The sequence below is a fragment of the Arsenicicoccus cauae genome (genome assembly GCF_009707125.1).
GTDB classification, from domain to species: Bacteria; Actinomycetota; Actinomycetes; order Actinomycetales; family Dermatophilaceae; genus Arsenicicoccus; species Arsenicicoccus cauae.
In genome coordinates, this window is the sequence record NZ_WLVL01000046.1 from 1 (window position 1) to 54,832 (window position 54,832).

Consider the following 54,832-nt stretch of genomic DNA (forward strand, 5'->3'; position numbering starts at 1 on the left):
CGCTTGTGGACCAAACCCTCACGATCTGTGGGGTGGGGCGCTGGGCGCCTCAGTGGTGGTGCGCGCTGTTGGTGAAGCGGTCCTTGGGGCCGCCGGCGCCGTAACCGGCCTTGGCCATGCCGATGCCGACGATCGGGCCGGCCGCGAGGATGAGCGCGCCCACGGCGATCCAGAACCAGTTGGCGAAGACCACCGCGAGGGACATCACGACCGCGCCGAGGAGCAGGACGCCCACGGCGGCCCAGGCGGCCATCGACTGGCCGTGCGTGTCGTGCGTCACCCGCTCGTTGGCGGAGGGGGCGGAGTCGGGGCGGTCTTGGATCATCGGTCTGGCTCCTCGTCGGGGCGTGAGGGTCTGGTCTCTGCGGCGGGACGGTCTGGCGTCATTGTGTCAGGTCGGCGGGGCTCGTGCGGTGCGGCGCCACCGGTGTCGCCGGCCCCGCCGGTGTCGTCCGTGTCACCGCGGCTCACCTCGTCCCAGAGGGACTCCTCACGAGCCGGCGCCTGCTCGGGCGGGCCCGCCGCCGGGGAGTCGTAGCGGCCCGACAGCCCTCGGGTGCGACCAGCGAGCCGCAGCGCGGCCACGCCCGCGGCTGTCGGCAGCAGCGTCGCGGCGAGCGCGGCCCACGCCGCCCAGGTCGCCGACGCGCTCACCCGTGGAGGCGAGGTGCGGCCGGTGCGGGTCGCGAGGTCGGCGGCCAGCGGGGAGGCGGGGTCGGTGAGGAACCACCCGATCGCGGCCGCGCAGCCGAGCGCGGACGCCAGCAGCAGGGCCGCGGCGACCCGGCGCACCACCCGCCCACCGGTGACGGCCACGACCGAGGCCGCACCGGCCGCGAGCGCCAGTGCCCCGGCGAGCGGCACCAGGGAGGAGCCGCTGGCGGTGACGGCGCGCCCCCCGACGAGGGCGTCGGCGGAGCTGCCGGTGGCCCAGGGCTGGGTCGCCAGCCCCAGCACGACCCCCGCCCCCAGCACGGCCGGGAGCACGACCGACCGAGCGGGCGTCACGGCGCCCGCAGCCCGGACGCCGCCGCGACCGCCCTCAGGGCCGCCGCGGCCTTGTTGCAGGACTCCTGGAACTCCAGCTCGGGGACCGAGTCCGCCACGATCCCGCCGCCCGCCTGCACGTGCGCGACGCCGTCGCGGATGAGCGCGGTGCGGATGGCGATCGCCATGTCGAGGTCGCCGTGGAAGTCGAGGTAGCCGACCACTCCCCCGTAGAGCCCGCGGCGGCTGGGCTCGAGCTCGTCGATCAGGCTGAGCGCGCGGGGCTTGGGCGCCCCGGACAGCGTGCCGGCGGGGAAGGTGGCGGCCAGGACGTCATACGCGCTCCGTCCCTGTGCGAGGCGACCGACGACCGTGGACTCGATGTGCATGATGTGGCTGTAGCGCCGGATCGTCATGAACTCCACCGTGTCGACCGTGCCGGCGTCGCAGACCCGCTGCAGGTCGTTGCGGGACAGGTCGACGAGCATGACGTGCTCGGAGCGCTCCTTGGGGTCGGCCAGCAGGTCCTTCTCGAGCTGGACGTCCTCCTCGGGACCGGCGCCGCGAGGGCGGGACCCGGCGATCGGGTGGGTGATGACGCGCCGCCCGGTGACCTTGACCAGCGCCTCCGGCGAGGACCCGACGATGTCGTAGCTGCCGCCGTCGGGGTCGGGGCAGCGCAGGAGATACATGTAGGGGCTGGGGTTGGAGGCGCGCAGGACGCGATAGACGTCCAGGGCGTCGGCCGGGCAGGGCACGCTGAACCGCTGCGCCAGGACGACCTGGAAGACCTCGCCCGCCCGGATCGCCTCCTTGCCCTGCTCCACCATGGCGTGGAACTCCGACGGGGTCATGTTGCTCGTGGCCTCGGGGGCCGCCGGCTCGACGACCGCGACGGTGCTGGGCGCGGGGGCCGCCAGCTCGCGCACCATCCGGTCGAGCCGCTCCACCGCCCCGGCGTGCGCCTCGTCCACGCGCTCGTCCGTGTCGTCCACGTTGATCGCGTTGGCCACCAGCAGGATCGAGCCGTCCGCGTGGTCCATCACCGCGAGGTCCGTCGCCAGCATCATGGCCAGCTCGGGCAGGCCGAGCACGTCCTCGGCGTGGTCGGGCACACGCTCCCACCGGCGCACCGCGTCGTACCCGACGAAGCCCACCATGCCGCCGGTCAGCGGCGGGAGACCGGCCAGGGGCTCGGTGCCGAGCACCTCGACCGTGTCGCGCAGGACCTCCACCGGGCTGCCGTCGGTGGGGATCCCCGCGGGCACGTCCCCGAGCCAGGTGGCCGACCCGCCGCGCTCGGTGAGGGTGGCCAGGCTGGCCGCCCCGACGATCGAGTAGCGCGACCACACGCCGCCGTGCTCCGCCGACTCGAACAGGAAGGTGCCGGGGCGGTCCTGGGCGAGCTTGCGGTAGACCGACAGCGGCGTCTCGGCGTCGGCCAGCAGCCGCCGCACGACGGGGATCACGCGGCGGTCCCGCGCCAGCTCGCGGAAGGTGTCAAGGCCCGGCCAGGTCGTCCCGAAGCCCAGGTCGGGGAGGTGCTCAGAGGCCTGGTCGGTCACGGTCGGTTCCCTTCTGCCGCAGGCAGATCGGTGTGGAAGCAGGTCCGCTGCCCGGTGTGGCAGGCCGCGCCGACCTGGTCCACGCGCACCAGCAGCGCGTCGCCGTCGCAGTCGATCGCGACGCCCTTGACGTGCTGCGCGTGCCCGGAGGCGTCCCCCTTGCGCCAGTACTCACGACGGCTGCGGCTCCAGAAGGTCACTCGCCCCTCGGTCAGCGTCCGCCGTAGCGCCTCGTCGTCCATCCACCCCACCATGAGCACCTCCCCCGTGTCGTGCTGCTGCACGACCGCCGCGACCAGTCCGTGGTCGTCGCGCTTGAGGCGGCTCGCGATGGTCGGGTCCAGGGCGGGTGGCCGTATGGCGGCGTCGGGGGTCACCAGGTCATTGTGCCAAGTCGACCGGGTGCCCGGTCACCCCGTCTCGTGGGCGAGCACGTGCCTCAGGAAGGCCAGCGAGCGCAGCCGCAGCTCGTCGATCCGCTGCTGCGACCAGTAGGCGCGCTCTTCGGTCTCGGTGATGTCCTGGGCCGCTTGGCACGCATCCTCCGAGTCCAGCACGCCGGGAGGCTCCGGGGCCACCGGGTTCGGTGCCAGGATGGGGTCATGACCTCGCTCGCCCACGCCCAGCGCCAGGCCCTGTCCGACCTCTTCGACCGCGTGGGGCCCGACGCCCCCACCCTCGACGAGGGGTGGACGACGCGCGACCTCGCCGCTCACCTCGCGACCCGTGACCGCCGCCCCGACGCCATGCCCGGCATCCTGGTCCCGGCACTCTCGGGCCACACCGACGCGGTGCAGCAGTCGTATGCCGCGCGCCCCTGGCCGGAGCTGGTCGACCTCGTGCGCTTCGGACCCCCGGCCTACGCCCCGACCCGCATCCCCGCCATCGCCGAGCGGGTCAACCTGGCGGAGTTCTACATCCATCACGAGGACGTGCTCCGCGCCCAGGAGCCCCGGGCGCAGGTCCCCATGACGCCCGAGCTCGAGGCGGCCCTGTGGCGGATGGTCTCGACGATGGGCCGGATGACCCTGCTGCGCTGCAAGGTCGGAGTCACCGTGGTGGCGCCGGGGCACGACGAGCAGGTGCTGCGCAAGCCCACCGGGGCGAGTGCGGTCTCGCTCACGGGTCGACCGGGCGATCTCCTGCTCTATCTGTCCGGGCGGACGGCGGCCGCCGACGTGACCGTCGAGGGCTCCCCCGAGGCGGACCGGGCGTTCCGTCAGACGCCGCTCGGCCTCTGACCGCCCCGCTCAGCGGACCTCGTGCCCGGCGGCGCGCAACGCGTCCTTGACCTGACCGATCGTCAGCTCGCCGTAGTGGAAGACGCTGGCGGCGAGCACGGCGTCGGCCCCCGCCTCGACGGCCGGGGCGAAGTGCTCGAGGGCGCCCGCGCCGCCGGACGCGATCAGCGGGACGCGCACCTCCCGCCGCACGAGCCGGATCAGCTCGAGGTCGAAGCCGTCCTTGGTGCCGTCGGCGTCCATGGAGTTCAGCAGGATCTCCCCCGCGCCGAGCCGCTCGGCCCGGGCGCACCACTCCACGGCGTCGATGCCCGTGCCCCGCTTGCCACCATGCGTGGTGACCTCGAACCCCTCGACCACCCGGCCCTGCTCGTCGCGCCGGCGACGCACGTCGGCCGAGAGCACGAGCACCTGGTTGCCGAACCGGTCGGCGATCTCGCTGATCACCTCGGGACGGGCGATCGCGGCGGTGTTGACCCCGACCTTGTCGGCGCCGGCTCGCAGCAGCCGGTCGACGTCCTCGGGGGTGCGCACTCCCCCGCCGACGGTCAACGGGATGAACACCTGCTCCGCGCAGTGCCGCACCATCTCGTATGTCGTCTCCCGGTTGCCCGAGCTCGCGGTCACGTCGAGGAAGGTCAGCTCGTCGGCGCCCTGCGCGTCATAGCTGCGGGCCAGCTCGACGGGGTCGCCGGCGTCGCGGAGGTTCTCGAAGTTGACGCCCTTGACGACGCGTCCGGCGTCGACGTCCAGGCAGGGGATGACACGGATCGCGACAGGCACCAGCAGATCCTATCCGGGCGGCCCACCGGTGTGCCTAGGCTCGGTCCGTGCCTCCCCTCGCCAGCGCCGCCACCCGGCTGGTCACCATCGCCAGGCGGCGACCCGCCCTGCCCTGCGGCACCCGGGTCGTGGCGGTCGACGGGCCGAGCGGCTCCGGCAAGACCACGCTCGCGGCGCACCTGGAGGCGCACCTGCGCCGGACGGGCGGCCACGTCGTCGTCGTGCACATGGACGACCTCTATCCCGGCTGGGACGGTCTGGCCGCCGCGGTGACCCTGCTCTCGTCCCAGGTCGTCGAGCCGCTGGCGCAGGGGCGGGACGGCGCCTACCAGCGCTACGACTGGGCGCGCGGCGCCTACGCCGAGCGGCACGAGATTCTTTGCGCCACAGCCTGGCTCGTCGTCGAGGGCGTGGGGTGCGGGGCGGACGTCATACGGCCTCGGCTGGCGGCCCTGGCCTGGCTGGAGGCGGACCGCGAGACCCGCAGGCGTCGGGGGCTCGAGCGCGACGGCGAGTCCTACGCCCCGCACTGGGAGCGCTGGGCCGGCCAGGAGTCCGCGCACTTCGCCGGGCACGCGACCCGGGAGCACGCCGACCTGGTCGTGGATACGGGACAATGAGCCGGTGGGCAACGAACCGAAGGGCACGAAGGACGCGGTCACCCGCTCCTCGAAGGACCGCACGGGGCGCACGGTCGAGGAGTGGGTGGCGCTGGTTCTGGCCGCCTACGAGCAGAACTGACGTGGGCGCCACCCGTCAGGTCCGCTGGGGCGAGCGCGCGGCCGACCTCGGCCGGTCGTCCGCGCGCGTGTCGCGGCGAGGGGCGCTGCGCAGCGCGCGGCGCCTGCGTCAGCGGCTGTTCTTCATCGCCCAGTGCGCACTCGCCGCCATGACCGCCTACTCCATCGCGCACTACGGCTTCGACGTCGGCGTGCCGCTGTTCGCCCCCGTCGCCGCGATCGTGGCGCTCGGCATGACCTACGGCCAGCGGCTGCGGCGCGCGATCGAGATCACCGTCGGCGTGGCGGTGGGCGCCTTCATCGGCGAGTCCTTCGTGCACCTGTTCGGGATCGGCCCCTGGCAGATCCTCCTGATCGTCAGTGCCGGTATGACGATCGCCACGCTGCTCGGCGCCGGCACCCTCATGGCCAACCAGGCAGGCATCCAGGGCATGATCGTCGCCCTGCTGGCCGCGGCGCCGCAGGGCGCCTTCGGTCGCTGGTTCGAGGCGCTCGTGGGCGCGGTCGTGGCCCTGGTGTTCGCGTCCCTGGTGCCCAGCTCGTCCCTGGTCAAGCCGCGCAGCCAGGCGAGCAAGATCCTCGACGCCATCGGCGACCTGCTGCACACCACCTCCTCCGCCCTGCGCGACGACGACCTCGACGCCTGTGAGGAGGCGCTGGCCGCGGCCCGCGCCACCGAGCGTGACCTGACGGCGCTGCGCGGCTTCTCCGCGGACAGCCTCGAGGTGATGCGGGTGACCCCCTTCCACCGGCGCCACCGGCCGGCGGTGGAGGAGGTCGCCAACCTCATGGAGCCGATGGACCGTGCCATCCGCAACATGCGGGTGCTGATCCGCCGCGCCACCGTCGCGCTGCAGAACGCCGAGCACGTCCCCGACCGCTACACCGACGCCATCGACCGGCTCGCCGAGGCGGTCGACCACATCTCCGACGCCCTCAGCGCCGGCGAGCTGTCGGAGGAGCTGGAGCCGGAGCTGCTCGAGATCGGGCGGCTGACCCGCGACCCCGACCCGGACGCCACGCTGTCCGCCGAGGTGATCCGGGCGCAGCTGCGGTCCATCGTCGTCGACCTGCTGCAGGTGCTCGGCCTGTCCTTCGACGCCGCCCAGCACGAGATCCGGCGCGTGCTGGAGGCCGACCTCGGCAAGGACACGCCCCACCGACAACCGAGTAGCGAGTAGCGAGTAGCCCCTCAGCGCCGGCGTCGCGCCTCGCCGTCGTTCTTGCCGTCCTCGACGTCGTCCTCGACGTCGTCCTCGACGTAGTCCTCGTCGACGTACATCCCGGGGGTGTCCAGGACGAGGCTGCTGCCCCCGGCGGTGTCGCGCAGGTGCCGCGGCGCGACCGCGTGCGCGAGGTGGTAGAGCGCGACGGTGACGACGGTGCCCAGAGCGATGCCGCCGAGGGTGAAGTCGTCGGTGATCCGCAGCGAGGTGTCCCCGATCCCGATGATGATGCCGGCCGCGACGGGGACCAGGTTGACGGGGTTGCCGAAGTCGACGCCGTTCTCCTTCCAGATCTTGGCGCCGAGCAGGCCGATCATGCCGTAGAGCACCACGCAGATGCCGCCGAGGACGCCTCCCGGGGTGGCGGAGATGATCGCGCCGAACTTCGGGGAGAAGCCGAACACGATCGCCACCAGGGCTGCCACGACGTATGCGGCCGTGGAGTAGACGCGGGTGGCGGCCATGACGCCGATGTTCTCGGCATACGTGGTGGTGGGACCGGCCCCCACCCCCGTGGCGAGGACGGACCCCAGCCCGTCGGCCATGATGGCCCTGCCCATCTCCTGGTCGAGGGGCGCCCCCGTCATCTCTGCGACGGCCTTGACGTGGCCGGTGTTCTCGGCGATGAGGGCGATGACGACGGGCAGGGCGAGCAGGGCGTAGGCGAGGGAGAACTGCGGCAGGTGCCAGCCGACCGTGGTGCCGGACGTGGCGGGCGGGAAGCCGAACCACGGGGCTGCGCTCACGGCCGACCAGTCGACGCGGAGGTGCTCGACGACGCCGGTGGGGTTCTGCGCGGAGACTGCGCCGGGCTGGAAGCTCGTGATGGGGCCGGCCACGAGGTCGAGGACCCAGGACACGGCATACCCGATCAGCAGGGCGAGGAAGATCGCGACCCGGGACAGGAACCCCCGCACGCCGACGTTGAGCAGCACGACGACCAGCATCACGACCAGCGCCACCCACTGGTCCTGCGGCCAGTAGGTGCGGGCGACCACGGGCGCAAGGTTGAAGCCGATGAGCATGACGACCGCGCCCGTCACGACGGGCGGCAGCGTGCGGTGGATCACGGTGGCGCCGGCGAGGTGGATGACGACACCCACGACGGCGAGGGCGACCCCGCACCAGAGCATCGCCCCGGAGACGTGCGCCGGGGACCCGCCCGCGGCATAGATGGCGGTCGCCACCCCGACGAACGAGGCCGACGAGCCCAGGTAGCTCGGCACCCGACCGCGCACGATCGCGAGGAACAGCAGCGTCGCGACGCCGCTCATCATCACCGCGAGCTGCGGGTTGAGCCCCATGAGGATCGGGAAGACGAAGGTCGCACCGAACATCGCCACGACGTGCTGGGCGCCCAGCCCGATGGTCTTGCCCCAGCCGAGCCGCTCGTGCGGGGCCACCACGGCTCCCGGTTCCAGGACTCCCCCGTTGTGCAGCGTCCACAGCGCCATCAGGTCATGCTCCTCGCCGGCCGGAGCGTCCGGCCCGCGTCATCCTAGCGACCGGTCGTGCCGATCACGACGTCGCCACGACCCGTCAGCACGAGTCCCGAGTCCGTCGCGGGCGAGTAGCAGCTCTCTCCCCGTCCGAGCACCACCTGGTCTCCCGCGTCGTCGGTCACGGTGACCTCGCCCTCGAGGCACAGCAGCAGGCGCGGAGCGCCGTCACCGGGGAGGTGCCGGCCACCGGCCGTCGCGCCACCCTCGCCCACCGTGCAGCGGAGCAGGTCGAACTCCGGAGCCGGCGTCTCGAAGTGCGTGAGTCCCGGGGCGACCTCGACCGGGCGCAGGGTCGGGACGGTCACCGCGGGGTCGAGCAGGCGCAGCAGCTCGTCGACGTCGACATGTTTGGACGTCAGGCCGGCGCGCACCACGTTGTCCGAGTTGGCGAGCAGCTCGATGCCCGTCCCCTGCAGGTAGCAGTGCAGACCGCCGGCCGGCATGAACAGCCCCTCGCCCGGGCTGAGCGTCACGTGCTGCAGCAGGAGGGAGGCCACCAGCCCGATGTCCCCCGGGTGCTGGCGCGCGATGCGCACGGCGGCGCGGAAGGCGGCTCGGTCCTCGTCCGCCACGCCGGGGTCGTCCGCGAGCTCCCCGCAGCGCCACTCGACGTCGGCGAGGAGCTGGTCCCGCTCGCGCATGGGCCAGTGGAGCAAGGTGGTGAGCGCACGGACCTGTGCCTGGTCCTCCCCCGAGCGCAGGGCGTCGACGACGGTGGCCAGCGCGGGCACCTGGAGGTGCTCGACGATGCGGGCCGCCTCCTCCACGCTGCGAAAGCCCGCCAGCGCCTCGAACTCGGTGAGCGCCAGCACGGCCTCCGGCTTGGGCCAGTCGTCCTTGTAGTTGCGGGCCGGGTCGCGCAGCGGGATCGACGCGGCGTCCTCCCGTGACCACCCCTCCTGCGCCTGGGCCCGGTCGGGGTGGACCTGGATGGACAGCGCCTTCTCCACGGCCAGGACCTTGAGCAGGAAGGGGAGGCGCCCGTCGAACCGGCTCGCGCAGGCGACGCCGAGCTCCTGCTCGGGATCGGCCGCGATGACCCGGTGGAGCGTGGTCAGACCCTGCTCCCGCTCGAGCAGGGCAGGGGCACCGGGGTGGGCCCCGATCCACAGCTCGGCCTCGGGCCCGGGGGACGGCGTCGGCCTGCCCTGGAGGGTGGCGATGACGTAGCGGGAGCCCCAGTCGTAGGGCTGGACGACGGCTTCGAGACGATCCACCCAGCAACTCTAGCGAGGGGGGAGGCCCCGGACGGCCGAATGAGCAAGCTCAGACCTCCCGGAGCCGGTCGTCCTCGCCGCGACGCGGGCGGTGGGACTCCACCAGGGCTGCGAGGCGCCCGGCCTGCGCCTGGGACCCCAGGCCGTCGGCCCGCTGGATGGCCATCACCGCGACCGTCTCGGTGTCGTCGAGCACCACGGACACCCAGGGGTCACCGTGCCCGAACCGCACCGCCTCGATGCTGGTCCACGGCAGGTGCCGCGTCGTCATCAGGTTGCGGACGGTCAGACCAGACTCGTCGGGGATGGCCCGGATCGCGGCATACCGCGCGAGCACGGCGGCGATCGCGACACCGCACCCCACGAGCATGAGCCGATCGACGGCACCGAAGCCCCGGGCCCCGCCGGGGACCAGCGCCGCGAGGACGCAGAACAGCACCAGGCTGACGACCCCGGCGCCCAGGGCCACGGCCCGTCCCCGGCGCGGCTGGAAGGGGTCGTAGGGCGACGGCCCCGGCCGGTCGACGGCGCTCATCCGGCCGCGGTCACAGCCGGCACGCGGCGATGTCGGTGACCAGGATGCCCCGCGCGCCGATGCGGTAGAGCTCGTCCATCACGGCGTTCGTCTGCTTGCGGGGCACCATGGACCGCACGGCCACCCAGGCGCGGTCGTGCAGGGGCGAGACCGTGGGCGACTCCAGGCCCGGCGTGACGGCGACGGCCCGCTCGACCAGCTCGGCCGGGCAGTCGTAGTCCATGAGGACGTACTGCCGGGCGACGAGCACGCCGTGCAGCCGCCGCCGCAGGGTGTCCAGGGCGGGGTCGGGCTCACCCTGCGTCGCGGCACCGGCGTCGGACCGGCTGATGAGCACCGCCTCGCTGCGCAGGATGGGGTCGCCGAACACCTCGAGGCCCGCGTTGCGCAGCGTCGTGCCGGTCTCGACCACGTCGGCGATCAGGTCGGCCACGCCCAGCGTGACCGCGGTCTCCACCGCGCCGTCGAGATGGACGACCTCGGCGGTGATGCCGTGCTCGTCGAGGTGGGAGCGGACCAGGCCTGAGTAGGACGTCGCCACGCGCCGGCCGTCGATGTCGCTCACGGCGTCCATGGACCCCGCGGGCGCGGCGAACCTGAAGGTCGACCGGGCGAAGCCCAGCGCCATGACCTCGCGCGCGGTGCTGCCGGAGTCGAGCAGCAGGTCGCGACCCGTGATGCCGAGGTCGACGGTGCCCGCTCCGACGTACACCGCCACGTCACGGGGGCGCAGGTAGAAGAACTCGACGCCGTTGTCGGCATCGGTGAGCACGAGCTCCTTGGTGTCACGACGCTGGGCGTAGCCCGCTTCCTTCATGATCGTCGTGGCGGGCTCGGACAGCGACCCCTTGTTGGGGACGGCGACTCGCAGCATGGGGTCTCCGGTCAGAGGTGGGCGTAGACGTCGTCCAGGCCGATGCCCCGGGCGAGCATGAGGACCTGGAGGTGGTAGAGCAGCTGGCTGATCTCCTCGGCGGCGCGCTCGTCACCCTCGTGCTCGGCCGCCATCCACACCTCGGCGGCCTCCTCGACGATCTTCTTGCCGATGAAGTGCACGCCCTGGTCGAGCTCGGCCACCGTGCCGGAGCCTTCCGGCCGGGTCGCGGCCTTGTCGGTGAGCTCGGCGAACAGCTGGTCGAAGGTCTTCACGCGCTACAGCCTACGGCTCCCGGTGACGGCCGTATGACGTCGTCCGCGACGCGGGACCGCGTCCATCCGAGCCCCGGCGGGGCCGCCTCCCTCCGCACCGGCCTGGCGCGCCAGGGCTGGCACACGCCGCAGGCACTCGAGCGCTGCGCGACTGGTCGCTGGCACCGGAACCCCTCTCCCTCGAGAAGTCGTACGCACGCATAGTACGACAAATCGCACGGAGAGTAACTAGGTGCGGATACCTAGCGTGACTAGTCATCCGGCGTGCGCCGCCACGAGCCCACGCAGGTGGTCGACCGCCGCCGCCGCGTCCTCGGCGCCGTAGACCGCGGACCCGGCCACGAAGACGTCGGCCCCCGCCTCGGCGCACCGCTCGATGGTCGTGAGGGACACCCCGCCGTCGACCTGCACCCACACCTCGCCGCCGTGGCGCCTCACCGCCTCGCGGACCTCCCTCACCTTGGGCAGCTGGTCGGCCATGAAGGACTGGCCGCCGAACCCGGGCTCGACCGTCATCACGAGGATCATGTCGAGCTCGGGCACGAGGTCGGCGTAGGGCGCGAAGGCGGTGCCCGGCTTCAGCGCCATGCCCGCCCGGCCACCCGCGGCGCGCAGGGCCCGGGCGAGCCCGCGCGGGTCGCGGGTCGCCTCGACGTGGAAGGTCGCCGACCCGGCCCCGGCCTCGACGTACGCGGGCGCCCAACGGTCCGGGTCGTCGATCATCAGGTGGCAGTCGAGCGGGATCGGGCTCACCCGCGCGAGTGCCTCGACGACGGGCAGCCCCAGCGTGAGGTTGGGCACGAAGTGGCCGTCCATCACGTCCACGTGAGCCCAGTCGGCGTTGCCGATGCGGTCGAGCTCGTGCTCCAGGTTGGCGAAGTCGGCGGACAGGATGCTGGGCGAGATCTGCACGGGCCCAGCCTAGGCGAGCCGCCGTCCGCCGGAGGTCTCGCCGTCGGTCAGCGCTTGCGCAGCAGGGCCAGGAACATCCCGTCGGTCGCGTTGCGGTGGGGCCAGAGCTGCACCTGCGGACCCTCCCCCGCCAGGTCCAGGCCCGGGGCCACCGTGAGCATGGCCTCCCGGGCGTCCAGCACCTCGACGTCGTCCCGGCGCCCCGCCACGTCCTGCACCACGAAGGTGGTCTCGTTGACGTGCGGGCTGCAGGTCGCGTAGCCGATGACACCCCCGGGACGGGTCGCGTCGATGGCCGAGGCCAGCAGCTCGCGCTGCAGCTGGGTGAGGGCAGCCAGGTCCGCCGGGGTGCGGCGCCACCGGGCCTCCGGGCGGCGCCGCAGCGCGCCCAGCCCGGTGCAGGGGGCGTCGACGAGCACGCGGTCGTAGCGGCCCGGCTCGTCCACGCCGACGTCCCGGCCGTCGCCCACCCGCACGTCCACACCGGCCCCGGCCGCCACGGCGGCTCGCAACCCCTGGCGGACGAGGTCGGCCCGGTGGGGGCTCACCTCGTTCGCCGTGAGGTAGGCCCGGCCCACGGACAGCGCCGCCAGCAGCCCGGCCTTGCCGCCCGGGCCGGCGCACAGGTCGAGCCACTCCTCGGGGTAGTCGTCGATGCTGTCGACTGGCACCGCGGCGAGCGCGAGGGCCAGCAGCTGCGAGCCCTCGTCCTGGACGGCGGCCCGTCCGTCACGGACGGGGGCCAGAGCCCCGGGGTCGCCGCTGCGCAGCACCGCGCCGACCGGTGAGACGGGGGCCGGCTCGGCGCCGAGCCGGACCAGCTCGGCGACGCCCACCAGGCCGGGGCGCGCCACGAGCATGACGTCCGCCGGGTCGTTGTCGGCCTCCAGCAGCGCGACCAGCTCGTGGTCGACGGTGTCCGGGGACGCCGCGCCGTGCGCGACGAGCGCGGCGCGCAGGGCCCTGACGATCCACTCCGGGTGCGAGTGCTCGACGGCCAGCCGGTCCGTGCCGGTGCCGGTGGGCAGGACCCGGCCGAGCCACTCCTGCCGGGACCGCTCGCTGACCCTGCGCAGCACGGCGTTGACGAAGCCCGCCGCGCCGGCCCCGTTGACCTGCCGCGCCAGCCCGACCGTCTCGGCGACGGCGGCGTGGGCGGGGACGCGCATCCCCAGCGCCTGGTGCGCCCCGAGACGCAGCGTGTCGAGCACCGGCGGGTCGATCTTGTCGACGGAGCGACCGGCGGCATCGGCGAGGACGGCGTCGTACAGGCCCTGCCACCGCAGCGTCCCATAGGTGAGCTCGGTGGTGAAGGCCGCGTCGCGACCCTCCATCGCGTGGCCACGCAGGAGGCGCGGCAGCTCCAGGTTGGCGTAGCCGCCCTCGGCGACGCTGCGCAGCACGGTGTAGGCGGTGAGCCGCGCCGGGTCACCGCTGCGGGCGCGCTCGGAGGGGCGCTGCGCACTCCGCGGCCGGGGCCCGCGGCGGCCCTCGGGGCGGTGGCGCCGCGCGGGCCCGTCGGCACGCCGGTCGTCGGGGGAGGTCACTGGCCCATCACGTCCTCGTCGGTGATCCGCACGCCACGCGCCCAGTCGGCGGCGGCCATCTCGCGCTTGCCCTGCGGACGGACGGTCGACAGCCGCACCGCCGTGGTCGCGGTCCCGACCACGACCTCCCGCTTGCCGGCCTCGACCTCGCCCGGCCCGAGGTCGGGTCGGGAGTCGACCGTGACCGGCCCGATGCCGAGGCGCTCGCCCCGGAAGGTCGTCCACGCGCCGGGGTCCGGGGTGCACCCTCGCACCTGGCGGTCGATGGCGAAGCCGGGTGCGGCCCAGCTGATCCGGGCCTCCTCCACGGTCAGCTTGGGCGCGTGGGACACGCCGTCGGGGCGCTGCGGCACGGCCTGGATCGCGTCCGCCTCGATCGCGTCGAGGGTCTCCACCAGCAGGCCGGACCCGGCGACGGCGAGCCGGTCCAGCAGGTCACCGGCCGTGTCGGTCGGGCGGACGGCCTCCGTCATCCTCCCCAGGACCGGCCCGGTGTCCAGACCCTCTTCGAGCAGGAAGGTGGTCGCCCCGGTGATCTCGTCGCCGGCCATGACCGCGCGCTGGACGGGAGCGGCACCCCGCCAGGCCGGCAGCACGGAGAAGTGCAGGTTGACCCAGCCTCGCGGGGGGACGGCCAGCGCCGTCGGGGGCACCAGCCCACCGTAGGCGACCACGGGGCAGCAGTCGGGCGCGAGCTCGCGCAGTCGCTCGAGCACCTCCGGGTCACGCAGGCTGCGGGGGGTGAGGACCGGGAGCCCGGCCCCCTCCGCGCGGGCCCTGACCGGCGACGGGACCAGGGTGCGGCCTCGTCCGGCGCGCGCGTCGGGTCGGGTGATGACCGCGACGACGTCGTGGGACGACCCGAGCAGGGCCTCCAGGCTGGGCAGGGCGACGGCCGGGGTGCCGGCGAAGACGAGACGCATGGCGGGCTCCTAGAGGCCGAAGGCCGAACCGGACAGGTGGGGGCTGGCCTTGACCGTGGGCGCCGGCGACCCGGACCACTGCGCCTCGCGGATCGCCCGCATCGCGAGGCGCCGCTGCTCGGGGTCAAGCCGGTCGATGAAGAGCACCCCGTCCAGGTGGTCGGTCTCGTGCTGGACGCAGCGCGCGAGGAGCTCGGACCCCTCGAGGCGGACCGGCTCGCCGTGCATGTCCTGGCCGGTGGCCACGACGCGCAGGGCGCGTCGGGTCGGGAACGCCAGGCCCGGCAGGGACAGGCAGCCCTCGTCCCCGTCCTGGGTCTCCGGCGACAGGTCGAGGCAGGGGTTGACGAGGTGCCCGAGGACGCCGTCGACGTAGTAGGTGAACACCCGCAGGGAGACGCCCAGCTGAGGTGCCGCGAGGCCCGCCCCCGGCGCGTCGATCATGGTGTCGGTCAGGTCCTGGACCAGACCTCGCAGCTCGGCGTCGAAGTCCGTCACGGGTGCGGCCGGGGTGCGAAGGACCGGGTCGCCGAACAGGCGGATGTCCATGACTGACACGTGCTGCGGTCCTTGGTGGGTGCGACGACGGCTGGCGGTCCCAGTCTACGCGGGTCGCAGCGGCGCCCCACGGGCGACCAGGTCGCGGCGCAGCTGCTCCGGCCCGGTGAAGCGGACGGCGTCGAGACCGCACGCCGTCGCCGCCACGACGTTGCGGGCGTTGTCGTCGGTGTAGCAGCACTCGGTCAGGGGGATGCCCATGCGCTGCTCGAGGATGCTGAAGATCGCCGGGTCCGGCTTGATCACGCCCTCGGCGCCCGACACCACGACGTCGATGAAGCCCTGCAGGAAGGCGAAGCGGGGCCGGGCGTGCTGCTCGAACAGCTCGCTGGACCAGTTGGTCAGCGCGAAGAGCGGCACCCTGGCGTCGTACAGCTCCCGCAGGATCTGCACGGTCCCGTTGATCTGGTGCGTGAGCGACTTGTCGAAGTTGGCCGCGTAGGAACGGATCTCGTCGGCGTACCGGGGGTGCTCGGCGATCGCGCGGTCCTCCGCCTCGGTTACGGGCACGCCACGGTCGAGGGAGAGGTTCCAGTCGTGGAAGCTGAAGTCGTCCGCGGCGAGGAAGGCCCGCGCACGCTCCTCCCCGACACCGGCCGCGATGGCTGGCAGGGGGTCCCACGCGACGAGCACCTGCCCGAGGTCGAAGACCATCGCGCGTGTCTGCCTGCTCATCTCGTCCCGCCTCCGCCTCGTGGTCGCCCGACAGGCCCCACCGTATGCCGTCGACCACCCCCGTACGCCGTCACACCACCGCGTCGCGCGGGCCGACCACGACGTGCACCGTCTCGGGCTCCTTGCGCGCCGAGCGCGTGGCGCGCATCGCCCGCAGGGCGTCGGCGAGGTCGAGGGCGTGCTCGTGGCCCGTGCGCAGCAGGATCCGTTGGCGCGGCGGAGGGTCGTCTCCCACCCGGCGAGGACCAGGTGGGGGCGGCGCCGGCAGCGGGCCGAGCCGCTCGACGGTGTCGGCCAGCCCCACGGCGGCGACCGCGTCGGCCAGGGCGTGCCGCTCCGCGTCGAGGCTGGCCATCACCACGGCGGGCGGCAAGGACAGCTCACGGCGCTCGGCCAGCTCGCGGGCCGCCAGCCAGCCTGGGTCCCAGCGCACCAGCGCCTCCACCGGCGGGACGGTGAGGTCGGTGGGGGCGCCGCACAGGACCGCGACGGCGCCCGAGGAGGCCGCGCGGGCCAGCGCGGCGGCGCCGAGCCAGCGCCGCAGCGCCTCCAGGGACGCGTCCAGGTCGGGGCGGTCCAGGCTCGCCCAGGCGTCCAGGAGCAGGACGGCGGCATAGCCTGACTCGGCGACCGGCTCGGCGCCGGGCGTGGCGATCACCAGCGCGGGCCGCGACCCGACCCGGCCCACGACCTCGCCCGAGCCGGACGTGATGACCGGCACCCCGGGAAAGGCCCGGCCGAGCTCCTCGGCGGTGCGCCTCGCCCCCACCACGGACGACCGCAGCCGGCTGCCCTCGCACTCGGGACACTCGTAGCGCGCCACCGTTGCCCCGCACCAGCGGCACCGGGGCGCCGCGTCGCGGCCGCCGAGGCCGAGCGGGCCGTGGCAGACCGGGCAGCGAGCCGGGGCACGACAGTCCTGGCAGGACAGGGAGGGTGCGTAGCCACGACGCGGCACCTGCACCAGCACGGGCCCGGAGTCGAGGGCCTTCTTGGCCGTCCGCCAGGCCAGCGAGGGCAGGTGCGCGCTCGCCGCCGCCGCGTCGCGCTCCTGCTCGTGGCCCTCGCCCGCGAGCACCACGCGCGGAGCCGCCCGGCGGAGCGCGACGGGGTCGGCCGCCACGACCGGCATCGCGCCGGCCTCGACCAGGCGCTGCACCTCGACCGAGCGGGCGAAGCCCCCGGCCAGGGCGGCGGCCCCCTCGCGACGGGCCCGCGCCAGCAGCACGTCGCGCACGTGCGGGTAGGGCGCCCGCGGCTCGGCGAGGAGGTCGTCCCCGTCGTCCCACCAGGACACCAGCCCCAGGTCCTGGACCGGCGCGAACATCGCGGCGCGGGTGCCCACGACGCAGCGAACGTGCCCGCGCAGCACCTTGAGCCAGGCCGTGTAGCGCGCCTGCGGGCCCTGCGCCGCGGTGAGGCGCACGTGCGAGCCCTTGCCCAGCACCGCCGTCAGCGCCGCGTCGACCCGGTCGACGTCGCGGTGGTCGGGCACGACGAGCAGCGCCCCACGTCCCGAGGACAGCGTGGTGGCCGCCGCCACCGCCAGCAGGTGCGGCCAGTCGCGCTCCGGGTCCCCACCGCTGGGCGTCGCCTGCCAGCAGGCGTGGGGCGAGCGACCCTCCGCCAGGTGCCGCAGGAAGGCATCGCCCGCGCGCAGCTCCCCCCACGGCCCGGGGTCGGGCCGTGGTGGCGTCGGCGCCGGCTCGCCGGACAGGTTGCGCTCGGCCGTCGCGTGCCGTGGGGGGACGGCGAGGCGCAGGACGTCGGACACCGTCCCGGCGCGGGCCCTGGCCACCTCGCGGCAGGTGTCCAGGACGGCCGGGGTGAGCACCGGCTCGGGGCTGACCACCCGCCGCAGGGGCGCGAGACGCCCCTGGTGCTCGGGCTGCTCCTTGCGGGCGATCACGAAGCCGTCGACGTCCTGACCGGCGAAGCGGACCCGCACCCTCGCACCGGGCACGGCCGTCGCGGCCAGCTCGTCGGGGACGGAGTACTCGAAGGGGCGGTCGAGGTGCGCCAGAGGCAGGTCGACGAGGACCTCGGCGATCGGGTCGCCCTGCGTGGTGCCCCCGGCCGGCGGCAGGGACCGGTCACCGCGCACGCGCGCCCGCACGAGCGCCAGCTGCTCGCCCGTCGCGGCCTCCACGGTCCCCTGGGCGGGCACCCGGTCCTCCTGCGTCATGGCCACGTTTCTATCGCACCCCGCCGACATACCCACGCCTGGCCGGACCCCGTCGCCCCGCTGTGAGCGTGACCCCCGTAGTCCGTGACCTTCATCCCCAACACCTGGGCGGTGCTCGCGAGCTCCTCGGCCGGGCGTTCGTCGAGGGTCCCTACCTGGTGGCGGCCCTCCGCGCCGTCACGCTACCCGCATCAGCGGGACACGCCCTAGGCGCGGACGGCGCGCTGCAGGGCCTCGACGCGGTCCGTCCGCTCCCAGGTGAAGCCGCCGTCGTCGCCGCCGGTCCGGCCGAAGTGGCCGTAGGCCGCGGTGCGGGCGTAGATCGGCCGGAGCAGGTCGAGGTCGTCGATGATCGCGGCCGGGCGCAGGTCGAAGGTCGAGGTGATGGCCCGCTGGATCGCCTCCACCGGGGCGCTCTCGGTGCCGAAGGTCTCGACGTACAGCCCGACGGGCTGGGCCTTGCCGATGGCGTAGGCGACCTGGATCTCGCACCGGCGGGCGAGCCCCGCGGCCACGACGTTCTTGGCGACCCAGCGGGTCGCGTAGGCGGCGGAGCGATCGACCTTCGAGGGGTCCTTGCCGGAGAAGGCGCCGCCGCCGTGGCGCGCCATGCCGCCGTAGGTGTCGACGATGATCTTGCGCCCGGTCAGGCCGGCGTCGCCCATGGGCCCGCCGATCTCGAAGCGTCCGGTCGGGTTGACCAGCGTGCGGTAGCCCTCGACGTCGAGACCGTCGGCGTGCTCGGCAAGCACGGGCTCGAAGACGTGCTTGACGATGTCGGGCTGGAGCAGCCCCTCCAGGGAGATGTCGGTGGCGTGCTGCGTCGACAGCACCACGGTGTCCACGCGGACGGCGCGGTCACCGTCGTAGGCGATCGTGACCTGCGTCTTGCCGTCGGGACGCAGGTAGGGCAGCGTCCCGTCCTTGCGGACCTCGGTGAGGCGCTCGGAGAGGCGGTGCGCCAGGTGGATCGGCAGGGGCATGAGGTCGGGCGTGTCGTCGCACGCGTAGCCGAACATCAGGCCCTGGTCGCCGGCACCCTGCTTGTCGAGGGCGTCCACCGCGCCGGTGCGGGACTCGTAGGCCGTGTCGACGCCCTGGGCGATGTCGGGGCTCTGCTGGCCGATGGAGATCTCGACGCCGCAGGACTGCCCGTCGAAGCCCTTGGTGGAGCTGTCGTAGCCGATCGCGAGCACGGTGTCGCGCACGATCCGGGGGATGTCGACATACCCCTCGGTGGTGACCTCGCCGGCGACGTGGACGAGGCCTGTGGTGACCATGGTCTCGACCGCGACCCGCGAGCGAGGGTCCTGCCGGAGCATCTCGTCGAGGACCGAGTCGGAGATCTGGTCGCAGATCTTGTCGGGGTGGCCCTGGGTCACGGACTCGGACGTGAACAGACGCGACACGTGTTGCTCCTCAGCACATGGACGGCAGTTGCCGGGAGTCTAGCGCCGCAGTTCGGTGGCGATGACGTCGAGGAGCGCGTGTGAGACGCGCGTCTTGGTCGTGGGTCCCGCGGTGACGGGCGCGCCCCCGTCGCGGCGCAGGATCGTCACGGTGTTGTCGTCCTGGCCGAAGGTCACGCCGACCCCGACCTGGTTGACGACGAGGAGGTCGCAGCCCTTGCGCCGCAGCTTGTCCTGGGCGAGCTCCAGCACGGAGTGCTCCGCGTCCCCCGTCTCGGCGGCGAAGCCCACGATGTAGGGCACCTGGCCGCCCTGGCGGTGCCGCTCGCGCACGAGCTCGGCGAGGATGTCCGGGTTGCGGACGAGCTCGATCGTGGGGGCGGACTCGTCAGGCCCGCCGTCGGCGCCCTGGCCGTGGGTCTTCTTGATCTTGGCCGTGGCCACGTGCCGTGGCCGGAAGTCGGCGACGGCGGCGGCCATGATGATCACGTCGGCGTCCTTGCTCAGGTCGGCCAGCTGAGCCTGCAGGTCCAGGGCGGACTCGATCCTGCGGGTGACGATGCGGGGATGGTCGGGCAGTCGTATGTCGACCGCGCCCGCCACGAGGACGACGTCGGCACCGCGCGCGGCCGCCGCCTCGGCGATCGCGACCCCCTGCTTGCCGCTGGACCGGTTGCCGAGGTAGCGGACGGGGTCCAGCGCCTCGCGGGTGCCGCCGGCGGAGACCACGACGACCACCCCGTCGAGGTCCTGGCGCGGGTCCGTCCCGGGCTCGAGCGCGCGGACGGCTGCGGCGTAGATGTCATCGGGCTCGGGGAGCCGCCCGGGACCGGTGTCCGAGCCCGTCAGCCTCCCGGACGCGGGCTCGATCACGGTGACACCACGGGCGCGCAGGGTAGCGACGTTGGCCACCGTCGCCGGGTGCTGCCACATCTCCGTGTGCATGGCCGGGGCCAGCACCACCGGGCAGCGCGCCGTCAGCAGGACATTGGTCAGCAGGTCGTCGGCCAGGCCGTGCGCCGCCTTGGCGAGCAGGTTGGCGGTGCACGGGGCGACGACGACCAGGTCCGCCTGCTGGCCGAGCAGCACGTGCCGCACCTGCTCGACGTCGTCGAAGACCTCGTGGGTGACGCGCTTGCCGGACAGCGCCGACCACGTGGGCTCCCCCACGAACCGCAGCGCCGCCTCGGTCGGGACGACGGTCACGTCGTGTCCGGACTCGGTGAAGCGGCGCAGCAGGGAGGCGGCCTTGTAGGCAGCGATGCCCCCGCCGACGCCGAGGACGACGCGACGGGGGCCGACGCTGTTGCTGTCCCCGTGGACAGCCATGGGGCGGATCAGCCCTCGGTGGGCTCGGAGGTGAGCAGACCGTCGTTGATCTCGCGCAGGGCGATCGACAGGGGCTTCTCGTGGACCTGGGTCTCGACCAGGGGCCCGACGTACTCCAGCAGACCCTCGGACAGCTGCGAGTAGTAGGCGTTGATCTGCCGGGCGCGCTTGGCCGAGTAGATGACCAGTGCGTACTTGGAGTCCGCAACCTGGAGCAGGTCGTCGATCGGCGGGTTGGTGATCCCGATGGGGGCAGCAACGGTGCCAGGCACAGTCAGTCTCGCTTCAGTCGATGGGTGGATCTCATCAATGATACGAGTTCCTCGGCCGCGCGGCGAACATCGTCGTTGACGACGGTGACGTCGAACTCCGCCTGGGCGGCGATCTCGGCCCGAGCGGTGGTCAGCCGCCGGGCTCGCTCCGCCTCGTCCTCGGTGCCCCGGCCGACCAGCCGGCGCACCAGCTCGTCCCAGCTCGGGGGCGCGAGGAAGACGAACTGCGCCTCGGGCATGGACTCGCGCACCTGGCGGGCGCCCTGCAGGTCGATCTCCAGGAGGGCGGGTCGGCCCTCGGCGAGGACCTCGTCGACGGGCCAGCGGGGCGTGCCGTAGAAGTGCGTCCCGTGGACAGTGGCCCACTCGAGGAACTCCCCCGCGTCGCGGCGGCGCTCGAACTCCTCGCGGTCCAGGAAGTGGTAGTGGACGCCGTCGCGCTCGCCGGGGCGGGGGGCCCGGGTCGTGGCGGAGACGGACAACCACACCTCGGGGTGGTGGTCGCGGACGTAGGCCGCCACCGTCCCCTTGCCGACGGCCGTTGGTCCGGCGAGGACCACCAGTCGAGGGCCGGGCGCAGCGGCCTCGGGCATCGCGCTCAGTTCTCGAAGCGGGCGAGCAGCGCCGCGATCTGGTTGGCGCCGAGCCCACGCACGCGTCGGGTGCGCGAGATCCCGACCTCCTCCATGATCTGCCGGGCCCGCACCTGGCCGACGCCGGGCAGCGACTCCAGCAGCACGTAGACCTTCATCTTGCCGATGACGTCGTTGGACTTGCCCTCGGCGAGGACCGAGCGCAGCGAGCCCTGGCCGTACTTGAGCTGGTTCTTGACCGCAGCGCGCTCGCGTCGAGCGACGGCGGCCTTCTCCAGTGCCTCGGCTCGCTGCTCGGGGGTCAGGGTCGGCAAGGCCACAGGAGTCTCCTCGGTGGGTCTGGACCGGGCTGGCCAGCGCCGGTCGGTGATGCTTGTGGACAACGTACTGGCGGGGCCAGCGCAGCCGCAACGCGGGGCCGGGCCCGCGCGGCGTGTGACGAGCCTAGCTCCCCGTCCGACATCGTCGGGAACGAATCCGGACATTTGACGCGCACATTCGTGCCGCTCAGCCGGACAGGGCCACCAGGGCGCGCATCTGCCGACCCGTCCGTCGCGCGGCCTCGCGCAGGACCGGCACGTCCGGCCCGGCCGACAGGACCTCGCGTGAGCTGGACGCAAGCACCTGGGGCAGCGCCTCGCCGAAGACCTGGCGAAGGCTCTCGGCCGTGCCGCCCTGGGCCCCCACGCCCGGGGCGAGCAGGGGTCCCCCCATCGAGGTCAAGTCCAGGCCCAGGTCCCGGACGGCGGTCCCGACGGTGGCACCGACGACCAGCCCGACCGAGCCGAGCCGTCCGGACTCCCTCGCCGCCGCGTTGTCCGCGGCGGCTCCCGCCACGACCTCCCCGGCGACCGAGCGCCCCCCTGCGCCCCGCGCGTGCTGCACGGACGCTCCCTCCGGGTTGGAGGTGAGCGCCAGCACGAAGACACCGCGGCCGGTTGCGGCGGCGAGGTCGAGCGCGGGACGCAGCGAGCCGTAGCCGAGGTACGGCGAGACCGTGATCGCGTCGACCGCGTCGGATCTGTCCTTGCCGAGGAAGGCCTCGGCGTAGGCCGTCATGGTGGAGCCGATGTCACCGCGCTTGACGTCGAGGATCGTCAGGGTGCCGGCCTGCCGCAGCCCGGACTGGACCCGCTCGAGGAGCGCCACGCCGCGCGACCCGAAGACCTCGAAGAAGGCGGACTGCGGCTTGACGCAGGCCACCTGCCCCCCGAAGGCCTCGACGCAGGTCATCGCGAAGCGCTCCACCCCGGCGAGGGTGTACGGCAGTCCCCAGGACTCCACGAGCTGCTGGTGCGGGTCGATGCCGACGCACAACGGGCCGTGCGCGTCCATGGCGGCGCGCAGCCGCGTGCCGAAGGGGGTCGGGTTCACGGCGTCTCCTCCGGTCGGTGGGTGCTCACCCGGTCTCCTCGGGCCACGGGCCGGCTCACCCGGCCGCGTGGGCGCCGTGCTGGGCCAGGCGCTCGGCGTGCTCCTGCAGCGAGATCACCGACACGGAGCCGTCTCGCATCGACTCGATGCCCTGCACGGCGGCGGCGAGCTGCTGGACCGTCGTGATGATGGGCTTGTCCATGCTGGTGGTGGCGGTGCGGATGGTGTAGCCGTCGGCGCGCGCCTCCGGGCTCGTGGGGGTGTTGACCACCATGTCGACCTCGCCGTCGAGGATCAGGTCCACGACGGTCGGCTCCCCCGCCGGGCCACGGCCCTCGCTGTGCTTGCGCACGGCCTCGGCACGGACCCCGTTGCGCCGCAGCACGTCGGCCGTGCCCTGGGTCGCGAGGATCCGGAAGCCCAGGTCCGCGAGCCGCTTGCAGGGAAAGATCATGGCGCGCTTGTGCCGGTTGGCGACCGAGATGAAGACGGTCCCCTCCGAGGGCAGCCCCCCGAACGCGCCGAGCTGGCTCTTGGCGAAGGCCGTCCCGAAGTCGTCCGCGAGGCCCATGACCTCGCCGGTGGAGCGCATCTCGGGGCCGAGGATGGTGTCGACGAACTCCCCGTCCTGCGTGACGAACCGCTTGAACGGCAGCACGGCCTCCTTGACCGCCGTGCCGGCCTCGATCGGCAGGGACGCGCCGTCGCCCTCGGACGGCAGCAGGCCCTCGCGGCGGAGCTCGGCGATGGTGGCGCCCATCATGATCCGCGACGCCGCCTTGGCGACCTGGACGCCGGTCGCCTTGGCGACGAACGGCACGGTGCGCGAGGCCCGGGGATTGGCCTCGAGGACGTAGAGGATGTCCTGGGCCAGGGCGAACTGGACGTTCATCAGCCCCCGGACCCCGATGCTGGCCGCCAGCCGGCGGGTGGACTCCCGGACCCGGTCGATCTCGGCGCGCCCCAGCGTCACCGGCGGCAGCACGCACGAGGAGTCTCCGGAGTGGATCCCGGCCTCCTCGATGTGCTCCATGATCGCCCCGACGTACATCTCCTGCCCGTCGTAGAGCACGTCGACGTCGATCTCGATGGCGTCGTCGAGGAAGCGGTCCACGAGGATCGGGTGGTCGGGGCTGGCCAGCGCCGCGCGCGTGACGTAGTCGGTGAGGGTCTGGTCGTCATACACGATCTGCATGCCGCGCCCGCCGAGGACGTAGGAGGGGCGGACGAGGACCGGGTAGCCGATCTCGCGGGCCACCTCGAGGGCCTCGGCGGCCGAGTAGGCGGTGCCGAACCTGGGGGCGGGCAGCTGGGCCTCGTGCATGACCCGGCCGAACGCGGCGCGGTCCTCGGCGAGGTGGATGGCCTCGGGCGACGTACCGACCACCGGCAGCCCCTCGTCCTTGAGCGCCTGGGCCAGCCCGAGCGGCGTCTGCCCGCCCAGCTGGACGATGACGCCGGCCACCGGACCCGCGGCGCGCTCGGCGTGGTAGACCTCGAGGACGTCCTCCAGCGTCAGCGGCTCGAAGTAGAGCCGGCTGCTGGTGTCGTAGTCGGTCGACACGGTCTCGGGGTTGCAGTTGACCATGACGGTGTCGTAGCCCTGGTCGCGCAGCGCGAAGCTCGCGTGCACGCACGAGTAGTCGAACTCGACGCCCTGGCCGATGCGGTTCGGCCCGCTGCCGAGGATGATCACCGCGGGCCTGTCCCGAGGCAGCACCTCGGTCTCCTCGTCGTACGACGAGTAGTAGTACGGCGTCTGCGCGGCGAACTCGGCGGCGCAGGTGTCGACGGTCTTGAACACCGGGCGCACGCCGAGGGCGTGGCGCACCCCGCGTACGACCGGCTCGGTCATGCCGGTGAGCTGGGAGATCTGGGTGTCGGAGAACCCGTGGCGCTTGGCCAGCCGCAGCTGCGCGGGAGTGAGCGTCTCGGAGCCCTTTATGGTGCGGGCGACCTCGTTGAGCAGCTCGATCTGGTCGAGGAACCACGGGTCGATGCGGGTCGCCTCGTGGACCTCCTCGACCGTCATACCGGCGCGCAGGGCCTGCTGGACGAGCAGGATGCGGCCGTCGGTCGGCGTCCTGGCCTGCTCCAGCCAGGCGGCACCCTGGTCACGACCGGGCCGATCGCCGCGCCAGTGGAAGGCCGCGTCCTTCTTCTCCAGGGACCGCAGGGCCTTCTGCAGGGCCTCGGTGAAGTTGCGCCCGATCGCCATGGCCTCGCCGACCGACTTCATGGTGGTCGTGAGCGTCGGGTCGGCGGCCGGGAACTTCTCGAAGGCGAACCGCGGGACCTTGACGACGACGTAGTCCAGGGTCGGCTCGAAGGACGCCGGCGTCTCCCGGGTGATGTCGTTGGGCACCTCGTCGAGGGTGTAGCCGATGGCCATCTTGGCGGCGATCTTGGCGATCGGGAAGCCGGTCGCCTTGGACGCGAGCGCGGAGGACCGGGACACCCGGGGGTTCATCTCGATGACGATGACCCTCCCGTCCTCGGGGTTGACCGCGAACTGGATGTTGCAGCCGCCGGTGTCCACGCCGACCTCGCGGATGACGGCGATGCCGATGTCGCGCAGGTTCTGGTACTCCCGGTCGGTCAGCGTCAGGGCCGGGGCCACCGTGATGGAGTCGCCGGTGTGCACGCCCATCGGGTCGAGGTTCTCGATGGAGCAGACGACCACCACGTTGTCGGCGTGGTCGCGCATCACCTCGAGCTCGTACTCCTTCCACCCGAGGATGGACTCCTCGAGCAGCACCTCGGTGGTCGGCGAGGCGAACAGCCCGGCGCCCGCGATGCGCCGCAGGCCGGCCTCGTCGTAGGCGAAGCCGGAGCCGAGACCGCCCATGGTGAACGACGGCCGGACGACGAGCGGGTAGCCGAGATCGCCCGCCGCGTCGAGGCACTCGTCCATCGTGTGGCAGATGATCGAGCGGGCCGACTCGGCACCGCAGCGCTCCACGACGCCCTTGAACCGCTCCCGGTCCTCCCCCAGCTGGATCGCCTCAACGTTGGCGCCGATGAGCGGGCAGCCGTAGCGCTCGAGCACGCCCGCCTCGTGCAGCGCCATCGCGCAGTTGAGGGCGGTCTGGCCGCCGAGGGTGGCGAGGACCGCGTCCGGGCGCTCCTTGGCGATGATCGCCTCGACCACCTCGGGGGTGATGGGTTCGACGTAGGTCGCGTCGGCGAACTCGGGGTCGGTCATGATCGTGGCGGGGTTGGAGTTGACCAGGACGACCCGGATCCCCTCCTCGCGCAGGACGCGGCAGGCCTGGGTGCCGGAGTAGTCGAACTCGCAGGCCTGCCCGATGACGATCGGGCCGGAGCCGATGACCAGGACGCTCGTGATATCGGGGTTGCGGGGCATCAGCGGGCGTTCTCCTCAGGCTGGGCGGCGCCGATCAGGTCGATGAAGCGGTCGAACAGGTAGGCGGCGTCGTGCGGGCCCGCCGCCGCCTCGGGGTGGTACTGCACGGAGAAGGCCGGCACGTCGAGGCACTCGAGTCCCTCGACCACCTGGTCGTTGAGACCGACGTGGCTCACCCGCGCCCGCCCGAAGGGGGTGTCGAGGTCCTCGCCGATCGGCGCGTCGACGGCGAACCCGTGGTTCTGCGCGGTGATCTCGACCTTGCGGGTCGACAGGTCCATCACCGGCTGGTTGATCCCGCGGTGGCCGTACTTGAGCTTGTAGGTGCCGAGGCCGAGGGCCCGCCCGAGGATCTGGTTGCCGAAGCAGATGCCGAAGAAGGGGATGCGGGCGCCCAGGACCTCGCGCAGCACCCCCACCTCGTGCTCGGCCGCGGCCGGGTCTCCCGGGCCGTTGGACATGAACACCGCGTCCGGGGAGAGGGCCTGTATGTCGGAGAACGTCGAGGTCGCCGGCAGGACGTGCACCTCGAGGCCGCGCTCCGCCATGCGCTGCGGCGTCATGCCCTTGATACCGAGGTCGAGCGCCGCCACGCGGTAGCGTGGCTCGCCCTCGGGGCGCACGACGTACGGCTCGTCGGCGCTGACCTCGGCGGCCAGGGCCGAGCCGGCCATCGCGGGCTGGGAGACGACCCGGTCGATCAGCCGCTCCACGGGGGTGTCGGCCACGTCGCCGGAGAAGATGCCGACCTTCATCGAGCCGCGCTCGCGCAGGTGGCGCGTGAGGGCGCGGGTGTCGATCTCGCAGATCCCGACGACGCCCTGGCGCTCCAGCTCGCCCTCCAGCGAGGCCGTGCTGCGCCAGCTGCTCGGGCGCAGCGCGGGGTCCCGTACGACGAAGCCGGACACCCAGATGCGGTGCGACTCGTCGTCCTCGCCGTTGACGCCGGTGTTGCCGACGTGCGGGGCGGTCATGACGACCACCTGACGGTGGTAGGAGGGGTCGGTCAGGGTCTCCTGGTAGCCGGTCATGCCGGTGGAGAAGACCGCCTCGCCGACGGTGCTGCCGACCGCTCCGTAGGAACGACCCGCGAAGGTCCGTCCGTCCTCGAGGATCAGCAGGGCCGGTTGGCGTTCGAGGCGCAGGGTCACGACATGCTCCGCTCAGGTGTGAGGAGGGGGGTCACGCGAGCCGGCCGTCGCGGACGGTAATGCGCCCACGCAGCATCGTCGCGCGGACGGCACCGGTGAGGGTCCGCCCGTGCCACGGATTGTTGCGCGACAGCGAGGCGCTCGCAGCGCGGTCCACGGTCAGAGACCGCGTGGGGTCGACGAGCACGAGGTTGGCAGGCTCGCCCTCGGCGATCGGCCTGCCGTGCCCCGCCAGCCGGGCGATCTCGGCGGGCCGCGTCGACATGACCCGCGCGACGTCGGACCAGGACATCCGCCCGGTGCTCACCATCACGTCGCTGACCACGGACAGGGCGGTCTCCAGTCCGAGCATGCCGAACGCGGCGTCCGCGAAGGCGTGCTCCTTGTCGTGCACGACGTGCGGCGCGTGGTCGGTGGCCACGACGTCGATGGTGCCGTCGGCCAGGGCGGCGCGCAGCTCCTCGGCATACTCGCTCGGCCGCAGGGGCGGGTTGACCTTGTAGACCGTGTCGTAGTCCTGCAGGAGGTCCGTGGTGAGCACCAGGTGGTGGGGGGTCACCTCGGCGGTGACCGCGATCCCCTTGCCCTTGGCCCAGCGGATGACCTCGAGCGAGCCCGGCGTCGAGACGTGGGCGACGTGCACCCGCCCCCCGGTCTGCTTGGCCAGCATCACGTCTCGGGCGACGACGACCTCCTCGGCCGCGTCCGGCCACCCGGGCAGACCCAGCCGCCCGGACAGCTCGCCCTCGTGGCAGCAGGCCGTGCCGTCGGCGAGCCTGGGGTCCTGCGAGTGCTGGGAGATCACCCCGTCGAAGGCCGTGACGTACTCCAGCGCGCGGCGCATGAGCCGGCTGTCGTGGACGCACCGGCCGTCGTCGGAGAACACCCGGACCCGGGCCTGCGAGCGCGCCATGAGACCGATCTCGGACAGCTCCTCCCCCGCGAGCGCCTTGGTGACGGAGCCGACGGGCATCACGTCGACCAGGCCCGCCTCGCGCCCGCGGCGCCAGACCTCCTCGGCCTTCTCCGGGGTGTCGGTGACGGGCTGGGTGTTGGCCATCGCGAAGACCGCGGAGTAGCCGCCCACCGCCGCGGCCGCGGACCCGGTCCGGATGGTCTCGGCGTCCTCGCGCCCCGGCTCGCGCAGGTGGGTGTGCAGGTCCACGAGCGCAGGGAGGGCGACGAGCCCGTCGGCGTCGATCGTCTCGTCCACGGCGTCCTGGGCCACGGACATGTCTGCGGCAGAGCCGATCTCGCGGATGACGCCGTCGACGACGAGGATGTCGGCGGAGCGATCCCCGAGCAGGCTGGCACCGGTGATGAGGGTGGTGGACATCAGGCGGTCTCTCCTTCGCCGGCGAGCAGGTGGTAGAGCACGGACATGCGGACGGCGACGCCGCCGGAGACCTGGTCGAGGATGACCGAGCGGGCGCCGTCGGCGGCGTCCGAGGAGATCTCCAGGCCGCGGTTCATCGGGCCGGGGTGGCAGATGAGCGCGTCGTCGCGCATGAGCTCGAGGCGCCGCGGCGTGAGCCCGAAGCCCGCGATGTACTCCCGCGGCGTGGGGAAGAAGCCGCCGCTCATGCGTTCCTTCTGCACACGCAGCATCATGACGACGTCGGCCTTGGGGATCTCCGCGTCGAAGTCGTGGGACCAGGTGAACCCATCACGCTCGGCCCAGGTCCGGATGCCGTCCGGCATCAGGGTGGGCGGCGCGACCACGCTGACCGTCGCGCCGAGCTTGGCCAGGCACAGGACGTTGGAACGGAACACGCGGCTGTGGCGCAGGTCGCCGCAGATCACGACGTGACGGCCGTCGAGGTCACCCAGCTCGCGCCGCATCGTGTAGGCGTCGAGCAGGGCCTGGGTGGGGTGCTCGTGGGTCCCGTCGCCGGCGTTGATGACGACGCCGGAGACCCACGACGCGATCTGCTGCTGGGCGCCCGAGGACATGTGCCGGATCACGAAGCCGTCCACGCCCATGGCCTGGAGGTTCATCACCGTGTCGCGCAGCGACTCGCCCTTGGACAACGACGACCCCTTGCCGGCCATGTTGAGCGAGTCGGCGGACAGCCACTTCTCGGCGAGCTCGAAGGATCCACGCGTGCGCGTGGAGTCCTCGAAGAAGAAGTTGACGACGGTGCGCCCGCGCAGCGTCGGCAACTTCTTGATGTCCCGGTGCTGGACCTCGTGCATCTGCACGGCGGTGTCGAGGATCTGCGTGATGTCCGCAGCGGTCAGGTCGTTGATGGACAGGAGGTGCTTGTTCACCGGTTGCCTCCGGAGATGCGGACCTCGTCGGTGCCGTCGCGCTCGGCGAGCAGCACCGAGACCCGTTCGGTGGACGAGGTGGGGAGGTTCTTGCCGACGTGGTCGGCACGGACGGGCAGCTCGCGGTGGCCTCGGTCGACGAGCACGGCGAGCCGGACCGCGCGGGGGCGTCCCAGGTCGGCCAGCGCGTCGAGGGCGGCGCGGACGGTGCGGCCGGAGTAGAGCACGTCGTCGACGAGGACGACGACCTTGTCGTCGATGCCGTCGGACGGGATGTCGAGCTTCTCCGCGGGGCGGATCGGCCGGCGCCGCAGGTCGTCGCGATACATCGTGATGTCGATCGCCCCCACGGGGACGTCCGCGCCCTCGACCTCGGCCATGGTCCGGGCCAGGCGCCGGGCGAGGGGGACGCCGCGGGTGGGGATGCCGAGGACGACCAGGCCCTCCGCTCCCTTGTTGCGCTCGAGAACCTCGTGGGCCATGCGTCGCAGGGCCCGGGCGATCTCGTTGTCACTCATGACGATCCGGGCATCGGTGCCGTTGTCGTCGGATGACTGGGGGGGTGTCTTTGGGGCAGGCGTCATCGCGTCTGACCTCCTTCTCGCCTCGCTGGACGTCGTTAAAGGATGTCGATCGCCCCGATCCTAGCGGGACGCGAGGGGTGGTCGTGACCGCCGTCCCCGCGCCCCGGGCCGACGGTGCCGCCGGTGCCGACGGTGCCGCCGGTGCCGCCGGTGCCGCCGGACGGCAGAACCCTCGCGCACGGTCACAATCGGACAGGGCGGGGCCAATCGGGCGCACATCCACCACGTCCACGATGACGCAATCGAATTGTTCAATCGCTCAGAGTCAATCATGTGCCCATATGGATGAATACCAGTGGGCTTTCGGCGGTTGCACTTGCCGCGAGGATCACCGTGAGTAACCATCTCTTTGTTACAGACAGTTACGTGATCGGAGACAGTCATGGCCAGCGACTACGCGAAGGCCCTCGGGTCCCGGCTGCGTTCCATCCGCACCCAGCAGGGCCTGTCCCTGCACGCGGTCGAGGAGCGCTCGCAGGGTCGCTGGAAGGCCGTCGTGGTGGGTTCCTACGAGCGTGGGGACCGGGCCGTGACCGTGCAGCGGCTCTCCGAGCTCGCCGACTTCTACGGCGTCCCCGTGTCCGCGCTGATGCCCGACTCCGAGGTCGCGCCGGCCACCGAGGCCCCCGCCAAGCTCATCATCGACCTCGAGGCCCTCTCCCAGGTCTCGGCCGAGCGCGCCGGCCCCCTCGCCCGCTACGCCGCGACGATCCAGTCCCAGCGCGGCGACTACAACGGCAAGGTGCTGTCCATCCGCCAGGAGGACCTGCGCACCCTGGCCGTCATCTACGACACCTCACCCGCGCAGCTGGCCGACGAGCTCGTCGGCTGGGGCGTCCTCGACCCGGCCGCCCGCCGCGGCATCCCCGAGGCCTGATCTTCGCAGCCTGTATGCCGAAGGCCCGGGCCCCTCGTGGGGCCGGGCCTTCGGCATACAGGCTGCTCTCGTCGGCGAGCTCAGACCAGGGTGGGCTTGACCTGCTGCAGCCGGCCGAGCAGACCGTTGACGAAGGTCGGGGACTCGTCGGTGGACAGCTCCCGCGCCAGCGCCACGGCCTCGGCGATCGCCACGCCCTCCGGCACCTCGTCGCCGTAGACCAGCTCGAAGGTCCCGAGCCGCAGGATGGCGCGGTCCACCGCCGGCATGCGGTCCAGGGTCCAGCCCTGCGCGTAGGTCGTCAGCGCCTCGTCGATCGCCACCCAGTGCCGGACGACACCCTGCACCAGGGTCGTGGAGTACTCCGGGACGGGGTGGTCGTCCTGACCCGCTCGGACCGGCGACGCGAGCCGCTCGGCGAGCAGGTCGGCGGCGTTCATGCCCCGCGACTCCGCCTCGAAGAGGATGTCGAGCGCCCGCTTGCGAGCCTTGCCTCGTGCCGACACGTCAGCTGACGCGGCCCAGGTAGGAACCGTCCCGGGTGTCGACCTTGACCTTGGTGCCGCTCTCGAGGAAGAGCGGGACGGCGATCTGCGCGCCGGTCTCCAGCGTGGCAGGCTTGGTGCCACCCGTGGAGCGGTCACCCTGCAGGCCCGGCTCGGTGTAGGTGATCTCCAGGACCACGGAGGCGGGCAGCTCGACGTAGAGCGGGGAGCCCTCGTGGGTGGCGACGATCGCCTCCTGGTTCTCCAGCATGTAGTCGGCGGCCGAGCCCACGACGGTCTCGCTCACGTGGAGCTGGTCGTAGGTCTTGCCGTCCATGAAGACGAAGTCGTTGCCGTCCTTGTAGAGGTACTGCATCGTCCGCTTGTCGACGTTGGACGTCTCGACCTTGGTGCCGGCGTTGAAGGTCTTGTCCACCGTCTTGCCGGTCATCACCGACTTCAGCTTGGTGCGCACGAAGGCCGGACCCTTGCCGGGCTTGACGTGCTGGAACTCCACCACGGACCAGAGCTGGCCCTCCAGGTTGAGCACCATGCCGTTCTTGAGGTCGTTGGTCGTTGCCACAGGGCCGTCCATCTCTGTCGTCGGGGGGCGCGCTGCAGCGCCTCGGATCACCAGGGTTTCCGCGTCAGTCTACCGGGTGCGCGCACACCCAGGAGATCGCCGGTTCACGCCGACGCCGGGCGCCGGACGGCGGCAGGGCTCACACTCGGGTCATGAAGCTCACGACCGCCGCTCTCGGGGGCCTCGCCGCGATCGCCGGCGTCGCCGTCCACGACCTCACGCAGCGACGACACTCCCTGCTGCGCAACTACCCCGTCATCGGCCACGGCCGGTTCCTCGTCGAGGCGATCGGGCCGGAGCTGCGGCAGTACGTCGTCGCCGCCAACGACGAGGAAAGACCGTTCTCCCGGGATCAGCGGCGGTGGGTCTACGCGTCGGCCAAGAGGGAGAACAACTACTTCGGCTTCGGCTCCGACAACGACATGGAGCGGGTCGCCAACTACGCGGTCATCAAGCACCGGACGTTCGCGGACGTCGCGCCGCCCACCCACGACCACCCGGCGGAGCAGTCGCCGCTGCCGTCGGCCAAGGTCCTCGGGGGTCCGCGCGGACGTCGGCACGCGTTCCGCCCGCAGTCGGTGGTCAACGTGTCGGCGATGAGCTTCGGGTCCCTGTCCGCCAACGCCATCAGCGCCATCAACGCGGGGGTGGGCATGGCCGGGGCGCTGCACAACACCGGCGAGGGCGGGCTGTCCCCCTACCACCGCCAAGGGGGCGACCTCGTCTTCCAGATCGGCACGTCCTACTTCGGCTGCCGCGACGAGGAGGGCAGGTTCGACCTGGAGCGTCTGGCGGCCCTGGTCGGGTCGGCGCCCGTCCGGGCCATCGAGATCAAGCTGTCCCAGGGTGCCAAGCCCGGGCTGGGCGGGGTCCTGCCGGCCGCCAAGGTGACCGAGGAGATCGCCGAGATCCGCGGCATCCCGGTCGGCAAGGACTGCATCTCGCCATCGCGTCACGGCGAGTTCGACAGCGTGGACGGCCTGCTGGACTGGGTCGAGACCATCGCCGAGCGCACGGGGCTGCCCGTCGGCATCAAGTCGGCGGTCGGCAACCTAGAGTTCTGGCAGGAGCTGGCCGAGCTGATGACCGACCGCACGCGCGGGGTCGACTTCATCACCGTCGACGGCGGCGAGGGCGGCACCGGCGCGGCGCCCCTGACCTTCTCCGACTCCGTGTCCCTCCCGTTCCGGATGGGCTTCCCGCGGATCTACGCGCTGTTCGCCGAGCGGGGGCTGACCGACGACATCACCTTCATCGGCGCGGGCAAGCTGGGGCTGCCCGACAACGCGGTGGTGGCCTTCGCCATGGGCTGCGACATGGTCAACGTGGCGCGGGAGGCCATGCTGGCGATCGGCTGCATCCAGGCCCAGAAGTGCCACACCGACACCTGCCCGGTGGGGGTGGCCACGCAGAACCCCTGGCTGTCCCGCGGCATCGACCCCGCCCTCAAGTCGGTCCGACTGGCGAACTACCTCATGACCGTGCGACGCGACCTGCTCAAGGTGGCCGAGGCCTGCGGCGTGCTGCACCCGGCCCTGATCACGATGGACGACGTGGAGCTCCTCGACGGCACCGGCGGCGGCGTGTCCCTGCGCGAGCGTTACGGCTACGAGCCGGGGTGGGGCGAGCTCGGGCCGCAGCTCGCCGCGGAGGTCTCGGCGATCATGCACCGCACCGCACCGCAGGGAGGCGAGGCCCCCGAGAGCGCCCACGCGCAGTGATCAGGCGGGGCGTCGTGGGCGACGTCGCGTCCGACCCTGGGTCGCAGGACTGCATGAGTGCTGCTTGGAGTTGGCGTCACTCATGGACTGTCCCTCCTCCGTGGCCCTGACCGCTCTCCTTCTCGGCGCCCTGATCGGCTTCGTCCTGCAGCGCGGCCACGCACGAACGACCGGGCCGGTCATCTCCCCCCGCAGATGACCGGCCCGGAGCCGTATGCCGTCGGTGCCGGCGTCCCCCTACTTGATCTCGCGCCGCACCAGCAGCGCACTACCCACCACGAGGGGCAGCAGGACCCACAGCGCCTGCGACGAGACGAGGTGCTGCCAGGCCGTGCCCGTCATCGACCCGGACAGCAGCGGCGCGGTGGACTGGCTCGGGTCGATCCAGGGCGCCGAGCCCCGGAACCACGCCACGCTGGCGGTCAGGATCGTCAGCACCGTCGGGAGGATGAAGAACGCCGCGATCGCCGCACCCGGCACCACGATCAGCAGACCGAAGGCGACGCCCTGCAGGACGCTGAGGATCATGGCCAGCAGGACGCCTCCGACGAGGGCCCAGCTGCTCGGCCAGGTCCCCGGCGCGTCCTTGACCGTCATGGCCAGGCCGTTGGCCGCGGCGGCGAGGGCGACGGCCAGCGCCACGGCGAGGACCGCGACGATGCAGCCGGCCACGGCCTTGGCGGCCACCACCCTGAGCCGGCGCGGCTCCTGGGTGAAGCTGACCAGCCCGGTGCGCTGCGAGAACTCCGAGGTCGCGGTGAGGATCCCGAGCACCGGCAGCAGCATCATCAGCGGCGTTGACGTGGCCGTGAGGAAGGTCGTGAAGGTCAGGCTCTCGCGCTCGGCGAAGGCCAGGACGAGGGCGATCGCCGCCGCCGTCACCAGGCCGATCGTGATGAGCAGCCACCGGCCGGAGCGGGTGTCGACGAGCTTGCGCAGCTCGACGTGCAGCAGCCGTCCGAAGGGGATGCCGGGGCGGCCGCCCGAGGCGCGGGTCGCCGGGGTGCGCCCGCTCTCGTCGCGACCGGTCGTGCGGTGGGTCGTCGTAGCGCTCATGCCACAGCCTCCTGCCCGTTGGTGCCGCGCGCGTCGCCCGCGGTCAGCTCGAGGAACATCTGCTCCAGCCCGGCACCCTGCGCCGGTCGGAGCGCCGTGAGGACCACCTGTGCTTGCAGGGCGACGCGGCCCACGGTCTCGCCGTCGGTGTCGACCGTCAGCTCGCCGTCGGCCGCGCCGCTCACGGCATGACCCTCGCGGCGCAGCGCCTCCGCCAGCCTGGCCCCGTCGAGCGAGGCCACCACGGTCCCCTGCCCGGCAAGCAGCTCGCTGGTGGCGCCCTGGGCGACGATGCGACCGCGGCCGATCATGATGATCTCGTCGGCCGTCTGCTCCACCTCGTGCAGCAGGTGGGAGGACAGCAGCACCGTGCGTCCCTGGTCGGCGAACCCGCGCAGCAGGCCGCGCATCCAGTGGATGCCCTGCGGGTCGAGACCGTTGGCGGGCTCGTCGAGGATCAGGACCTGCGGGTCGCCCAGCAGAGCGCCGGCGATGCCGAGGCGCTGGCGCATCCCGAGCGAGTAGTTGCGCAGCCGGCGGCGCGACTCGTCCGGCGTCAGGCCGACGAGCGAGAGCATCTCGTCGACGCGGGTGCGAGGAGCGCCGATGGCGATCGCAGCGAGGGTGAGGGCCTCGCGACCCGTGCGGCCCGCGTGCTGGGCGGATGCGTCGAGCAGGGTGCCGACCTGGAGGGCGGGGTTGGTCAGGTCGCGGTAGCGCGCCCCCAGGATCCGGGCCTCCCCCGAGGAGGCCGGGGTCAGGCCGCACATGATGCGCATGGCGGTGGACTTGCCGGCGCCGTTGGGCCCGAGGAAGCCGGTCACGACGCCCGGTCGGGCCGTGAAGGACACGTCGTCGACGGCGGTGAACGCGCCGTACCTCTTGGTCAGGTGGTCGATCTCGATCATGGTCACCAGTCTGGTGCCCGCACCTGCGAGACGCGTCGGGCCTTCCGCCATACCGCGACCGACCATCGGCCAGGGTCGACGCGACCTAGGGATGACGCCTCCAGGCCCCCCGGCTCCTAGGCTGCTGCCATGAGCAGCCGTCCGCCCCGGGACCTGTGGGCTCCCATCTCGGTGTGGGGGCACGTCTGGCGGGGTCTGCTCGCGGCGGTGACCGGCACGCTGCTCTTCCTGGTGTCGAACGATCCCCAGTTCTCCCGCCCGCTGGCGAGCTGGGTGCCGTTCGTCGACCTCGTCGTGGGAGTCCTGTCCCTCGTGCTGCTGCCGCTGCACCGGCGCTCCCCGCTGCTGGTGCCGGTCCTGCTGCAGGCGATGACGGCCGTGTCGACATCGAGCGGCGGCTCGGCCTCGGTCGCCCTCGTCTCGGTCGCCACGCGGCGGCGCTGGCCGCGCATCGCCCTCGCGGGCGTCGTCGCCATGCTGGCGTCGCTGGCCGTGTCCCGCATCTACCCCGAGATCGATCCGATGCCAACGGCGCTCAACGTCGCCACGATGGTGCTGGTGCTCGCCGCCCAGATCGCCTGGGGCCTGTACCTCGGGGCCCGGCGCGACCTGTTCGCGACCTGGCAGTGGCGAGCAGAGACCGCCGAACGCGAGCAGGCACAGCGCATCTCGTCCGCGCGCGAGGCGAGCGCACCCGCATCGCCCGCGAGATGCACGATGTGCTGGCCCACCGGATCTCGCTGGTGTCCATGCACGCCGGTGCCCTCGCCTACCGGGACGACCTGTCCCGCGAGCAGATTCGCAAGGAGGCCACGATCATCCAGGGCACCTCGATGCAGGCCCTGACCGAGCTGCGTCAGATCCTCGGCGTGCTGCGCAGCACACCGGTCGGCGAGCCGCAGGACGCCGTCGAGGCGCCGCAGCCCACCTTCACCGACATCGGCGATCTCGTCGAGGAGGCCTGCGCCGCAGGGCTCCCCGCGAGCCTGACGGTCGAGGTCCCGTCCGGGCTGCAGCCCCCCGTCGCGGTCGGTCGGCATGCCTATCGCATGGTGCAGGAGGCCCTGACCAACGTGCGCAAGCACGCGCCGGGCGCCCGGACCCAGGTGGTCCTGCGGGGCGAGCCGGGGTCGGGCCTGCACCTGGAGGTAGCCAACGAGCCCGTGCCCGTATGGCATTCGCCGTCGGCCTCCCTCGGCGGCGCCGGTCTCGGCCTGGTCGGCCTCACCGAGCGCGCGACCATCGTCGGCGGCGCGCTCACGCACGGCACCGACGCCGACGGCGGCTATCGTGTCAGCGCGGATCTGCCCTGGCCCCAGGAGGACTCATGACCGACCCGGTGCGCGTGCTGCTCGTCGACGACGACGCGCTCGTGCGAGCGGGCCTGCGGCTCATGCTCGGCGGTGACGCCTCGATCGACGTGGTGGGCGAGGCCGGGGACGGCCTCGAGGCCGAGCGGCTCGTCGGCGAGCTGCGACCAGCGGTGGTGCTCATGGACATCCGCATGCCGCGCCAGGACGGGCTGACGACCACCGAGCACCTGGTGGCCCGGCCCGGGCACCCCGAGGTGATCGTGCTGACGACCTTCGACGCCGACGACCTCGTGCTGCGGGCCCTGCGTGCCGGGGCGAGCGGCTTCCTGCTCAAGGACACTCCCCCACCGCAGATCGTGCAGGCCATCCACCGCGTCCGGGCCGGGGAGCCGATGCTGTCGCCGAGCGTGACCCAGCGACTCATCCACGCGGTGTCCACCCGCACCAGCGACACGCGGCAGCGCCGCGCCTCGACGCTGGTGGCGGGTCTGACCGATCGCGAGCGCCAGATCGCGCTGGCCATCGGCGAGGGCCGCACCAATGCCGGCATCGCAGCCTCGCTCTACCTGTCCGTCGCCACAGTCAAGTCCCACGTGACCCACCTGCTGACCAAGCTCGAGGCGGACAATCGCGTCCAGATCGCCATCCGCATGCACGACGCCGGCCTGCTCTGACCATGCCGCGGGTGTCGGCCGCGACCGCGCGGCGCGCCGGGCCTGGGGCCTGGGACCTGGGGCGTCGTGCGATCGCTGGACTTGCCAGAGATGACACGGGCTGTCACCTGACGTTGGCACCGTCACCTGTGACAAGCAGGCTCATCGACGGTGGCCTGCTGCGCAGACCCTGAGCGTCACCAACCGGGCGTGGCGCCTCGGCTGGACGGGGCGGTCGGGAGAGGAGCTCAGCGCCCAGGTGCACCACCTGCACGACGTCCACCGCGACCGGTGCACCCACGCGGTCACGGGCGCGTGGCGCCACGACCTGCGCTGACGGCGTCGTAGGCCGCGCGCAGCCACTCCTCGCGCGGGCCCTCGAGGCGGGTGGGCGAGCCGACGCCGGTCAGGGCGACGAAGCGCAGGGTGGCCCCGCGCGACTTCTTGTCGCGGGACATGGCGGTGAGCAGGTCGGGCCAGCGGCCGTCGGCATACGACGTCGGCAGACCGACCGAGGTGAGCACGCGGCGGTGCCGCTCGACCACGGACCGGTCGAGCAACCCTGCGGCGCAGGCGAGCTCGGCAGCAAAGACCATGCCGACCGACACCGCGTCGCCGTGCCGCCAGCGATAGGACTCCACCTGCTCGACGGCGTGGCCGAAGGTGTGACCGTAGTTGAGGATCTCGCGCAGCGAGGACTCGCGCAGGTCCGCCGCGACGACGTCGGCCTTGACCCGGATCTTGCGCTCCACGAGCTCGCGCAGGACTGCGCCGTGGACGTCGAGGGCCGCCTCGGGCGAGGCCTCGACGAGCTCGAGGATGCGCGGGTCGGCGATGAACCCGCCCTTGACCACCTCCGCCAGGCCCGCTGCCAGGTGGGCCCGCGGGAGGGTCGCGAGGGTCGTGAGGTCGCACACGACGCCGCGGGGCTCGTGGAAGGACCCGACGAGGTTCTTGCCCTCGGGGGTGTTGATGCCGGTCTTGCCGCCGACGGCCGCGTCGACCATGGCGAGCAGGGTCGTGGGCACGTGCACGACGTCGACGCCGCGCAGCCAGCTGGCGGCGACGAACCCGCCCAGGTCGGTGACCGTGCCACCACCGACGCACACCACCGCGTCGGACCGGGTGAAGCCCGCCTGGCCCAGCTGCGACCAGAGCCGCACCAGGACGTCGGCGGACTTGGCGGTCTCGGCGTCCGGCACCTCGGCACGGTGGACCTGCAGGCCGTGTGCCGCAAGGGCCCCGGCCACACCGGAGGCATAGGTCTCGACGGCGGGCGAGGACACGACGAGCACCCGCAGCACGCCCGCCCTCAGCAGTCCGGGGACCCGGTCCAGCACATCGTGCCCGACCACGACGTCATAGGCGTCGCCGACCGGGATCGCGGTCGCGTCGTCCGGGCCCGGCGTCCCGACCGTCCCGGCATCGTCGCTCATGCGGTGCCGCCCTGCAGGAGCTCGACGACCTGGTCGGCGACGTCCTGGACGCTGCGGCCGGCGGTATCGACGGTCCAGGTGGCGACCTCGGTGTAGAGCGGACGCCTCGCCTCCATGTGGCGGATCCAGGAGCGCCGCGGGAGCAGGGCGACCATGGACGAGCTCTGGTCGAAGCCGATGCGTTTGGCGGCATCGACGATGCCCACGTCGAGGAAGACGACGGTGTGGTCGTGCAGCACCGCCCGCACGGCGGGGTCGGTGATCGCACCGCCGCCGATCTCGACGACGCCGTCGCGCGCCAGCACCTGCATGGTCGCCTCGCGCTCGAGCTCGCGGAAGCGGGCCTCCCCCAGGTCCACGAAGACCTCGGACACGGGTGTGCCGGCGAGGCGTTCGACCTCGCGGTCGGTCTCGACGCAGCCTGCCCCGAGCAGCTCGGCCAGGGCGTGGCCCACGGCGGACTTGCCCGACCCGGGGGGACCGACCAGGACGACCTGCGGGCGCGTGCGCCGCGGGAGGGCGTGGATGATGGACTCGGTGACCTCTGCGGCGTCCCGGCCGGTGGTGTCGACCGCCACGTCCGCCGCCTGCTCGTAGACGGGTCGCCGGGAGGCATAGAGCTGCGGCACGTCGTGGCGGCGCAGCATCGGCCGCCCCGCGGGGTCGCCGACCCGCGTCAACGCCTCGTCGAGGTCGACGTCGAGGTGCACGACCTGGTGGTCCCCGAGGGCGGCGACGACCTCGGGCGAGCCGAGCGCACCGCCGCCGAGCGCGAGGACGCAGGGCTCCCTCGCGGACAGCAGCTCCAGCACGGTGCGGCGCTCGACCTCCCGGAACGCCGCCTCGCCGTGCGCCGCGAAGTACTCCGGGATGGGCATGCCGAGGCGCTCGACCAGCACAGCGTCGCTGTCGACGAACGGCAGGCCGGTGCGCGCCGCGAGCTGCCGTCCGACGGTGGACTTGCCCGCGCCCATGAAGCCGACGAGCACGATCATCAGCGCATCGCCTCCGGGATCGCGTCGAGGTAGGCACGGTAGTTGCGCGCGGTCTCGGCGACGCTGTCGCCGCCGAACTTCTCGAGGCAGGCCTCGGCCAGCACGAGCGCCACCATCGCCTCCGCGACCACACCGGCGGCGGGCACGGCGCACACGTCCGAGCGCTGGTGGATCGCGGTGGCCTGGGCGTCGGGGTCCGTCACGTCGACGGTGTCGAGCGCGCGAGGAACGGTCGAGATGGGCTTCATCGCGGCGCGGACGCGCAGCGTGTCGCCGTTGCTCATGCCCCCCTCGGTGCCGCCGGCGCGGTTGCTGCGTCGCACGATCCTGCCCTGGTCGTCCCGCTCGAGCTCGTCGTGGGCCGCGCTCCCCCGTCGACGGGCGGTGCGGAAGCCGTCGCCGACCTCCACACCCTTGATCGCCTGGATGCCCATGAGCGCGGCGGCGAGCCGGGCGTCGAGGCGTCGGTCCCAGTGGACGTGCGAGCCGAGGCCGGGCGGCAGCCCGACCGCGACGACCTCGACGACGCCGCCGAGGGTGTCGCCGTCCTTGTGGGCGGCGTCGATCTCGGCGACCATCGCGGCGCTCCCGGCCGGGTCGAAGGCCCGCACCGGGTCGGCGTCCAGGGCGGCGACGTCATCGGGGCCGGGCACCGGGGCGTCGTCGGCCACACCGGCCTCGCCGACCGCGACGGTGTGCGACACCAGCCGTATGCCGTACGCCTGCTCGAGCAGCGCCGCGGCGATCGCGCCCAGCGCCACGCGCGCCGCCGTCTCGCGGGCGCTCGCCCGCTCGAGCACCGGGCGCGCGTCCTCGAACGCGTACTTCTGCATGCCGACGAGGTCGGCGTGGCCGGGGCGCGGGCGGGTCAGGGGCTTGTTGCGCGCGATCTCCTTCGGCGCGTTGACGTCGTCGCTGGCGGCATACGCCTCGGCGTGGACGGGGTCGGGGCTCATGACCGTCTGCCACCTGGGCCACTCGGAGTTGCCGATCCGCAGGGCGACGGGGCTGCCGAGGGTGAGGCCGTGCCGGAGTCCGCCGATGATCTCGATGGCGTCCTGCTCGAACTTCTGCCGCGCCCCGCGTCCGTAGCCGAGACGGCGGCGGGCGAGGGCTCCGGCGATGTCGTCGCTCGTCACGCGGATCCCGGCGGGCAGGCCCTCGATCGTGGCGGCCAGGGCGGGACCGTGCGACTCACCGGCAGTCAACCAACGCAGCATGTCTCGGATCCTCCCACGCCGCGACGGGTCGGCTAGCGCTGCGTCCACGCTCCAGACGCGGCGTCGAGCAGCACGGACGCGGGCACGGCGCGCCCCGTCATCAGCTCGACCTGGAGGGCGCCCTGGTGGGCCAGCATCTCCAGGCCGGAGATGACCGGAGCTCCCGCGGCGGCGAAGGTCCGCGCGAGCGGCGTCGGCCAGTCCTCGTAGATCGCCTCGAAGAGCGGCGGGAGCCGGGGCACCTCCGCGAGCCGGGCGGCGACGGCGTCCGCGCCGCGCCCCGGGAGGGTGTCGATCACGAGGTCGGCGTCGCGGGCCAGGGTCGTCACCTCGCCCAGCGGGTGGGCGGACCAGGAGATGTCCAGCTCGTCGAGCAGGGCTCCGGTCTCGGGACGGACCGCGGACCGTATGCCGAACGCGACCGTGCGGGCGCCGAGCTCGCGCACGGCCGCGAGCGCCGAGCGGGCGGTCGCCCCGGACCCGAGGACGAGCACGTGGCGGGCCGCCGTCACGTCGTGGTCCGCCAGCGCCTGGCGGACGCCGTGCACGTCGGTGTTGTAGGCATCCCAGCCGAGGTCGGGGCGCCGCACGAGAGTGTTGGCGCCGCCGACGCTCTCGGCGACCGGGTCGACCGTCGTGGCCAGCGCCAGCGCGGCCTCCTTGAGCGGCATCGTCAAGGACAGTCCCCGCCAGGTCTGGTCGAGCCCGGCCACCAGCGCCGGCAGCGCCGCCGCCTCGCACTCGCGTCGGTCGTAGGTCCAGTCGTCGAGCCCCAGGTGGGCGTAGGCCGCCCGGTGCATCACCGGAGAGAGGGAGTGGGCGATCGGCGAGCCCAGCACCCCCGCCCTCAGCACTGGCCCTTGTGCGCCTGGCACCACGCCTGGAACTGCAGGACGGCCTTGTCGTGGTCCGCCTTGTTCTCGGTGAAGACGGTCTCCCCGGTGGCGGGGTCGACCGTGACGAAGAACAGCCAGGGGCCCTGGGCGGGGTTCACGGCGGCCTTGATGGACTCCTCGCCGGGGTTGCCGATGGGCCCGACCGGCAGCCCGTCGCGGGTGTAGGTGTTGTAGCCGTTGACCTGGGCACGCTCCGCGTCGGTGGTGGTGATGACGCGCTTGCCGGTCGCGTAGGCGACGGTCGAGTCGAGCTGCAGGCGCATCGGCACGGCCAGGCGGTTCTCGAGCACCCGGGCGACCTTGCCGCGGTCGGCGTCCAGGCGCGACTCGGACTCGACGATGCTGGCCACGATGATGACGCGCTCGGCCTTGTCGTCGCTGACGCCCAGCCCGGCGAGGACGTCCTTGGTCTTGGCGACCATCGCGGCGAGCTGCTGGGCGGCGGTGCTCTTGGGCCCGAACTCGTAGGAGGACGGGAACAGGTAGCCCTCGACGTTGCCCTTGGCCGACGAGGGCAACGCGAGCGCCGCGGTGTCCTTGGCGGCCTTCTGGTAGTCCGCGACGGGCAGGCCCGAGGCCTTGGACAGCACGGCGTAGACCTCGCTCGCGCGCATGCCCTCGGGGACGGTCACCCGCTTGACGACGCGGTTCCTGGGGTTGGCCAGGTAGTCGATCGCCGCCTTGGCCGGCTGGTGCTCGGCCATCAGGTAGCTGCCCGGCTGGATGGACTGGGCGCGGGAGTCCTCCCGGGCCGCGTCGACGAAGGCGCCGGCGGACTTGATCACGCCGGCCTTCTCGAGTGTCTCGCCGATGGCCCTGCCGTTGGCGTCGGCGGCGATCGTGACGGGCACCTTCTTGCCGGTGGCGTCGCTCGCGGCGTAGTCGTCGGGGCCGAGGAAGCCCGCGACGACGGGCTTGAGCACGAGACCGGCGACCAGGACGGCCGCGGCCAGGGCCACCAGGACGAGCAGGATCAGCACCGGCCCGCGCTTGCGTCGATGCGGGGGGCGCCGCGTTGGCGTCCTGCCGGCCCCGTCGCCGGGGCCCTCGCCAGCGGTGACGGCCCCCTCCCGACCGCCGAAGATCGAGTCGCTCAGGTGCTGGTCGGTCACGGGCTGGGGTCCTTGTCGTCGGGTTCGACCGTCGCCCCGGACCGGGCGTCGGCTCCCCGTCCCCGGTGCCGCGCCTTGCGGGGGCGGTCAGGGATCGGGGTGGCGGCACGACGTGCGTCCGCCACGGGTCCGGGCTCCTCCGCCGGAGTTGCGCCGGCCCTCCTCCCGGTCGACCGCTCGTGGTCGAGGGCCACCTGGAGGATCAACACCGCGGCGGCCTGGTCGATGACCTGGCGCTGGGCCCTGGCCCGGCGCCCGCTGTCGCGGAGCTGTCGTGCGGCGTCCACCGTGGTCAGTCGCTCGTCGACGAGGCGTACCTCGATGCCCGGGCCACCGGCGGCGGTCTGGGTCGAGCCTAGGAGACCGGTGGCGAACTCGCGCGCCCGACGCGCCGACTCGCCCTCGCCCCCGGCGAGGGTGCGGGGCAGCCCGACGTACACGACGGACGCTCCGGCCTCGGCGGCGAGGGCCGCGACGGCGGCCACGTCGGTGTGGCGCCCGGGCACGTGCGCCACGGTCGCCTCGGGCGTCGCGACCAGGCCGTCCGGGTCGCTGCGGGCCACCCCCACCCGGACCGTGCCGACGTCGACGCCGAGGCGCACGCCGCGGGGCAGGGTGACCTGCCGGTCGTCCTGTCGCGCGGGTGCGACGGTCCCGTCCGGTCCCGCCGGCGCCCCTGGCACGTCAGCCATGCGTCAGCGCTGGGTGGCGCGGGCCCCGACGGTCCACTCGACCTGGGTGAGCGCCTCGCCGATCCTGGTCGCGTCCTGGCCTCCGCCCTGGGCGAGGTCGTCCTTGCCGCCGCCCCCGCCACCGAGGGTCTGCGCGGCGACGCGCACCAGGTCACCGGCCTTGATCCCCCACTCGCGGGCCCGCTCGTTGGTGGCCACGACGACGACGGGCCGCCCCTTGGACTCGGTCGCGACGGCCACCACGCCCGGACGATCGGTGCCGAGCCGGCCACGCAGGTCGAGCACGAGGGCGCGCACGTCGTCGGCCGCCAGCCCGTCCGCGTGGTGACCGACGAAGCTCACGCCATACACGTCCTTGGCCTGGCTCGCGAGCCGGCCGGCGGCCGCGAGCGCCTGCTGCTGGCGCATGGTGGTGATCTCGCGCTCGGCGTCCTTGAGCTTGCCGAGGATCGAGGAGATGCGCTCGGGCAGCTCCTCGCTGCGGACCTTGAGGTCGGCCGTGAGCTGACCGACGATCGCCGCCTCGCGCGCGAGGAAGTCGTAAGCGTCCGACCCGACGAGCGCCTCGACGCGACGCACCCCGGAGCCGATGGACGCCTCGCCGAGCAGCTTGACGACGCCGAGCTGGCCGGAGCGCTGGGCGTGCGTGCCACCGCAGAGCTCACGCGCCCAGTCGCCGACGGAGATGACCCGCACCTCGTTGCCGTACTTCTCGCCGAACAGCGCCATGGCGCCGGAGGCGACCGCCTCCTCCTGGGTCATGACGTCGGCACGCACCTCGAGGTCCTCGAGCAGCATGGTGTTGACCTTGGACTCGACCTCGCCCAGCACCGAGACGGGCACCGCCGAGGTGGCGTTGAAGTCGAACCGGAAGCGGCCGGGGGCGTTCTCGGAGCCGGCCTGCGTGGCGGTGTCGCCGAGCGCCTCACGGATCGCCTTGTGCACCATGTGCGTCGCGGTGTGGGCGCGGCTGATCGAGCGGCGGCGCTGCAGGTCGACGAGGGCGTGGGCGGCCAGGCCGGGCACGACCTCGCCGGACACGACCGTCGCCTTGTGGACGATGAGCCCGGTGATGGGCTTCTGGACGTCGCGGACCTCGATGACGGCGCCGTTGTCCAGCTCGATCCGACCGCCGTCGGCGAGCTGGCCGCCGCCCTCGGCGTAGAAGGGGGTGCGGTCCAGGACGATCTCGACGTCCTGCCCCGCGGTCGCCGACCGCGTCGACGCGCCGTCGACGACCAGGCCGGAGACGCGCGCCTCGGAGCGCACCTCGTCGTAGCCCGTGAACTCGACCGCGTGGCCGAGGGCGTCCGCCAGCTCGCGGTAGGCGCTGGCGTCGCCGTGGCCCTGCTTCTTGGCCTGGGCGTCGGCCTTGGCGCGCGCCCGCTGCTCGCCCATGAGGCGGCGGAAGCCCTCCTCGTCGACGGACAGGCCCTGCTCGGCCGCCATCTCCAGGGTCAGGTCGATCGGGAAGCCGTAGGTGTCGTGCAGCTGGAAGGCCTTGTCCCCGCCCAGCACCCGCGCACCCGACGACTTCGCCTGGGAGACGGCGGAGTCCAGGATGGTGGTGCCGCTGGTGAGGGTGCGGCGGAAGGCCTCCTCCTCGGCGTACGCGATCTGGCTGATCCGAGAGAAGTCCCGCTTCAGCTCGGGGTAGGACCTGCTCATCTGCTCCATGGACACGGGCAGCAGCGCGGGCAGCGCGGGCGTGGTCACACCCAGCAGCCGCATCGAGCGCACCGCGCGGCGCAGCAGCCGCCGCAGGACGTAGCCGCGCCCTTCGTTGCCGGGCGTGACGCCGTCGCCGATGAGCATCAAGGACGACCGGACGTGGTCGGCGACCACGCGGAAGCGGACGTCGTCGCCGTCGTTCGCGCCATACCGCCGACCCGAGATCTGCTCGGCCCGCTCGATGACCGGGTAGACCTCGTCGATCTCGTAGAGGTTGTCGACGCCCTGCAGCAGGAAGGCCACGCGCTCCAGGCCCATGCCGGTGTCGATGTTCTTGGCGGGCAGCGGGCCGACGACGCGGAAGTCGTCCTTGGCCTTGACGTCCGTGATCTCCTCGGTCTGGAAGACGAGGTTCCAGATCTCCAGGAAGCGGTCCTCGTCGGCCTCCGGGCCGCCGTCCGCGCCGTACTCCGGGCCGCGGTCGATGTAGATCTCCGAGCAGGGGCCGCCGGGGCCCTCGACGCCCATGTGCCAGTAGTTGTCCTTGAGGCTGCGGCCCTGGATGCGCTCGGCCGGGACCCCGACGGCGATCCAGTGGTCGTAGGCCTCCTTGTCGCCCTCGGGGTAGTCCGGGTGGTAGCCCGGGCCGAGGACCGTGACCCACACCTTGTCGGGGTCGAAGCCGAGGAAACCGTCCTCCTGGCGCCCGGTGACGAACTCCCAGGCGTACCTGATGGCCTTCTTCTTGAAGTAGTCCCCGAAGGAGAAGTTGCCGTTCATCTGGAAGAAGGTGCCGTGGCGCGTGGTCTTGCCGACCTCCTCGATGTCGCCGGTGCGCACGCACTTCTGCACACTGGTGGCGCGCTTGTAGGGGGCGGTCTCCTGGCCGAGGAAGTAGGGCTTGAAGGGGACCATGCCGGCGTTGACGAAGAGCAGGTTGGGGTCGTCGTAGAGCAGGGGGGCGCTGGGGACGACGGTGTGTCCCTTGCCCTCGAAGTACGCGAGCCAGCGGCGACGGATCTCGGCGGTTTCCATGACGGTGTCCTTGTCTTGGTCTTGCACGTGTGGGGGCAGGCGCGGGCGTCGGCCGGGGCCTGCGGGGAGCAGTCGTATGACGGGGAGGGGCCACCTGCGCGCGCACGCACGCAGGCCGGGGCGGGGGCAGCCGCCCCTAGATAGCTCGGGCTCGGCCCGCCGCGGCGATCCGCGCAGCCGCGGTGGTCGCAGGCGTGGCTGCGACTGCGGCGATCACTGCGCGACGGGTGCCGGGGACCACGGCGCTCACCTCCGAGGGGTCGTGGCGTCTTCGGCCAGCCTACCCCTAGCCGCCCGCCTCATCGCCGGTCGTGCAGCGCGGCCCGCAGCCACCTCCACCGGGAGGCCAGGCGCTCCTCGAATCCGCGCGTCGTGGGGCGGTAGTAGTCGACGGCCCGGTCCAGGTCGTCCGGGAGGTACTGCTGGGCCGCGACGCCCTCGTCCAGCGCGTGCGGGTAGACGTAGCCGTCGCCGTGCCCCAGCCGCGACGCGCCGGCGTAGCCCGATCCGCGCAGGTGCGCCGGCACGGCACCCCCGCGGCCGGCCCGCACGTCGGCGATGGCCTCGTTGATGCCGGCGTAGGCGGCGTTGGACTTGGGGGCGAGAGCGTTGTGGACCACGGCCTGGGCCAGGATGATGCGCGCCTCGGGCATGCCGATCTGGGCCACGGCGTGCATCGCGGCCACGGCGGTCTGAAGAGCGGTGGGGTCCGCCATACCGACGTCCTCGGAGGCCGCGATGACCACCCGCCGCGCGATGAACCGCGGGTCCTCCCCCGCCTCCAGCATCCGCGCGAGGTAGTGCAGCGAGGCGTCCACGTCGGACCCCCGCATCGACTTGATCAGGGCGGACGCGACGTCGTAGTGCTGGTCGCCGGTCTTGTCGTACCGCACGACGGCCTTCTCGACCGCCTGCTCGACGTGGGCGCTGGTGATCGACACGGGCTCGTCGTGGGCCGCGCCCGCAGGTTCGTCGCCGAGCGCCACCCCGGCGGCGCCCTCCAGCGCGGTCAGCGCCCGCCGCGCGTCTCCCCCGCTGATCCGTATGACGTGCTCCCGGGCCGCCGCCTCGAGGGCGAAGGCACCGGCGAGGCCCCGCTCGTCGACCACCGCCTGGTCGAGCACCTCGCCGAGGTCCTCGTCCGTCAGCGAGCCGAGGGTCACGAGCACCGAGCGGGACAGCAGCGGCGCGATGATGCTGAACGACGGATTCTCCGTCGTCGCCGCCACGAGCACGACCAGACGGTTCTCGACCGCGGGCAGCAGGGCATCCTGCTGGGCCTTGGTGAACCGGTGGATCTCGTCGAGGAAGAGCACGGTGGTGCGGCCGTAGAGGTCGCGCTCGCGCACGGCCTCGTCGATCACCCGGCGCACGTCCTTGACCCCTGCCGTGATCGCCGACAGCTCGACGAACCGGCGGCCGGCCGCGGTGGCGACCAGGTGGGCGAGGGTGGTCTTGCCCGTGCCGGGAGGTCCCCACAGGATCGCCGACAGCGGACCGACGGTGCCCGAGTGCCCCTCGATCAACCGTCGCAGGGGGCTGCCGGGCCGCAGCGCCGCCCCCTGCCCGCGCACCTCGTCCAGGGATCGCGGACGCATCCGGACCGCGAGGGGTGGCAGCGGGGCGTCGGATCCGCCGGAGGCGTCGAACAGGTCCGGGACATCCACCGGCTCAGTGTCTCAGACGTCCCGATCCCCCTCGGCGCTGACGGGCTCCGTGCGGTGGCCCTCTGGTCACGAATCGGTATCGACGCCGCCCGGGGGTCTGGACCGGACCGTGGCCAGACCTAGAGTGTGGCCCACGGTTCCCCGCTCACACGAGGGCAAAGGCGCACTCGCTCGGCTGGGATCACACCCTGACCGCCATCCGTCAGGGTGATCACCAAGGTCCGTCCCATCACCGGACCGTTCGAGGAGGTCTATCCCTATGCGAGCCACCACTCGCCTCACCCTCACCGCCACCATCTCGGCGTCGGCAATGCTGCTGGCCGCCTGTGGCGGCGGTTCCGGCAGCTCCGGCTCCTCCGCCAGCGGCGACTCCGCCAGCAAGGAGGGCGGGTCCATCTCCGTCCGCGGCTGCAACCCGGAGAACCCCCTGATCCCCGGCGCCACCACCGAGACCTGCGGGGGCGACGTCATCGACGCCGTCACCGCCCGCCTCGTGCACTACAACGTCGACACGGCCAAGCCGGAGAACGACATCGCCGAGTCCATCGAGACCCAGGACAACCAGACCTTCACGATCAAGCTCAAGAAGGGCTACAAGTTCTCGGACGGCACCGAGGTCAAGGCCAAGAACTTCGTCGACGCGTGGAACTACACCGCCCTGTCGACCAACGCCCAGGGTGCGTCCTACTTCATGGAGCCGATCGAGGGCTTCGCGGACCTGCAGGCCGAGGAGGGCCAGCAGCCCAAGGCCAAGACCATGTCCGGCCTGAAGGTCGTCGACGACCACACCTTCACCATCAAGACCACCGACAAGGTGTCCAACCTGCCCGAGCGCCTCGGCTACTCGGCCTTCGCGCCGCTGCCGGACTCGTTCACCAAGGACCCGAAGGCCTTCGGCGACAAGCCGGTCGGCGCCGGCCCCTACGTGGTCGAGTCCTGGACCAAGAACCAGTCGATCGTCCTGAAGAAGAACCCGAGCTACTCGGGCTCCAACAAGGGCTCCCTGGACCAGATCACCTTCAAGATCTACCAGGACTCCTCGGCCGCCTACAACGACGTGATGGCCGGCAACCTGGACGTCACGGACGAGGTCCCGTCCTCGGCGATCACGGCCGACAAGTACAAGACCGACCTGCCCGACCGCAACGCGCAGAAGGAGTACGGCGGCATCTCGACCGTCACCTTCGCGTCCGCCAAGGCAGACCCGGCGGTCCAGAACCCCAAGGTCCGCCAGGCGATCTCGATGGCCATCGACCGCGAGGCCGTCATCAAGTCGCAGTTCAACGGCACGCGTACCCCGGCCACCGGCTGGGTCGCCACGACCGTCAACGGCTACAAGGCCGGCGCCTGCGGCGAGTTCTGCACCTACGACGCCGCCAAGGCCAAGGCCAAGCTGCAGGAGGCCGGTGGCTTCACGGGCAAGCTGACCCTGTCCTACAACGCCGACGCGTCGCACAAGGACTGGACCGAGGCCACGTGCCAGTCGATCAAGGAGGCGCTCGCCATCGACTGCGTCGCCACCCCGGTCGTGGACTTCAAGACCTTCCGCACGCAGGTCAAGAAGCGCGAGATGAAGGGCATGTTCCGTACGGGCTGGCAGATGGACTACCCGTCGATCGAGAACTTCCTCACCCCGATCTTCGCGACGGGCGCGTCCTCCAACGACGGCGACTACTCCAACGCGGCCTTCGACGCCAAGCTCAAGGAGGCCGCCGCGGCGACCGACTCGGCCAAGGCGAACGAGCTCTACCAGGAGGCCGAGGGCATGCTCAAGGAGCAGATGCCGTCGATCCCGCTCTGGTACCCGAAGTCGACCATCGGTTGGTCCCCCAAGGTGACCAACGTCAAGATCTCGGCGTTCGGCAAGCCGGACTACGTGGGCATCAAGCTCAAGTGAGCTGACGGGCCTCAGTCCGACAGGTGACACCTGAGTCGTGGGTGCCCGGCACGTGCCGGGCACCCACGCCTGTGCGGGGGCGATGTCGGACATCACCCCCGGTGCCGCTACGCTGAGGCCGCTCGCACTCCCCATCCCGACCCCCCACGGGTCTGACCACAGCCATCGCGTGAGCAGCGTCGCCACGTGAGCCGTCTGCCGGATGCCATCCCCCCTCCGGCGGAGGCATCGCAGCTCACGCTCGGAGCACGACTCCGAGACGTCTGCGGCCCAGCCGCCGCAGGCACGACCATCTGAGGAGGTGTCGTGACCAAATACATCATTCGCCGGATCCTGCAGATGATCCCGGTGCTCATCGGTGCCACGTTCTTGATCTTCGCCATGGTGTTCGCCCTGCCGGGCGATCCGACCGAGGGCAAGTGCGGTGAGCGTCCCTGCTCCCCCGCCTACGTGGAGAAGTTCCGCGCCGAGCACAACCTCAACGACCCGCTGCTCGTCCAGTACGGCAAGTACATGGGCAAGCTCGTCCAGGGCGACCTCGGCACCAACTTCTACGGGATGCCGGTGGCCGAGGACCTCTCCTCGCGCTACGCCATCACCGCCAAGCTCGCGCTGATCGCCATCGCCTTCGAGATCGTGATCGGCCTGGTCGCCGGCGTGCTGGCCGGCATCCGCAAGGGCAAGTTCATCGACAACCTCGTCATGGTCTCGACCCTCGTGGCGATCTCGATCCCCTCGTTCGTCATCGGCTCGACGCTGCAGTACCTCCTCGGCGTCCGGCTTCGCTGGTTCCCGGTGACCGCCGCCAACGACCCGACGCTGTACGACCTGGTGCTGCCGGGGTTCGTCCTCGGGTCCCTGTCGATCGCGTACGTCGCCCGGCTGATGCGCACCAACCTGGTCGAGAACCTCCGCGCCGACTACGTCCGCACGGCCATCTCCAAGGGTCTGACCCGGCAGCGGGCCATCGGTCTGCACGCCATGCGCAACTCGATGATCCCCGTCGTCACCTTCCTCGGCGCCGACTTCGGGTCGTTGCTCGGTGGCGCCATCGTCACGGAGCGCATCTTCAACATCCGCGGCGTCGGCGGCTACATCTTCACCGGCATCCACAACCGGGACGGCATCGCCGTGGTCTCGGCCGTCACGATGCTGGTGTTCGTCTTCCTCATCGTCAACCTGCTCATCGACCTGCTCTACGGCCTGCTCGACCCGAGGATCAGCCATGACTGACGCCACCACCGCCACCGTCGCCGCCGCAGAGGTGGCCCCGGACCCCTCCCAGGGGGCCGGCCCCGGAGCGGACGAGGCGCGTTCACTGTGGTCGGACGCCTGGCGCCAGCTGCGCAAGAACCCCCTCTTCTGGATCTCCGCCGCGCTCATCGTGGTCTTCCTCCTGATGGCGCTCGTGCCCCAGCTGTTCACCCGCATCGACCCGACGTCCGGCTCGCTGCGCCACGTGCGCGAGGCCATGAGCGGTGACCACTGGTTCGGCACGGACAAGCAGGGCCGCGACATCTACTCCCGCACGATCTACGGCGCGCGGGCCTCGATCATCGTCGGCCTGCTGACCACGCTGAGCACGACCCTCGTCGGCGGCGCCCTCGGCATCATGGCCGGCTACCTCGGCGGCTGGCTCGACGCGCTGCTGATGCGCGTGACGGACATCTTCTTCGCGATCCCCATGTTGCTCGGGGGCATCCTGTTCATGGCCTCCTTCCCGTCCAACGCCGACACGAGCTACTGGGCCGTCGTCGGCAAGGTGGTGCTGGTGATGACCGTGTTCGGCTGGCCGGGCATCGCGCGACTCATGCGTTCCGCCGTCCTGCAGGTGAAGTCCTTGGAGTACGTCCAGGCGGCGCGGGCGCTCGGCGCCCGCCCGGGACGGATCATCCTGGGCCACGTCCTGCCCAACGCGGTGGCGCCGGTCATCGTCGTGGCGACGATCAACCTGGGCGCCTACATCGCGACCGAGGCGACGCTGTCCTTCCTCGGCATCGGTCTCGTGCCCCCGACCATCTCGTGGGGCGTCGCGATCTCCGACGCCCTCGACACGGTGCGCACCTCGCCGCACATCCTGCTCTTCCCCAGCCTGTTCCTGAGCCTCGCGGTCCTCGCGTTCATCCTCCTCGGTGACGCCGTCCGCGACGCGCTGGACCCGAAGTCTCGATGAGGGGCTGACACACACATGTCTACGACCCACACGGCCCGTCATGCGCGGGCACCCCAGGAAGCCGGCTCGGCCTACCAGCCGATCGACGGCCGCCTCCTCGACGTGGAGGACCTCCACGTCGAGTTCCACACGGACGACGGCATCGCCCGGGCCATCAACGGCGTCAACTTCACCCTGGACGCCGGGGAGACGCTGGCGATCCTCGGCGAGTCGGGCTCCGGCAAGTCGGTGACCGCCCAGGCGATCATGGGCATCCTCGACATGCCCCCGGCCAAGATCCCCCAGGGCTCGGTCCGCTATTGCGGTCAGGAGCTGCTGACCATGCCGGAGGACCAGCGGCGGCACGTGCGCGGCCCGGAGATCTCGATGATCTTCCAGGACGCCCTGAGCTCGCTCAACCCGGTCTTTCCGGTCGGCTGGCAGATCGCCGAGATGTTCCGCCAGCACCGCGGGATGAACAAGTCCGACTCGCTCGAGCAGGCCGTGCGCCTCATGGAGCGGGTGGCCATCCCCGGGGCCAAGTCCCGCGTCAAGGCCTTCCCGCACCAGTTCTCCGGTGGCATGCGCCAGCGCATCATGATCGCGATGGCCATCGCGCTCGACCCGGCCGTGCTCATCGCCGACGAACCGACCACGGCGCTCGACGTGACGGTGCAGGCGCAGATCATGGGTCTGCTGGCCGAGCTCCAGCAGGAGCGCCAGATGGGCCTGATCCTGATCACCCACGACCTCGGTGTCGTGGCCGACGTCGCCGACCGCATCGCGGTGATGTATGCCGGCCGCATCGTGGAGCAGGCCGACGTCTACGAGCTCTACCGCAAGCCGGCCCACCCCTACACCAAGGGGCTGCTGGACTCCATCCCGCGCCTGGACCAGAAGGGCGAGACGTTGTCGGCGATCGGTGGCCTGCCGCCCAACCTGCTGCGGATCCCGCCGGGCTGCTCGTTCAACCCGCGCTGCCGCTACGCCCAGGACGTCTGCCGGCAGGACCGTCCCGAGCTGCTCGAGGTGGCTCCCGGTCGCCTGTCCGCGTGCCACTTCTCCCAGGAGGTGCTCCATGGCTGAGCCGATCCTCGTCGCCAAGGACCTCGTCAAGCACTACCCGATCAAGGGCGGAATCCTCCGCACCACGACGGGTCACGTCAAGGCCGTGGACGGTGTCTCGTTCGAGCTGCTCAAGGGCGAGACCCTGGGCATCGTGGGCGAGTCCGGTTGCGGCAAGTCGACCCTGGGGCGCCTGCTCATGCGCCTGGAGGAGCCGACGTCGGGCACGCTCGACTTCGACGGCGTCGACATGTACTCCCAGAAGGGCTCGGCCATGCGCAAGCTGCGCCGAGACATCCAGATCGTCTTCCAGGACCCCTACACCTCGCTCAACCCGCGCAAGACGGTCGGCGACATCGTGGGCGAGCCCTTCGACATCCACCCGGACGTCGTGCCCAAGTCGGGTCGACGCAAGGCGGTCCAGGACCTGCTGGACCTCGTGGGGCTCAACCCCGAGCACATCAACCGCTATCCCCACCAGTTCTCCGGTGGCCAGCGTCAGCGCATCGGCATCGCCCGGGGCATCGCGCTCAACCCCAAGGTGCTGATCTGCGACGAGCCGGTCTCGGCGCTGGACGTCTCGGTGCAGGCGCAGGTCGTCAACCTGATGGAGAAGCTCCAGAACGAGCTCGGCCTGTCCTACATCTTCATCGCTCACGACCTGTCGGTGGTGCGGCACATCTCCGACCGGGTCGGCGTGATGTACCTCGGCAAGATGGTCGAGCTGGGCACGGAGGACGAGATCTACGAGCGGACGACGCACCCGTACACCCAGGCGCTGATGTCGGCCGTCCCCGTGCCGGACCCGACGCTGCGTGGCAAGCGCGAGCAGATCGTCCTGCAGGGTGACGTGCCGTCCCCGGCCAACCCGCCCGCGGGCTGCCGCTTCCACACCCGGTGCTGGAAGGCCCAGGAGCGCTGCACGACCGAGGTGCCGGAGTTCGTCGACCGGCCGGACGGCTACGACGGCCACCGCAGCGCCTGCCACTTCCCCGAGGTGCTCGTCGCCACCGGGGCCGAGGTCGACTCCGACCTGCCGGGCGGGACGAGCAGCGGCGACGGTGCCACCAGGGCCTCCGAGGGGCACGGCGGCCTGAGCGGTCTCCTGCGCAAGGTGGCCGACAAGGTGGGTCTGGACGACGACGCCAACGACCCCACCCACCAGTCGGCGCGCACCTACCGGCCCGACACCGGTGACAGCGACAGCGTCGCGGACGCACGAGCCACCGCCGACAACGCCAACAAGCAGCACGGCTGGTAGTCACCCGCCCACCACGGTCGTGAGGGTTTGGTCCAAGATCCT

53 protein-coding genes are annotated in these 54,832 nt (G+C 72.3%); 13 read left to right on the forward strand and 40 right to left on the reverse strand.

Features of this window, described 5'->3' with window-relative positions:
* Nucleotides 1-49 precede the first annotated feature (49 nt).
* From GGG17_RS14400 to GGG17_RS14420, 5 genes are read right to left on the reverse strand one after another with little or no spacing between them, the layout of a single operon-like run.
* Nucleotides 50-325: an HGxxPAAW family protein gene (locus GGG17_RS14400; protein ID WP_154594402.1), complete on the reverse strand. Its 276-nt coding sequence runs from the start codon at nucleotides 323-325 to the stop codon at nucleotides 50-52.
* The gene (locus GGG17_RS14405) at nucleotides 322-1,008 is read right to left on the reverse strand and encodes a Trp biosynthesis-associated membrane protein (RefSeq protein WP_195849245.1); all 687 of its coding nucleotides are present in this window, start codon (nucleotides 1,006-1,008) and stop codon (nucleotides 322-324) included. Before GGG17_RS14405 ends, GGG17_RS14400 begins: the two co-directional genes overlap by 4 nt.
* Entirely contained in the window at nucleotides 1,005-2,552 is a 1,548-nt protein-coding gene (locus GGG17_RS14410) for an anthranilate synthase component I (protein ID WP_311966719.1), read from the reverse strand. The genes GGG17_RS14405 and GGG17_RS14410 overlap by 4 nt, the downstream gene beginning before the upstream one ends.
* Nucleotides 2,549-2,929 carry a phosphoribosyl-AMP cyclohydrolase gene (hisI, locus tag GGG17_RS14415; RefSeq protein WP_311966720.1) on the reverse strand — a complete coding sequence of 127 codons (381 nt, stop codon included), beginning with the start codon at nucleotides 2,927-2,929 and terminating at the stop codon, nucleotides 2,549-2,551. Before hisI ends, GGG17_RS14410 begins: the two co-directional genes overlap by 4 nt.
* Before the next feature lie 33 nt (nucleotides 2,930-2,962).
* Nucleotides 2,963-3,109: a hypothetical protein gene (locus tag GGG17_RS14420; RefSeq protein WP_154594406.1), complete on the reverse strand. Its 147-nt coding sequence runs from the start codon at nucleotides 3,107-3,109 to the stop codon at nucleotides 2,963-2,965.
* A 45-nt stretch (nucleotides 3,110-3,154) separates the two neighbouring features.
* On the opposite strand from GGG17_RS14420, the gene GGG17_RS14425 reads away from it, so the two are divergent.
* The gene (locus tag GGG17_RS14425) at nucleotides 3,155-3,793 is read left to right on the forward strand and encodes a TIGR03085 family metal-binding protein (RefSeq protein WP_154594407.1); all 639 of its coding nucleotides are present in this window, start codon (nucleotides 3,155-3,157) and stop codon (nucleotides 3,791-3,793) included.
* 9 nt (nucleotides 3,794-3,802) lie between these two features.
* On the opposite strand, the gene hisF is transcribed toward GGG17_RS14425, so the two are convergent.
* Nucleotides 3,803-4,576, reverse strand: coding sequence for an imidazole glycerol phosphate synthase subunit HisF (hisF, locus tag GGG17_RS14430; RefSeq protein ID WP_289033946.1), 774 nt, complete (start codon nucleotides 4,574-4,576; stop codon nucleotides 3,803-3,805).
* 47 nt (nucleotides 4,577-4,623) lie between these two features.
* Between hisF and GGG17_RS14435 the strand changes: the two genes are divergently transcribed.
* Nucleotides 4,624-5,196, forward strand: coding sequence for a uridine kinase family protein (locus GGG17_RS14435; RefSeq protein ID WP_289033944.1), 573 nt, complete (start codon nucleotides 4,624-4,626; stop codon nucleotides 5,194-5,196).
* A gap of 122 nt (nucleotides 5,197-5,318) precedes the next feature.
* A complete protein-coding gene (locus GGG17_RS14440; protein WP_195849246.1) occupies nucleotides 5,319-6,497 on the forward strand; it encodes an FUSC family protein in 1,179 nt (392 codons plus the stop codon).
* Between the two features lie 11 nt (nucleotides 6,498-6,508).
* On the opposite strand, the gene GGG17_RS14445 is transcribed toward GGG17_RS14440, so the two are convergent.
* From GGG17_RS14445 to pyrR, 22 genes are all read right to left on the reverse strand, one after another.
* Complete coding sequence (locus GGG17_RS14445) at nucleotides 6,509-7,996, reverse strand: uracil-xanthine permease family protein (protein ID WP_154594410.1); 1,488 nt, start codon at nucleotides 7,994-7,996, stop codon at nucleotides 6,509-6,511.
* Nucleotides 7,997-8,040: 44 nt separating this feature from the next.
* Nucleotides 8,041-9,261 (reverse strand): mannose-6-phosphate isomerase, class I, encoded by a 1,221-nt coding sequence (gene manA / locus GGG17_RS14450; RefSeq protein WP_154594411.1) that lies wholly within the window; start codon nucleotides 9,259-9,261, stop codon nucleotides 8,041-8,043.
* Between the two features lie 49 nt (nucleotides 9,262-9,310).
* Nucleotides 9,311-9,796: a PH domain-containing protein gene (locus tag GGG17_RS14455; RefSeq protein WP_154594412.1), complete on the reverse strand. Its 486-nt coding sequence runs from the start codon at nucleotides 9,794-9,796 to the stop codon at nucleotides 9,311-9,313.
* 10 nt (nucleotides 9,797-9,806) lie between these two features.
* Nucleotides 9,807-10,670 carry an ATP phosphoribosyltransferase gene (hisG, locus tag GGG17_RS14460; RefSeq protein ID WP_154594413.1) on the reverse strand — a complete coding sequence of 288 codons (864 nt, stop codon included), beginning with the start codon at nucleotides 10,668-10,670 and terminating at the stop codon, nucleotides 9,807-9,809.
* A gap of 11 nt (nucleotides 10,671-10,681) precedes the next feature.
* Nucleotides 10,682-10,945, reverse strand: coding sequence for a phosphoribosyl-ATP diphosphatase (locus GGG17_RS14465; protein WP_288799827.1), 264 nt, complete (start codon nucleotides 10,943-10,945; stop codon nucleotides 10,682-10,684).
* A gap of 255 nt (nucleotides 10,946-11,200) precedes the next feature.
* Complete coding sequence (gene rpe, locus GGG17_RS14470) at nucleotides 11,201-11,857, reverse strand: ribulose-phosphate 3-epimerase (protein ID WP_289033395.1); 657 nt, start codon at nucleotides 11,855-11,857, stop codon at nucleotides 11,201-11,203.
* A gap of 47 nt (nucleotides 11,858-11,904) precedes the next feature.
* Nucleotides 11,905-13,404, reverse strand: coding sequence for an RsmB/NOP family class I SAM-dependent RNA methyltransferase (locus GGG17_RS14475; RefSeq protein WP_289033397.1), 1,500 nt, complete (start codon nucleotides 13,402-13,404; stop codon nucleotides 11,905-11,907).
* The gene (gene fmt / locus GGG17_RS14480) at nucleotides 13,401-14,327 is read right to left on the reverse strand and encodes a methionyl-tRNA formyltransferase (protein WP_154594414.1); all 927 of its coding nucleotides are present in this window, start codon (nucleotides 14,325-14,327) and stop codon (nucleotides 13,401-13,403) included. Before fmt ends, GGG17_RS14475 begins: the two co-directional genes overlap by 4 nt.
* Nucleotides 14,328-14,336: 9 nt before the next feature.
* Nucleotides 14,337-14,885, reverse strand: a complete 549-nt coding sequence (gene def / locus GGG17_RS14485) for a peptide deformylase (protein WP_288800228.1) — start codon at nucleotides 14,883-14,885, stop codon at nucleotides 14,337-14,339.
* 45 nt (nucleotides 14,886-14,930) lie between these two features.
* Complete coding sequence (locus tag GGG17_RS14490) at nucleotides 14,931-15,560, reverse strand: HAD-IA family hydrolase (RefSeq protein ID WP_154594416.1); 630 nt, start codon at nucleotides 15,558-15,560, stop codon at nucleotides 14,931-14,933.
* Nucleotides 15,561-15,630: 70 nt separating this feature from the next.
* Nucleotides 15,631-17,745, reverse strand: coding sequence for a primosomal protein N' (locus GGG17_RS14495; RefSeq protein ID WP_195849247.1), 2,115 nt, complete (start codon nucleotides 17,743-17,745; stop codon nucleotides 15,631-15,633).
* 206 nt (nucleotides 17,746-17,951) lie between these two features.
* On the reverse strand, nucleotides 17,952-19,154 hold the full coding sequence (gene metK, locus GGG17_RS14500) for a methionine adenosyltransferase (RefSeq protein ID WP_311966721.1): 1,203 nt from the start codon (nucleotides 19,152-19,154) through the stop codon (nucleotides 17,952-17,954).
* Nucleotides 19,155-19,193: 39 nt separating this feature from the next.
* Entirely contained in the window at nucleotides 19,194-20,483 is a 1,290-nt protein-coding gene (gene coaBC / locus GGG17_RS14505; protein WP_154594417.1) for a bifunctional phosphopantothenoylcysteine decarboxylase/phosphopantothenate--cysteine ligase CoaBC, read from the reverse strand.
* An 8-nt stretch (nucleotides 20,484-20,491) separates the two neighbouring features.
* Nucleotides 20,492-20,755: a DNA-directed RNA polymerase subunit omega gene (gene rpoZ / locus GGG17_RS14510; protein WP_019286114.1), complete on the reverse strand. Its 264-nt coding sequence runs from the start codon at nucleotides 20,753-20,755 to the stop codon at nucleotides 20,492-20,494.
* A 2-nt stretch (nucleotides 20,756-20,757) separates the two neighbouring features.
* Nucleotides 20,758-21,348, reverse strand: a complete 591-nt coding sequence (gene gmk, locus GGG17_RS14515; protein WP_154594418.1) for a guanylate kinase — start codon at nucleotides 21,346-21,348, stop codon at nucleotides 20,758-20,760.
* Nucleotides 21,349-21,353: 5 nt separating this feature from the next.
* Entirely contained in the window at nucleotides 21,354-21,668 is a 315-nt protein-coding gene (gene mihF / locus GGG17_RS14520) for an integration host factor, actinobacterial type (protein ID WP_019286116.1), read from the reverse strand.
* 187 nt (nucleotides 21,669-21,855) lie between these two features.
* Nucleotides 21,856-22,722 (reverse strand): orotidine-5'-phosphate decarboxylase, encoded by an 867-nt coding sequence (gene pyrF, locus GGG17_RS14525; protein ID WP_311966722.1) that lies wholly within the window; start codon nucleotides 22,720-22,722, stop codon nucleotides 21,856-21,858.
* Nucleotides 22,723-22,777: 55 nt separating this feature from the next.
* Nucleotides 22,778-26,089: a carbamoyl-phosphate synthase large subunit gene (gene carB, locus GGG17_RS14530; RefSeq protein ID WP_154594419.1), complete on the reverse strand. Its 3,312-nt coding sequence runs from the start codon at nucleotides 26,087-26,089 to the stop codon at nucleotides 22,778-22,780.
* A complete protein-coding gene (gene carA, locus GGG17_RS14535) occupies nucleotides 26,089-27,240 on the reverse strand; it encodes a glutamine-hydrolyzing carbamoyl-phosphate synthase small subunit (RefSeq protein WP_375804528.1) in 1,152 nt (383 codons plus the stop codon). Before carA ends, carB begins: the two co-directional genes overlap by 1 nt.
* A 31-nt stretch (nucleotides 27,241-27,271) precedes the next feature.
* A complete protein-coding gene (locus GGG17_RS14540; RefSeq protein WP_154594420.1) occupies nucleotides 27,272-28,576 on the reverse strand; it encodes a dihydroorotase in 1,305 nt (434 codons plus the stop codon).
* Nucleotides 28,576-29,511, reverse strand: a complete 936-nt coding sequence (locus GGG17_RS14545) for an aspartate carbamoyltransferase catalytic subunit (protein WP_311966723.1) — start codon at nucleotides 29,509-29,511, stop codon at nucleotides 28,576-28,578. The genes GGG17_RS14540 and GGG17_RS14545 overlap by 1 nt, the downstream gene beginning before the upstream one ends.
* Nucleotides 29,508-30,095, reverse strand: coding sequence for a bifunctional pyr operon transcriptional regulator/uracil phosphoribosyltransferase PyrR (pyrR, locus tag GGG17_RS14550; RefSeq protein WP_154594421.1), 588 nt, complete (start codon nucleotides 30,093-30,095; stop codon nucleotides 29,508-29,510). The genes GGG17_RS14545 and pyrR overlap by 4 nt, the downstream gene beginning before the upstream one ends.
* A gap of 382 nt (nucleotides 30,096-30,477) precedes the next feature.
* Here pyrR and bldD point away from each other — a divergent pair, with 382 nt between their 5' ends.
* Entirely contained in the window at nucleotides 30,478-30,972 is a 495-nt protein-coding gene (gene bldD / locus GGG17_RS14555) for a transcriptional regulator BldD (RefSeq protein ID WP_154594422.1), read from the forward strand.
* Nucleotides 30,973-31,052: 80 nt separating this feature from the next.
* Here the strand turns inward: bldD and nusB are convergent, their stop codons facing one another.
* Complete coding sequence (gene nusB, locus GGG17_RS14560; RefSeq protein ID WP_288798331.1) at nucleotides 31,053-31,478, reverse strand: transcription antitermination factor NusB; 426 nt, start codon at nucleotides 31,476-31,478, stop codon at nucleotides 31,053-31,055.
* Between the two features lies 1 nt (nucleotide 31,479).
* Nucleotides 31,480-32,040, reverse strand: a complete 561-nt coding sequence (efp, locus tag GGG17_RS14565) for an elongation factor P (protein ID WP_288798332.1) — start codon at nucleotides 32,038-32,040, stop codon at nucleotides 31,480-31,482.
* Nucleotides 32,041-32,192: 152 nt separating this feature from the next.
* On the opposite strand from efp, the gene GGG17_RS14570 reads away from it, so the two are divergent.
* Complete coding sequence (locus GGG17_RS14570; protein ID WP_154594424.1) at nucleotides 32,193-33,761, forward strand: FMN-binding glutamate synthase family protein; 1,569 nt, start codon at nucleotides 32,193-32,195, stop codon at nucleotides 33,759-33,761.
* Between the two features lie 237 nt (nucleotides 33,762-33,998).
* Here GGG17_RS14570 and GGG17_RS14575 read toward each other — a convergent pair whose 3' ends face one another.
* Both GGG17_RS14575 and GGG17_RS14580 read right to left on the reverse strand, forming a co-directional pair.
* Complete coding sequence (locus GGG17_RS14575; protein ID WP_154594425.1) at nucleotides 33,999-34,817, reverse strand: ABC transporter permease; 819 nt, start codon at nucleotides 34,815-34,817, stop codon at nucleotides 33,999-34,001.
* The gene (locus GGG17_RS14580; protein WP_230083046.1) at nucleotides 34,814-35,725 is read right to left on the reverse strand and encodes an ABC transporter ATP-binding protein; all 912 of its coding nucleotides are present in this window, start codon (nucleotides 35,723-35,725) and stop codon (nucleotides 34,814-34,816) included. The genes GGG17_RS14575 and GGG17_RS14580 overlap by 4 nt, the downstream gene beginning before the upstream one ends.
* Before the next feature lie 129 nt (nucleotides 35,726-35,854).
* On the opposite strand from GGG17_RS14580, the gene GGG17_RS16705 reads away from it, so the two are divergent.
* From GGG17_RS16705 to GGG17_RS14590, 3 genes are read left to right on the forward strand one after another with little or no spacing between them, the layout of a single operon-like run.
* Nucleotides 35,855-36,571, forward strand: coding sequence for a hypothetical protein (locus tag GGG17_RS16705; RefSeq protein WP_230083047.1), 717 nt, complete (start codon nucleotides 35,855-35,857; stop codon nucleotides 36,569-36,571).
* Nucleotides 36,469-37,056, forward strand: a complete 588-nt coding sequence (locus tag GGG17_RS14585) for a sensor histidine kinase (protein ID WP_375804529.1) — start codon at nucleotides 36,469-36,471, stop codon at nucleotides 37,054-37,056. Before GGG17_RS16705 ends, GGG17_RS14585 begins: the two co-directional genes overlap by 103 nt.
* Nucleotides 37,053-37,712, forward strand: coding sequence for a response regulator (locus GGG17_RS14590; protein ID WP_154594427.1), 660 nt, complete (start codon nucleotides 37,053-37,055; stop codon nucleotides 37,710-37,712). The genes GGG17_RS14585 and GGG17_RS14590 overlap by 4 nt, the downstream gene beginning before the upstream one ends.
* Before the next feature lie 284 nt (nucleotides 37,713-37,996).
* Here GGG17_RS14590 and aroB read toward each other — a convergent pair whose 3' ends face one another.
* The 8 genes from aroB to GGG17_RS14630 all read right to left on the reverse strand — a co-directional run bounded on the left by aroB (nucleotide 37,997) and on the right by GGG17_RS14630 (nucleotide 48,346).
* Nucleotides 37,997-39,127 carry a 3-dehydroquinate synthase gene (aroB, locus tag GGG17_RS14595; protein ID WP_154594428.1) on the reverse strand — a complete coding sequence of 377 codons (1,131 nt, stop codon included), beginning with the start codon at nucleotides 39,125-39,127 and terminating at the stop codon, nucleotides 37,997-37,999.
* Complete coding sequence (locus tag GGG17_RS14600) at nucleotides 39,124-40,122, reverse strand: shikimate kinase (RefSeq protein ID WP_154594429.1); 999 nt, start codon at nucleotides 40,120-40,122, stop codon at nucleotides 39,124-39,126. Before GGG17_RS14600 ends, aroB begins: the two co-directional genes overlap by 4 nt.
* A complete protein-coding gene (aroC, locus tag GGG17_RS14605) occupies nucleotides 40,122-41,342 on the reverse strand; it encodes a chorismate synthase (RefSeq protein WP_154594430.1) in 1,221 nt (406 codons plus the stop codon). The genes GGG17_RS14600 and aroC overlap by 1 nt, the downstream gene beginning before the upstream one ends.
* Before the next feature lie 32 nt (nucleotides 41,343-41,374).
* A complete protein-coding gene (locus GGG17_RS14610; protein WP_311966724.1) occupies nucleotides 41,375-42,181 on the reverse strand; it encodes a shikimate dehydrogenase in 807 nt (268 codons plus the stop codon).
* Nucleotides 42,182-42,189: 8 nt separating this feature from the next.
* On the reverse strand, nucleotides 42,190-43,350 hold the full coding sequence (gene mltG / locus GGG17_RS14615; RefSeq protein WP_154594431.1) for an endolytic transglycosylase MltG: 1,161 nt from the start codon (nucleotides 43,348-43,350) through the stop codon (nucleotides 42,190-42,192).
* Nucleotides 43,347-44,042, reverse strand: a complete 696-nt coding sequence (gene ruvX / locus GGG17_RS14620) for a Holliday junction resolvase RuvX (protein WP_154594432.1) — start codon at nucleotides 44,040-44,042, stop codon at nucleotides 43,347-43,349. Before ruvX ends, mltG begins: the two co-directional genes overlap by 4 nt.
* Before the next feature lie 3 nt (nucleotides 44,043-44,045).
* The gene (alaS, locus tag GGG17_RS14625; RefSeq protein WP_154594433.1) at nucleotides 44,046-46,748 is read right to left on the reverse strand and encodes an alanine--tRNA ligase; all 2,703 of its coding nucleotides are present in this window, start codon (nucleotides 46,746-46,748) and stop codon (nucleotides 44,046-44,048) included.
* Between the two features lie 299 nt (nucleotides 46,749-47,047).
* Complete coding sequence (locus tag GGG17_RS14630) at nucleotides 47,048-48,346, reverse strand: replication-associated recombination protein A (RefSeq protein WP_154594451.1); 1,299 nt, start codon at nucleotides 48,344-48,346, stop codon at nucleotides 47,048-47,050.
* A gap of 328 nt (nucleotides 48,347-48,674) precedes the next feature.
* Here GGG17_RS14630 and GGG17_RS14635 point away from each other — a divergent pair, with 328 nt between their 5' ends.
* The 5 genes from GGG17_RS14635 (at nucleotide 48,675) to GGG17_RS14655 (ending at nucleotide 54,790) form a co-directional block, all read left to right on the forward strand.
* Nucleotides 48,675-50,312, forward strand: a complete 1,638-nt coding sequence (locus tag GGG17_RS14635) for a peptide ABC transporter substrate-binding protein (protein ID WP_154594434.1) — start codon at nucleotides 48,675-48,677, stop codon at nucleotides 50,310-50,312.
* Between the two features lie 306 nt (nucleotides 50,313-50,618).
* Entirely contained in the window at nucleotides 50,619-51,545 is a 927-nt protein-coding gene (locus GGG17_RS14640; RefSeq protein WP_288798108.1) for an ABC transporter permease, read from the forward strand.
* Nucleotides 51,538-52,485 (forward strand): ABC transporter permease, encoded by a 948-nt coding sequence (locus tag GGG17_RS14645; RefSeq protein ID WP_154594435.1) that lies wholly within the window; start codon nucleotides 51,538-51,540, stop codon nucleotides 52,483-52,485. Before GGG17_RS14640 ends, GGG17_RS14645 begins: the two co-directional genes overlap by 8 nt.
* A gap of 15 nt (nucleotides 52,486-52,500) precedes the next feature.
* Nucleotides 52,501-53,550 carry an ABC transporter ATP-binding protein gene (locus tag GGG17_RS14650; RefSeq protein ID WP_154594436.1) on the forward strand — a complete coding sequence of 350 codons (1,050 nt, stop codon included), beginning with the start codon at nucleotides 52,501-52,503 and terminating at the stop codon, nucleotides 53,548-53,550.
* Nucleotides 53,543-54,790 (forward strand): ABC transporter ATP-binding protein, encoded by a 1,248-nt coding sequence (locus GGG17_RS14655; RefSeq protein WP_230083049.1) that lies wholly within the window; start codon nucleotides 53,543-53,545, stop codon nucleotides 54,788-54,790. Before GGG17_RS14650 ends, GGG17_RS14655 begins: the two co-directional genes overlap by 8 nt.
* Nucleotides 54,791-54,832: the final 42 nt, after the last annotated feature.

Coding starts and splice junctions, on each gene's coding strand:
- GGG17_RS14400 (WP_154594402.1), bottom strand. CDS start 325: ATGATCCAAGACCGCCCCGACTCCGCCCCCTCCGCCAACGAGCGGGTG.
- GGG17_RS14425 (WP_154594407.1), top strand. CDS start 3,155: ATGACCTCGCTCGCCCACGCCCAGCGCCAGGCCCTGTCCGACCTCTTC.
- GGG17_RS14445 (WP_154594410.1), bottom strand. CDS start 7,996: ATGGCGCTGTGGACGCTGCACAACGGGGGAGTCCTGGAACCGGGAGCC.
- GGG17_RS14455 (WP_154594412.1), bottom strand. CDS start 9,796: ATGAGCGCCGTCGACCGGCCGGGGCCGTCGCCCTACGACCCCTTCCAG.
- hisG (WP_154594413.1), bottom strand. CDS start 10,670: ATGCTGCGAGTCGCCGTCCCCAACAAGGGGTCGCTGTCCGAGCCCGCC.
- fmt (WP_154594414.1), bottom strand. CDS start 14,327: ATGCGTCTCGTCTTCGCCGGCACCCCGGCCGTCGCCCTGCCCAGCCTG.
- GGG17_RS14490 (WP_154594416.1), bottom strand. CDS start 15,560: ATGAGCAGGCAGACACGCGCGATGGTCTTCGACCTCGGGCAGGTGCTC.
- GGG17_RS14495 (WP_195849247.1), bottom strand. CDS start 17,745: ATGACGCAGGAGGACCGGGTGCCCGCCCAGGGGACCGTGGAGGCCGCG.
- coaBC (WP_154594417.1), bottom strand. CDS start 20,483: ATGGCTGTCCACGGGGACAGCAACAGCGTCGGCCCCCGTCGCGTCGTC.
- gmk (WP_154594418.1), bottom strand. CDS start 21,348: ATGCCCGAGGCCGCTGCGCCCGGCCCTCGACTGGTGGTCCTCGCCGGA.
- carB (WP_154594419.1), bottom strand. CDS start 26,089: ATGCCCCGCAACCCCGATATCACGAGCGTCCTGGTCATCGGCTCCGGC.
- GGG17_RS14540 (WP_154594420.1), bottom strand. CDS start 28,576: ATGTCCACCACCCTCATCACCGGTGCCAGCCTGCTCGGGGATCGCTCC.
- pyrR (WP_154594421.1), bottom strand. CDS start 30,095: ATGACGCCTGCCCCAAAGACACCCCCCCAGTCATCCGACGACAACGGC.
- bldD (WP_154594422.1), top strand. CDS start 30,478: ATGGCCAGCGACTACGCGAAGGCCCTCGGGTCCCGGCTGCGTTCCATC.
- GGG17_RS14570 (WP_154594424.1), top strand. CDS start 32,193: ATGAAGCTCACGACCGCCGCTCTCGGGGGCCTCGCCGCGATCGCCGGC.
- GGG17_RS14575 (WP_154594425.1), bottom strand. CDS start 34,817: ATGAGCGCTACGACGACCCACCGCACGACCGGTCGCGACGAGAGCGGG.
- GGG17_RS14580 (WP_230083046.1), bottom strand. CDS start 35,725: ATGATCGAGATCGACCACCTGACCAAGAGGTACGGCGCGTTCACCGCC.
- GGG17_RS16705 (WP_230083047.1), top strand. CDS start 35,855: ATGAGCAGCCGTCCGCCCCGGGACCTGTGGGCTCCCATCTCGGTGTGG.
- GGG17_RS14590 (WP_154594427.1), top strand. CDS start 37,053: ATGACCGACCCGGTGCGCGTGCTGCTCGTCGACGACGACGCGCTCGTG.
- aroB (WP_154594428.1), bottom strand. CDS start 39,127: ATGAGCGACGATGCCGGGACGGTCGGGACGCCGGGCCCGGACGACGCG.
- GGG17_RS14600 (WP_154594429.1), bottom strand. CDS start 40,122: ATGATCGTGCTCGTCGGCTTCATGGGCGCGGGCAAGTCCACCGTCGGA.
- aroC (WP_154594430.1), bottom strand. CDS start 41,342: ATGCTGCGTTGGTTGACTGCCGGTGAGTCGCACGGTCCCGCCCTGGCC.
- ruvX (WP_154594432.1), bottom strand. CDS start 44,042: ATGGCTGACGTGCCAGGGGCGCCGGCGGGACCGGACGGGACCGTCGCA.
- alaS (WP_154594433.1), bottom strand. CDS start 46,748: ATGGAAACCGCCGAGATCCGTCGCCGCTGGCTCGCGTACTTCGAGGGC.
- GGG17_RS14630 (WP_154594451.1), bottom strand. CDS start 48,346: ATGCGTCCGCGATCCCTGGACGAGGTGCGCGGGCAGGGGGCGGCGCTG.
- GGG17_RS14635 (WP_154594434.1), top strand. CDS start 48,675: ATGCGAGCCACCACTCGCCTCACCCTCACCGCCACCATCTCGGCGTCG.
- GGG17_RS14645 (WP_154594435.1), top strand. CDS start 51,538: ATGACTGACGCCACCACCGCCACCGTCGCCGCCGCAGAGGTGGCCCCG.
- GGG17_RS14650 (WP_154594436.1), top strand. CDS start 52,501: ATGTCTACGACCCACACGGCCCGTCATGCGCGGGCACCCCAGGAAGCC.
- GGG17_RS14655 (WP_230083049.1), top strand. CDS start 53,543: ATGGCTGAGCCGATCCTCGTCGCCAAGGACCTCGTCAAGCACTACCCG.